We start from the raw sequence: 41,650 nt of genomic DNA, 5'->3' as shown, positions 1-41,650 counted from the left end.
CGCCTCCTCCTACTCGATTGTTCGTACCTGAATTTAATAGCTAAGTGATTTAAACAAGAAGAAGTCGCGATTTACAATGGAAGCTCGTATGAATTGGAATATAAGTGTTTACCATTCACCATCGATCACTAGCAACGAATAGCCAGCATGTTTCGGGTGGGGGCAAATGGACTTGTTTAAGGTTAGACAAACATTGTCATTTCCATGGTACCTATTTATTCATTAAGTCCTCACAGTACTCCCGGATCAACGCTGAGGCTTTCGTTTGGCTGATAGAGAGGTCCTTCGCGACTTTCCTTGATGATTTATATGTTTGGTAAGATTTCCTGATCAATATCCGTTTTGTTTCATCAAGTGCTTTATCGAGAGAAGTGGGGAGATCAATCTGTGTGACCTTTTCAACGTTTTCGGTAATCATTTCTGGCAAGTCGGACATTAGGATAACGGAGTCACTTATTAAGACCAACCGTTCAATCAAGTTTTCGAGCTGGCGTACATTGCCTGGCCATGAATAATGAATTAATAGGTTCAAGCATTCTTCTGAAATGACTTTATTTTCATGATATCTTTCATTGAACTTATTTAAAAAATTGTACGTAAGGGGAATGATGTCCTCTTTACGTTCTCGCAATGGAGGCAATTGAATATCAATCACATTCAATCGGTAAAATAAATCTTCCCGGAATCTTTTATCATTGACCATTTCTATTAAGTTCTGGTTTGTTGCAGCGACGATGCGGATGTCGACTTTTTTCATTTCATTGCCGCCGACGGGAATGAATTGCTTGTCCTGGATTACTTGGAGAAGCTTTGCCTGCAGAGCGAGCGGTATTTCCCCAATTTCATCAAGAAAGACAGTGCCACCGTCTGCGGATTCAATCAATCCGCGTTTTCCGGTTTTGTTTGCACCGGTAAAAGCTCCTTTTGAATAGCCGAATAGTTCGGATTCGAGCAGTTCTTCCGGAATGGCTGCACAGTTGATCGTCAGGAAAGGTTTGCTTTTCCGCCTACTGATCCGGTGGATGAAATGGGCAAGCACTCCTTTTCCCGTTCCAGATTCCCCCTGGATCAAAATCGTGGAATCGGTCGGTGCCACCTTTTCACAAAAAGTGAGGATGCGGTTGATTTTACCGCTGTTAGTAATGAATCTCCCCGTTTCATCTTCGTCATGAGTTAATTTCGACTCACTACTTGCTTCATTCGCTTTTAACATTTTATACGTTTGGGTTTCTGTGGATGTAGTGACGACCAGTTCAATTTCCCCCGCATCATTTAAAATCGGAATCGCTGATGTCATCAATTCAGCCCCAATATATGTTTGTTGTTTCATGTAGCAAGGCTTTTTCCTTTTAAATACTTCAGGCACGATGGAGGGCGTCCAGTATCCTTTTTCAAATAAGTCCACATTATATTTGCCAATGACATCAGTAGGTTTCAGCCCATAATGGCGCTCACATGCCTTGTTGACGTAAAGAATCCGCTTTTCGCCGTCAAGGACGAAAATCTCATCTGAGGAATGATCAAGAATTTTTAATAGAGTTTGGAGCGTCATCTCGACACTTTCAGTAGAATCCGTACTTTTCATAGGGTAATCCTCTCTTTTCAAAAGGGAATGAGTGAATTCTGAATAAGATTTCATCAAATTTGAGTTAATTATAACTCGATGTGATAGCGTTTTCAAAACGAGTTCTAAATATTTTGTTTATTAAAGGCGTTTTCCGGGTTTGGCACGCATATTGCATTATATAAAATTATCAATTGCTGAAATTGACGAATGGTTAGGTTTGCATGTCAATAATTATTGCATGAATTGACATGTAAACATAGTGATTCCAGTTAATGGAATAAAATCAAGGTAGACATCTAGGGGGGAATGAGTTGGAAGAAAAGTATGAAGTCTCTGACATCACTATTATCGGGGGAGGACCGGTTGGTTTGTTCACCGCTTTTTATGCGGGGATGCGCCAAGCTTCAGTGAAAATTATCGAAAGTCTCCCTCAATTGGGAGGGCAGCTGTCTGCTTTGTATCCTGAAAAATACATTTATGATATTGCGGGTTTCCCGAAAATTCAGGCCCAAGAGCTCATCGATCGATTACTGGAACAAATGGGTCAATTCAAAACGGATATTTGTCTTAATCAATCTGTAGAGACCATTGTTCGTACTTCGGAGGGGATGTTTGCCATTACGACATCCGAAGAAACGCATTATACGAAAGCGATAATCATAACTGCTGGAAACGGGGCATTCCAGCCTCGGAAACTAAAAATTGAAGGTGAAAAAAGATTTGAAAGTGCCAACCTTCATTATTTCGTCCAGAATATGAGTCAATTCGCCGATAAGAAAGTGGTTGTGTTCGGTGGCGGTGATTCGGCGGTCGACTGGTCGCTAATGCTTGAACCGATAGCCGAAAAAGTGACACTCATTCACCGCAGGGATAAATTTCGTGCCCATGAACATAGTGTAGAGCGTTTGAAACAATCCAAGGTTGAGGTCTTGACTCCTTATCTCCCAGTCGAACTGATCGGGGATGAAAATATAGAAAAAGTGATTGTGACGGATACGAAGAGTGGAAAATTGTTTGAATTGGACGTCGATGACGTTCTTGTCAATTATGGATTCGTATCATCAATAGGGCCAATAAAGGGTTGGGGTTTTGAAATTGAAAACAATTCAATCGTTGTCAATTCTAAAATGGAAACGAATATCAAAGGCATATTTGCAGCAGGAGATATTTGCACGTACGAAGGTAAGGTGAAGCTGATTGCTAGCGGGTTCGGTGAAGCTCCAACAGCAGTGAGTAATGCAAAAGTTCATATCGACCCAAGTGCGAAAGTTCAGCCGCTGCACAGCACAAGCACAATGGGAGGAAAAGAGAAAAGTACAGCGTCCGTTTAATTATGTAAAAAGGGGGGGAAACCACATGGCTACATACACAATAGTTGATCAGGAGACATGTATCGCTTGCGGGGCATGTGGAGCGACTGCACCGGAGATTTTCGATTATAACGATGAAGGAATCGCTTTTTCAATCCTGGATGCCAACACAGGAATATCTGAAGTATCCGAAGATCTGGAGGAGGACTTGGAAGATGCTTTTGATGGTTGTCCGACAGATTCGATTAAGTTGGCGACGGAACCTTTCGCCAATATACCAGTGTCAGCCGGTTGAAGCGGAAGGTCGGATCAATTAAAAAATATCAAATTTTAATAGCTAGTATGGCAGGGATGCTAGTAATCATTTTTTAGGGGGAAATGAATGATGGCTTATAACAAGGTGGAAAATGTAACAAATCGTACATTTGAAAGAACATTGACATATGACAAATACACGGATCCGAAAGTTCTCGAAAAGGAAATCGATCTAGTATTCTCTAAATCTTGGCAGCTTGTGGGTCATGTCAGCCAATTGGAAAAAGTGGGATCATTCTTTACGACAGAAGTAGCCAACGAGCCGATCATAGTGAACCGCGGCCAGGATGAGGTGATTCGCGCTTTTTATAACGTTTGTCCGCATCGTGCCACTAAGCTTGAAAAAAGTGAATCAGGCAAGAAGAAAATTTTACAATGCAGTTATCATGGTTGGACATTCAAATTGGATGGGAAATTGAACAAAGCGCCGAATTTTAAAGGAGAAGATGAAGCCTGTGTACAAGATGCCTGTTTACGCTCCGTTCGCATGGAAATCTTGGAATCTTTAATTTTTGTAAACTTGGATGATAATGCAAAACCGCTAAGTGAATCCTACGGCGATTTCTTTGACCGTTTAAGTAAATATCCGTTTTTAAGTGAGCTAAAAAGAACAAGTCAAAAAACGAGGGTGATTAAGGCAAACTGGAAAGCGTTTATAGATAACTATTTAGAATGTGACCATTGCCATGTAGCACATCCAAGCTTTGTTGCAGCGCTCGATATGGATGATTACCAAATCATTACCTGCGATAACTATTCACTGCAGGGTTCGATCGTTAAACCGGATAAAAATTACGGAACGGTCGATTTAAATCAGGCGGAAATGCAGGGTGGATCCTTTTTCTGGCTGTGGCCTAACTTGATGTTGACCATTTATCCAGGTCCCGGAAATATGGCAACCATTCAAATGGTTCCGATTGATCACGAAACGACTTTGGCTGTCTACACATATTATTTCCGCGATGAGAATTTGACTCAGGAAGAGAAAGATCTTGTTACGTTTGCCGAACAAGTCCGACAAGAGGATGTGGAACTTGTAGAGCTGGAACAAATCGGTTTCCGCTCCCGTGCCTTTAACAAAGGTAGATATTCTTCTTCGGAAAAAGCAATTGTTCAATTTCATGAAATGGTATTGGAGGCCCTAAATGAGTAAATTAGTGAATCAATTTAAATCGATGAAACAATATCTGATGATCAATGGCGAAAAAGTCGAAACGGAAAGCTATGCCCCGCTATATTCCCCTTTTTCCGGGGAAGAAATCGCCCAAATTGCCATGGCGGATAAAGTGCTGACCGAAAAGGCGATTGCAGCCGCCTACAATGCTCGCGAAGTCATGGCAAAAATGCCAGCTTATCAAAGGGCGGATATATTGGAGAAGGCTGTCGCGTTATTAATAGAGAATGCGGAAGAAGCGGCAGAAATCATTTCCCGTGAATCAGCCAAACCGATCATGTTCGCAAAAGCGGAAGTTGGAAGGACCATCGAAACGTATAAGTTCTCGGCTGAAGAGGCTAAGAGGATTCACGGTGAAACAATTCCTTTTGATGCAGCCATAGGCGGTGTTGGTCGAATTGGTTACACGTTAAGAGAGCCGATCGGGGTCATTGGTGCCATCACCCCATTTAACTTCCCGATGAATTTAGTGGCTCATAAAGTCGGACCGGCAATAGCTGCAGGGAACACCATTGTTTTGAAACCTGCTTCGCAAACTCCGCTGTCCGCACTTTTCATCGCAGAAATTTTTGAAAAAGCGGGTCTGCCGGCTGGCGTATTAAATGTAGTGACAGGTCCGGGCGGCACTGTCGGAGAAGCGATTGTAGAAAACGATCGGGTGAGCATGATCACATTCACGGGCAGCCCAAGCGTTGGAATCGGAATCCGCAACAAAGCTGGTCTGAAAAAGACCACACTTGAACTTGGCTCGAACTCGGCTTTAATCATTGATAAAGATATAGATATCGATAAAATTATCGATCGTTGCATCATGGGTGCCTTCTCTAATCAGGGGCAAGTCTGTATTTCTTTGCAACGTGTATATGCACATGAAGAAGTGTATGAAGTGTTTGTCGAAAAATTCACTGCTGCGGCCAAAAAACTTAGAATTGGCGATCCATTGGATCCGGATACCTATATTTCCGCCCTAATCTCCAAAGGGGAAGCGGCACGTGTATTGGGCTGGATTGAGGAAACTAAAGGCAGTAGGGCAACGATTGCAGCAGGGGGGAAATTGCAAGGTGACATTCTTGAGCCGACAATTATTACAGATGCGGATCATACGCTAAAAGTTTCATGCCAGGAAGCATTTGCTCCGGTTGTCATTGTAAATAAAGTGGGTTCAGTGAAGGAAGCGATTGATCAAGTGAATGATTCCCGCTTTGGCTTGCAGGCCGGGATATACACAAACAATGTGAAAAACGCACTGTACGCATCACGGGAATTGCATGTAGGCGGTGTGATCATCAATGATGTGCCGACCTATCGTGTCGATCAAATGCCATACGGCGGAGTCAAAGAAAGCGGGACTGGTCGTGAAGGCATTAAATACGCTGTGGAAGAAATGACCGAAATGAAATTGATCGTTTGGAACCAAGACTGAAAATCGAGGAGATCATTTATGAAACAATTCAAAATTGCGGTCATCGCAGGAGATGGCATTGGCCCTGAAGTGATTAATGAAGGCATAAAAGTATTAAAAAAAGTGGCTGAACTGGATTCAGGTTTTCAATTGGATTTCACATACTTCCCATGGGGCTGCGAATTTTATGCCGAAAATGGTAGAATGATGGATGATGATGGGATCGAAAAGCTGAAAGCGTTTGACGCGATTTATTTGGGAGCGGTCGGGTTTCCGGGCGTTCCAGACCATATTTCACTATGGGAGCTATTATTGAAAATCCGTAAAAGTTTTGATCAGTATGTCAATATCCGGCCCGTGACATTATTAAAAGGGGCTCACTTGCCTCTTGTTGATGTGAAACGTGAAGATATTGATATGCTGTTTATCCGCGAAAACAGTGAAGGTGAGTATTCTGGTGCAGGAGATTGGCTGTTTAAAGGGCAGGAACATGAAGTTGTTCTGCAAAACGGTGTGTTTTCCCGTAAAGGGACGGAAAGGATCATCCGATATGCTTTTGAAATCGCGAAAAAAGAAGGTAGATCGCTCACGAGCATTTCTAAAGCCAACGCCCTGAATTATTCGATGGTTTTCTGGGATCAAGTATTCGAAGAGGTCAGCAGGGAATATCCCGAAGTCGAAACGGCTTCATATCTTGTCGACGCAGCGGCAATGCTGATGATCAAAGACCCGAAGCGCTTTCAGGTCGTTGTCACTTCGAACCTGTTCGGTGATATTTTAACAGACTTAGGAGCAGCGCTTGCTGGAGGAATCGGCCTTGCTGCCGGTGCCAACATTAATCCTGAAAGGGAATTTCCATCGATGTTCGAACCAATTCACGGCTCAGCTCCTGACATTGCAGGCAGGGGTATCGGAAATCCGCTTGCCTCCATTTGGTCAGCAAGCCAAATGCTCGACTTTTTTGGCTATGAATCACATGGTAAGGTTGTTCTTGATGCGATTGAGCAACTGTTGCTGGAAGCCCGGGTGTTCACACCCGATATGAATGGCACGGCATCCACTTCCGAAGTGGGGGACCGGGTAACGGATATCATCGAGTCAATCATTTTATCCAAGGTCTGACGTGAATTGATAAAGGATCATTCAATATACTTGAATGGTCATCGGAATATAATGATGCATCCAAGTGTTAAGCCAATCGTTTAAAAAAGGAAGAGGCCAAGGCTTGGAAAGAAAAGCACTTGGTCTCTTTGTTTTTACGAAAGGAACACGGAATGGGGATCATTAATACAAAGTCAAAAGTAACTTAAAAACAATGGTATAGCTAAGAGGAGCGGTCATGATGAAAAAAGTTGAAATAGTTGTCGAAAAAAATGTGCCATGCACGATGAGGGACGGCACCGTACTTTATGCGGATGTATACAGACCTAATTTGCCTGGTCATTTTCCGGTGTTATTGACCAGGCTTCCGTACAGTAAGGACTTACCGCTCTATTCACATCGTTATTTGGACACCCATCGTCTTGTTGAAAATGGGTTCGTTGTCATCATACAGGATGTGAGAGGACGATTTCAGTCAGAAGGAGAATTCCGGCCATTCAGCCAGGAAGCAGATGATGGATACGACACAGTGGAATGGGTTGCTTCACTCTCGTATTCCACGGGAAAAGTGGGCATGTTTGGCCTATCCTATTATGGATACACGCAGCTGCTTGCAGCAGAAAAAAAACCTCCACACTTAATCGCCATTTTTCCAGCAATGACGCTGTATGACCAAAGAAATGGAACGGTTTATCGTAATGGGGCTTTTGCTCTCGGCCTTTTTGAAACGTGGACATTGGAATCGATTGTGCCTGATTTGCTGAAGCGGAAGTATGAAAAAAATAAGGAAATGACTTCAGAATTTCGAATGCTTGCTGACTCCCTCAACAATATTGAGGAATTGTATGCATATGCACCTATTAATGATTGGCCGCCATTAAAGGTTCTGGACGAAGATAACTTTTTCTTTGAACATTTGAATCACCCAATCGAAGACGAAACTTATTGGCAGAATTCAAGTATTACTGGGAGATTTGATAGGATACAGCTTCCTGCTTTTCATTTGGGCGGTTGGTATGATTGTTTTATCGGCCCTACTCTGGAAAATTACGTGGAAATGAACAAGGTGAATGGCCAACTAAGCAATACTCAAAAACTAATTGTTGGTCCATGGAGCCATGGCCTTTTTTCCTCGGTCCAGGGTGAATGCTCTTTTGGAGTGCACGCGTCCGGGGATTGGATTAACCTTGAAGAAGATATTACCACCCTTCATATTCGCTGGTTTAATCACTGGCTAAAAGGCATCGAAAATGGTATTGAGAAGGAAGCGCCCGTTAAAATATTTGTGATGGGGATTAATGTATGGCGTGATGAAATGGAATGGCCACTTGAACGGACTGAATATACGAGTTATTATTTGCACAGTAATGGAAAAGCGAATACGAAAACAGGTGATGGGCGCTTAAGCAGAAATGAGCAGGAGGGTGTAAAGACGGATTCATATATATATGATCCCCAAAACCCTGTACCGACAAAGGGTGGAGCTACACTTTTTTCCGGCCCACTTACAATGGGGCCATATGATCAGAGTGAAATCGAAAAGCGGAACGACGTGCTTGTTTATACTTCTGAGCCATTGAAAGAAGCACTTGAAGTAACAGGTCCGGTTAAAGTGAAGTTGTTTGCATCAACTGATGCAGCGGACACTGATTTTACTGCAAAGCTTGTGGATGAATCACCGGATGGCACAGCGCTTATTTTAACCGAGGGAATTGTCAACGCAAAATACCGGAACGGCAATCGTGCTGAAAAAGAACTGGATGGGGGAATCGTTGAGTACGAAATTAACTTGTGGGCTACAAGCAATGTATTTCTTCCAGGTCATCGAATCTTGCTTGAAATTTCATCAAGCAGTTTCCCACAATATGCACCCAACCCGAATACAGGGAAATCAATGATTGTAAGCAGTGAAACAAAAACGGCCAGACAAACGATTTATCATAGCAGGGAATTTCCTTCTCACATTCTATTGCCAATCATTCCTACAAGTGAAAAATGATTATAAATGCAGGGAGGAGACTTCCTTATGTTTTGTTTTCAACATTGTCACCTGTTTAATGAGTTAAAAACAGTTCAGGTGAGGTGATTAAAACTCAGGAAACAGATGATCAATATTAAAAAAAATTTTTTAAGGCCATCGGGATTCTTAAATCACTAGTATTAATAAGGTTATAGGGTGAATGGTTATGAATAAAAGCGATTGGCATAACTCTTGCAAATAATAAAAGGAAGGGGGGATAAGTTCATCCAATATAATAGATTCCAGGCATAAGGAAATGACATAACAGATGAGGCATAATTTTGTCTCTTATGCTATATGTAAGCCAAGGAAAAGGTGATTACACTGGAATCCGACCTGCAACCTTAATTAGAGAGAAAATGATAATAGTAGTTTGAAAATTTGTAATATTGGTTTTTTTGAGGTTAGTAGTGAAGCTACTGCCATTGTGAAGGTGGTTAAGGAACAAGGTGCATAACCCATTTTTTTAAGCGCTTTCACAGTCGTTTCATTAACAGATTTATTAAGAGGGGGACTTCAATTTGAAGAAAATCATTGTGCTGCTCAGCGTCATACCCGCGATTGGCTCATTATCCGTGATTAACCGTGTGGAGCCATATATATTCGGTTTGCCTTTCATTATCTTTTGGTCCACAGCCTGGCTTATTTTGACATCCATCTGCCTTTATATTAGCAGTATGATCTGTGATAGACAGGAGGAGAATAAATGAACAGTTCCATATTAATCATCATCATGACTCTTGTTTTGGCTTTTTACTTAGGTATCCGCGCAAGAAAGGGGCGCGAAATGAAGCTTGACCAGTGGGCAGTCGGGGGGAGGAACTTCGGTTCTTTAATCATGTTCGTTCTGATGGCAGGAGAGATGTTTTCGACTTTTGTGTTTCTTGGCGCCAGCGGAGCGGCATACCGTATGGGCGGTCCCACTATCTATATATTTTGCGCTCTTACTTACATCGTTCCTTTCTGGATTTTACCCCCTATTTGGCGCTATGCGAAAAAACATAATGTGCTGACGCAATCTGACTTTTTTACAAAAAAGTATAATAGTAAGCCATTGGGACTTCTGGTTGCTGTTATTGGGGTCCTATCTATGATTCCCTATATCGTATTACAATTAAAAGGCTTTCAAATCATCGTTTCCGAAGCATCATATGGATTGATTCCCCCAACGGTTGCTGTTTGGATCGGAATGCTCTGCGTAACTGTTTTTGTATATGTGTCAGGTATTCACGGTTCGGCTTGGACGGCAGTATTGAAAGATATCCTCATTCTTGTCGTAATTGTGTTTCTGGGCATTTATTTGCCAATACATTACTTCGGTGGAATACAACCAATGTTCGAAACTCTAGAAGCAACAAAACCGGGATTCTTATTGCTTCCGGATGAAGGGTTTAGCATCTCTTGGTATATTTCCCTTTGCCTGACCATCGCATTGGGCCAATATATGTGGCCGCATTGCTTTGGAGCGAGTTTATCTTCCCAAAACGAATCAGCTCTCAGGAAAAACTCTGCCATTTTACCTCTGTATCAAATCATTCTGGTCTTCATTCTTTTTATCGGTTTTACGGCGGTTTTGCAGATACCGAATCTACAAGGCGGAGATACGGACCTTGCCTTATTTAAAATCGCGAAAGATGCTTTCCCGCCCTGGATTGTTGGCGTTGTCGGAGCAGCAGGCATGCTTGCAGCCCTTGTACCATGCTCGATGTTAATTTTGACGGCAGCCACGATTTTATCAAAGAATATTTATAAAGCTGTTAAGCCTGACACATCGAATGAACAGCTTGCCAAACTAACCCGTATATTTGTTCCAATCGTATCATTGGTATCCTTAATCTTTACATTCTATGGAGGTAATACGATGATTGCGTTACTGACCATGGCTTACAGTTTTGTCCTGCAACTTTTCCCTCCTTTAGTATTCAGCTTGTTTAAGAGAAACCCGGTAAGTAAAGCGGGGGCCTCTGCAGGAATGATTTTAGGGGTGGTGTTAGTCGCTTACTTTACTTTGGCAGAGGCAACAATGGCCACTTTATTACCGAAGGCACCCCATTTCATACAGGATCTTGATATAGGAATCGTCGCCATTACCTTTAACCTTATCGTCATGCTGGCTGTCAGTGCTTTCACAAGAAAAGACCAACAAATGATTCAGGAAGAAGAGCCGGTTAAACGAATAATCACTTCTTGATCAAAGGAAGCGTGGTATATTAGAAACCATCCTATTCGCATTATCTTCTATAACTATCTATAAAGAACTGAGTGCATCTTCTATAAAGAACCATACAAAAAAGGATAGCCTTTGAAGCTATCCTTTTTGTAGTTTTCCAAGCTTGCAGTATATATTTTCCGTTAATTTACATTAATAATACGTAATTAAAGGAAATGTGTTAAGTTGGACTAAAATGATTATGGAGGCAACGATGAAATACGAGATTATCTTATTTGATGTTGATGATACATTGCTAGACTTTGGGATATCGGAAAAAAAAGCACTGCATGAAGTATTCTTGGAGTTCGGTTTGCCCACAGGGGCGGAGGATTATGCGGGATGCTATCAAGAAATCAGTCAGGTATTATGGAGGGATTTGGAACAGGGGCTTATTGATTTAACAAATCTGGGAGTGGAAAGGTTCAAGCGATTGTTCCTGAAGCATGGGCTTGATATCGATGCAGATGCGTTCAGCGGTGCGTACCTTGGACATTTGGGAAAGGAAATACATCTTCTGCCCGGTGCTTTAGAGGTTTGCGAGAAGCTTGGAGGATGCCGGCTGGCTATTATAACAAATGGCTTCACGACAGTGCAGACAGCAAGAATCGGGGGATCACCCCTTTGCAATACCTTTGAGATTTTGATAATTTCTCAAGAGGCTGGGTTTCAGAAGCCTGATAGAGGGATTTTTGATTATGCATTTTCCAAGTTAAAGATCACGGATATATCGAAAGCGTTGATGGTGGGTGACTCCTTGACATCAGATATACAGGGCGGTTTGAATTATGGAATGGATACATGCTGGTACAATCCCCACCAAAAGGATAATAATCTGGGAATCAAGCCTACATATGAAATCCAGACGCTCTCTGATCTTTTGGAGATTGTAGGAAGCAAGGAAGTATAGTGAGGTATATGCATTCAAAATAACAGAGGCCGCTCGTCCGTGATAAGACGTGCAGCCTCTGTTATTACTTATGCCAGAGATTTTATAATCAGTTCAAATCCAGCTCATGTTGTTTGAGTGTTTGATCCTTTTCCATCCTTCTGCTGAAATGCGGTGATAATATACAAAGCGCCAGGGAAATTGCGAGACCTGCCATCATGAATCCGCCAAATACCAAAGGGGATGGGCCATATGATTCAGCCATGGCAGTCCAGATGAGCGGACCGAAACCTGCAATGGCTGCCGCGACCTGATAACCGACAGATAATCCAGTATAACGGACCTTGGCTGGAAAGAGCTCTGAGAATAATGTCCCTTGTGTAGAAAAAATGGCTCCCCAGATGACGCCGAGTACAACTGCCTGCATAATGTAGAACCAGCCGACCCCACGCCCAATCATTGTGAAATATGGGATGGCCAAGACGAAAAGGAGAATCAGGCCCCCAAAATAGATGACTTTTCGATTGATGAAATCTGAAATGTAACCAATGACAGGAATGGTAATTAGCATTGTAGCGCAGCCAATCGTTAAACCGGTAAGGGCTGAATCTTTGGAATAACCAAAATACAGTGTAGTAAAGACGAGAACATAGGACATGATGAATACATTGAAGAACCCGTCCCCAATTTTTAGTCCGATCACTTGCAGTACACTTCTCCAATCGTGTTTCAACGTTTCAATAATGGGAACCTTCGCAAGATCACCGCTATCTTTCTGCTGCTGGAACTCCGTCGTTTCTTCAATGCCACTCCTAACCCAGATTGCCAATGCGATCAGTACACCGCTTAAAAGGAATGGAATCCGCCAACCCCAAGCTAAAAATTGGGCATCGGTTGTTAATGAACTGATAAGGGTTAGGCTGAATGAACCAGCAACCAAACCGATGGGGACCCCTAGTTGGGGAATGGATCCATATAACCCACGGACACCCTTTGGAGCAGATTCCGTTGCCAATAGGATGGCTCCGCCCCATTCGCCCCCCAAGGAAATTCCTTGAATCAACCTCAGCACCACCAAGATGGCGGGAGCGGCCAACCCAACCTGGGCATATGTGGGCAGAACACCGATAAGCATTGAACTCCCTCCCATACCAATAAGGGTGAACATGAGTGCTGCCTTCCGTCCGATGCGATCACCCATATGGCCGAATAGGATACTTCCGATTGGACGGGCAGCGTAACCAGCCCCGAAAGTGACAAAGGCGAGAAGAAGTGAAATCGCAGGATCATGATTGGGAAAGAATAGAGTTGTAAAAACTAGGCCTGTTGCTGTCCCGTATAAATAGAAATCATACCACTCAATAACGGAACCAGCTAAACTAGCGAAAAGAACGCGACTTTTTTTCATGGAAATGCTCCTTTAATGCGTAGTATTTTATCAAAATTGTTCACAGCAAAAGATAAAGCAGAAATGAACAAAAATGATGGTTAAAGAATATAAGTAAAAAACTGGATTATTTAGATTATTTTAGAGTGCTTATCCATATCGGTCAATATATTTCTGATTTTTCTGAAAAAAATGAAGCGGATAACTTAGCTCTCATCACCTGTATTGGAATATAATTCATTCTAAAGTAATGGAAATAACGATTTGATCTTCCGGGATAAAATGAAAAAGTTTTAACTAAGGAGGAGAATTAAACTCAAAACATTTAGAATTTTTTATGTATAGATGAGTGGCAAAGTGGAAATCATGTGGATAAGGAAATGAAAAAGAGGAAAGGATAAGATTTCAAGAAATAATAATAATCTCTAAGTTATTTAGTATAATAGAAAAAAGGTTAAGGAGTTGGTTTCGTATGGAGAAGCAATTGCCAGGAACATCGCTTGAACCTGAAGAGATGGCTGAAATGGTTTTAAAAAAGGCCCTTAGTGATTACCGGAGAGCACAAATCGAAAAAGAAATCGATGACTCATTAAGAAATCGAGATAAGGAAGAGTTCCTTCGATTAACTGAAATATTGAAGGGCATTTCATGAAATTTCATACACTGTGAACAAGACAAGTAGTAATGATATTGAAAGTGAACCTAAAAGCCAGCACAGCTTGATAATTTAAATATGATGAAGATGAAGCTTTATATAACTGGAACATTCTAATTAAATCGCAATCTATAGTATTATAATATTTTACATTGTAAGCGCTTTCTTGTATAATCAAATAAAGAAAACGATGGAGAGTAGATGTAAGTGGACTAATGGCTGGATACACAGTTATTAGTGGCTGAAATGTTCATGCACCGGGATAATGACTAAAAGGGGGAAAAAGATATGAAAAAGGATGGAGTGTCGTTAATTGAATTTGTTCAGGACGATCGATTTGAACTGAGCTCCTACATTACTTCTTTATTTAACAAACTGAATGACTATGTTCCCAAAAGTCTTAAAGATAAAAGGTGAATGACAATAAAAAATGGGTCAGGAAGATCTGCATGACTTTCTGATTCATTTTTATTTTGTTTTTGGGATATAGAGTTCCGAGGCCCCAAGTCAAAGACACAATAATTGACAATGAGAATCGTTATCGACTAAAATGATTCATTATATAGCATATCGATTGGAGTTGTTCTTATTGTTCGTTCAGATGAGAAAAATGGTTGTAAAAGAAGGAAATGCAGAACAAGTAGTAAAACGGTTCAGTGGGGAAGGGATCATTGAAAAGCAGGAGGGGTTCATCGATTTAAGTGCGATGGTGAAAAAAGTGCGACGCGGCGATGAAGAGGTCATCATTATGATCAATTGGGAGTCGGAGGCGCATTGGAAGCAGTGGGAAAAGAGTGAAGCACATATCGCAGGCCATAAAGCAAACCTTGGGAAACCAAAGCCTGAATATATCGTCAGTTCGGAAGGATCATTATATGAAGTGAAGGCTATTAAAAAGGCAGTGAAATAACGGACTAGCCTTTTTTTAGATTCCGTACATTAAAGTTAACATACTGGGTGGAATATCCCATTTCTCAACTTTCGCGTCGCATAGGGATACGGAATGGTGGCCGTTCACATACAATAGCTTACCTTCACTAAAATTCAGGCTCCCATTGGGTGCCTTTTTTTGTTGATTGAATCATCTCAACATAGGTTTATGTTATTCCTATTCTATTGATATAGTAAAATATTTTTTTAGAATGGTGTCTTTGATGGGAAAGTGAAGAGTGGGAGAGCAGGAAGGTCGTTTAGTATGTTAATATTTATGAACTAATAAGGGGGTTAGTTCTGAGGAAGGCTAGGATTCCTAAGATAAAATCAATTAAGTTTAGAAATATTAATATTTAAAAATACCATTAAGATGTGTTTAAAGTAGTGGTTAGTTTATCTGAAACCAAGACCGGTCCCAGCTGGGATTTCGATTACGACGAAGAAGCAAATTCAATGGAAATGCTTTTAACTAAATATTCAAGCCCATTTCCATATCCATCAATGTGTTGAAGTGCGGAGAAGAGAGAATATTATAAAAAATCCAAAAAAAGTGTTTACAGGGAAAAAATTTCATTGTAGTATTTCCTTATAAAGTAAATGAAATCGATTTCATCCAGGGTCGCGATTATGGACAAGCTTTAATCAGAACTGGAATAGGCATGAACTATTTCAAGTTTAAGGATGATTAGATAGTATTGCGCCGGGATAGGTGTTCACATTTTTCTTCAGGGTGAACTCTTTAAAGGAATGAAATCGATTTCATTACCAGATTAACAGGCTTTGATATTTGGATTGAGCTAGAAATCCAATTGATTGATCCTAGAAAGAAACATGGATGGATTTTTTTTATAGTCAAATGAAATCGATTTCATTTGACGACGCTTGATGATCAACAAAACACTTTATTTTTTAGGAGGAAAAAACATGTCTTCAGTAACACATGAGGTGAAAAAATTAAAAAACTATATAAATGGTAAGTGGATTGAGTCCACTTCACAGGAAACGGAAATTGTGTTCAACCCTGCAACTGGTGAGGCGATTGCCGAGGTGCCACTTTCAACTAGGGAAGATGTGGATCGTGCGGTTCAAGTGGCGGATGAGGCTTTTAAAAAGTGGTCGCAGGTCGCTGTCCCGAAACGGGCTCGAATATTGTTCAAATATCAGCAGCTCCTTGTAGAAAATTGGGAAGAACTTGCTAAACTGGTCACTATCGAAAATGGTAAAAGCCTATCGGAATCTATTGGTGAAGTACAGCGGGGCATCGAGTGTGTCGAGTTTGCGGCGGGTGCACCTACGCTGATGATGGGCAAGCAGCTTCCGGATATCGCGACAAATATTGAATCGGGTATGTACCGTTACCCAATCGGTGTAATCGGCGGCATCACCCCATTTAACTTTCCGATGATGGTCCCTTGCTGGATGTTCCCGCTTGCGATCGCATGTGGCAATACATTCGTGTTAAAGCCATCTGAACGTACTCCATTGCTTGCAGCACGCATTGTTGAACTGTTTGAGGAAGCAGGTCTTCCTAAAGGAGTACTGAACATTGTTAATGGAGCACATGATGTGGTTAATGGGCTTCTGGAGCATAAAGATGTGAAAGCTATTTCTTTCGTCGGTTCACAGCCAGTTGCAGAATATGTGTATAAAACAGGCACGGCTAACTTGAAGCGCGTCCAGGCTCTTGCGGGAGCGAAGAATCACTCGATTGTCTTGAAAGATGCAAATCTTGATATGACAGCCAAGGAAATAACAAGTGCGGCTTTTGGGTCTGCCGGTGAACGTTGCATGGCCGCTGCGGTTGTTGTCGTAGAAGAAAGTGTAGCGGACGAGCTAGTTGGAAAATTGAAACAGGCAGCAGATGCCATTACGATCGGTAATGGTCTGGATGACGGTGTTTTTCTTGGTCCGGTGATCCGGGAAGGAGCTAAAAAGAGGACCATCGATTACATCGAATCAGGTATAGCTCAAGGTGCGACACTTGTACGTGATGGCCGTAAAGATGAGGCAGCAAGCGGCAATGGATATTACCTAGGGGCTACGATTTTTGATCATGTGACACAGGAAATGAAAATCTGGCAAGATGAAATTTTTGCACCAGTGCTCTCCGTTGTCCGTGCCAAAGATTTAACGGAAGCCGTTGAGATTGCAAATGCTTCAGCACTGGCTAACGGGGCTTGCCTTTATACGGACAGTGCTGCTGATGTACGCCAATTCCGTGAAACGATACATGCCGGGATGTTGGGCATTAACGTGGGTGTTCCAGCACCTATGGCATTCTTCCCATTCTCTGGATATAAAGATTCATTCTATGGTGATCTTCATGCAAATGGAACCGACGGTGTGGAGTTCTATACACGTAAAAAAATGGTGACTGCACGCTACGTCAAATAAGTGAAACGAAAAAGACTTTGCAAGATGGCCCGTTTGGATACGGGCCGGATTTTTTGAAAACCAAGGAGGTACATATGAGTAAACTGCTTCAAAAACCGGTAAAAAAAGAGGTAGCTGAAGGTGTTACAGTCGTTCAAGCAGTAACGAAAGGAAATTCTCCTTTAGAATTTGTTGAATTCAAAATAGTGGAGTTGGCTCCTTGTGCTGAATATTCTGAATTGCTGAATAAAACGGAATGCTGCATTGTCGCTCTTACGGGAAAAATCAATGTGGCTGTAGGCGAAAATGTATACCATGATTTAGGCACACGCGATAGTGTATTTGATAAAGTGCCGACTGATAGCATTTACGTGTCAAATGATAGAGGCTTTAAATTGGAAGCGATAACCAAGGCCAGAGTGGCGCTTTGTTATTCGCCTTCTGATAAGCAACTTCCGACTAAATGGATTAAAGCGGGGGATGTTGACGTGGAACATAGGGGCATTTTGAGCAATAAGCGGATGGTGCATAATATATTACCGGATTCAGCTCCGTATGCGAATAGCCTTCTGGTGGTTGAAGTATATACAGAAAGCGGAAACTGGTCGAGCTATCCTCCGCATAAACATGATCAGGATAACTTACCAAATGAGTCGTTATTGGAAGAGTCCTATTATCATGAAATGAACCCGCCTCAAGGATTCGTTTTTCAGCGAGTATATACAGATGACCGTTCGATTGATGAGACCATGTCGGTTGAAAACGGCGATGTCGTACTTGTACCGGCCGGTTATCATCCGGTAGGCGTGCCTGACGGTTATGAATCCTATTATTTGAATGTTATGGCCGGTCCGACAAGGACATGGAAATTTTTCAATGATCCCGATCACGAGTGGATCCTGAATCGTTAAAGGAAAAGGAGCTGTTAACCGGATGAACTATACATTTAATATCGATAAGGAATTTGACTTGATTGCCATTGGCCGTGCCTGCATCGACTTGAATGCCAATGAATATAACCGTCCGATGGAAGAGACCATGACATTCACAAAATACGTGGGCGGTTCACCTGCCAATGTTGCCATCGGAAGTGCAAAATTAGGCTTGAAAGTCGGATTCATCGGTAAGCTTGCAGATGATCAGCACGGCCGTTTCATCGAGAGTTATATGCGTGAGGCAGGTGTTGATACATCGAATATGGCAATCGATCAAGAAGGGCATAAAACGGGACTGGCCTTCACGGAAATTAAAAGTCCTGAAGAATGCAGTATCCTGATGTATCGGGATGATGTAGCTGACCTTCATTTAGCACCTTCGGAAGTGCATGAAGAATATATCAAAAAATCAAAGATTCTATTGGTTTCAGGAACGGCTTTAGCAAAAAGTCCATCACGTGAGGCGGTTTTAAAAGCCGTCAGCCTTGCGAAAAGAAATGATGTAAAAGTCATATTTGAATTGGATTACCGTCCCTACACATGGAATTCCATTGAAGAAACCTCCGTTTACTATTCGTTAGTCGCAGAGCAATCAGACATTTTGATTGGCACTCGTGATGAATATGATGTAATGGAAAATACCGAAAAAGGTACGAATGAAAGGACCGTCCGTTACTTGTTTGAACATTCCGCAGACCTGGTCGTCATCAAACACGGCGTCGAGGGTTCATATGCCTATGCCAAATCAGGAGAAGTATATAAAGCGAAGTCCTATAAAACGAAAGTATTGAAAACATTCGGCGCAGGGGATTCATATGCTTCCGCTTTCTTATATGCGTTAGTGCGCGGCAAAGGGATTGAAAGCGCTTTGAAGTTTGGCAGTGCTTCCGCTTCCATAGTTGTAAGCAAGCACAGTTCATCTGAGGCGATGCCTGCTGCAGAAGAAATCGAGGATTTAATTGCTGAACGCGTGTAAGGAATTTATCTACATAGAGGGGTGAACAGAAGATGGGAACAGTGAGGTTGACTACAGCCCAGGCTTTGATCAAGTTTTTAAATCAGCAGTACATTCATGTTGATGGTGAAGAGTCTCCGTTTGTAGAAGGGATATTTAATGTATTCGGCCATGGGAATGTCGTTGGAATTGGTCAGGCACTCGAACAGGACGCTGGCCACTTGAAAGTGATTCAAGGAAAGAATGAGCAAGGGATGGCACACGCAGCAATCGCCTACAGCCGGGAAATGCTACGAAGGAAAATTTATGCCGTCACTACATCTGCCGGGCCAGGCTCGGCAAACTTGATAGCTGCGGCGGGGACGGCACTTGCCAACAATATCCCTGTCCTCTTACTTCCTGCTGATACATTTGCGACACGTCAGCCGGATCCGGTTCTTCAGCAACTTGAGCATGAGCATAGTACGGCCATCACAACTAATGACGCTTTTCTGGCAGTATCAAGATATTGGGATCGCGTCACTCGCCCTGAGCAGCTCATGTCCAGTCTGATCCGGGCCTTCGAGGTGATGACCAATCCCGGGAAAGCCGGGCCAGCGACGATATGCATCTCACAGGACGTAGAAGGGGAAGCATTCGATTTCGATGAACATTTTTTTGAAAAACGCGTCCATTATTTAGATCGGAAAATTCCGGTAGAACGGGAACTGCAAGGAGCTGCCGAGAGAATTAGAGCAAGTAAGAAGCCGATCATCATCGTCGGTGGCGGAGCAAGATATTCCGGAGCTCGGGATATTTTGATGAAGCTGGCAGAAAAGCATAACATTCCACTTGTGGAAACACAGGCAGGTAAATCGACGGTGGAATCATCTTTTCCTAAGAATTTGGGCGGAGTCGGCATTCTCGGTACGATGGCTGCCAATAAGGCTGCCCGCCAGGCAGATCTCGTAATTGGTGTCGGGACCCGCTATACGGACTTTACGACGTCTTCCAAAACTGCATTTGATTTTGAAAGGACAAGGTTTTTGAACATTAACGTCAGCCGCCTTCAAACCTATAAATTAGATGGATTTCAGGTCGTCGCTGATGCAAAAGTGGCGCTTGAGAACCTTGAAGCGTTACTAGTAGGCTATGAAACCGAATATGGGGAGATGATTGGAGATTGGAAGGAGGAGTGGCTTTCCGAACGGACCCGTTTAAGTCAAGTCACTTTCAGCCGTGAAAATTTCATGCCTGAAATCAAAAGCCAGTTTTCACAGCAAGTCTTGAATGAATACTCGGATGCATTAAAAACTGAATTGGCCCAATCCACTGCGATGATCGCAATAAACGATACGGTCGATCAGGAAAGTGTGGTGGTCGGTTCAGCTGGATCACTTCCGGGTGACTTGCAGCGCCTCTGGCATTCAAGCGTGCCAAACACGTACCATCTTGAATATGGATTCTCCTGCATGGGGTATGAAATTGCAGGAACTTTAGGAGCTAAGCTTGCCCATCCAGACCGGGAAGTCTATGCAATGGTAGGGGACGGCAGTTTTCTGATGCTGCATTCGGAATTGATCACAGCCATCCAATATAATCATAAAATCAATATTTTATTGTTTGATAATTCTGGCTTTGGCTGCATCAACAATCTGCAAATGGAGAATGGCAGCGGAACATATTGCTGTGAGTTCAGAACACATGATAACCAAATCATGAATATTGATTACGCAAAAGTGGCGGAAGGGTACGGAGCCAAAACTTATCGGGCCAATACGGTCGATGAGCTGAAAGCTGCATTGGAGGATGCAAAGAAACAGTCGGCATCTACATTAATAGAAATGAAGGTTCTGCCGAAAACGATGACGGATGGTTATGACTCCTGGTGGAATGTTGGCGTGGCAGAGGTCTCTGAACGAGAAAGTATACAAAGGGCATATGAAGCGAGACAAGAGAAATTAAAAATGGCCAAACAATATTAAAAGGGGGAAGTCGGAAAATGCAGGAGATTTCGTGGGGGATTGCCCCAATTGGCTGGCGTAATGATGACATACCGGAAATCGGAGCTGAAAACACCTTATCCCACCTTTTAAGCGATATTGTCGTGGCAGGATTTCAGGGGACCGAAGTGGGAGGTTTCTTTCCGGAACCGGCGGTCCTGAATAAAGAGCTGCAGCTTCGGAACTTAAAAATAGCCGGTCAGTGGTTCAGCAGTTTCATCATCCGTGATGGCATCGAAATAGCAGAACGGGATTTCCATGAACATTGCAAATATTTACAGGCTGTCGATGGAGATGTAGCGGTAGTTTCCGAACAGACCTACAGTATCCAGGGCGGAAGGTACGATGTATTTAAGGAAAAGCCCCACTTTACTGAAGAAGAATGGGGAATGTTGTGTACGGGCCTGAATCGGCTCGGGGCTATTGCTGGACTTTACAACTTAAAACTGGTGTATCACCACCACATGGGGACAGGGGTCCAGACACTGAGTGAAATTGACCGCCTTATGGAAAATACCGAAAAGAAAGTGCATCTGTTATATGATACTGGACATATTTTTGTATCGGATGGCGATTGCATGTCCCTTCTGCAAAAGCATATCGACCGCATTGGGCACGTTCATTTCAAGGATGTGAGGAATAACGTGCTGGAGCAGTGCCGGAAAGAGGGGAAATCATTTCAAGAATCTTTTTTAGCCGGCATGTTCACGGTGCCTGGTGACGGCTGCATTGACTTTGTGGAGGCTTACCAAACATTACTGGAAAATCATTATAAAGGCTGGATTGTAGTAGAGGCGGAACAAGATCCTTGCGTTGCCCATCCGTTGGAATACGCATTAATCGCTCGCAAGTATATAAATGACAGGCTGCTCCTAGTTCAAGATTAAAAACTAGAAAGAAGTGATTAATTTGAGTAATGATGGAAATCAAATGGCATTCTTACGCAAGATTATTATTATCTCGACGTTAGGCGGTCTTTTGTTCGGATATGATACAGGTGTCATTAACGGTGCCTTGCCGTTCATGTCCGAAGCGGATCAACTTAACCTCAATTCACTTACGCAAGGACTTGTTGCCAGTTCACTTCTTTTAGGCGCGGCACTTGGAGCGTTTCTGGGAGGCAGGCTTTCGGATTATGCGGGCCGCCGAAAAAACATTCTTTTTCTTTCGGTACTTTTTTTCCTTTCCACCATTGGATGCACGTTTGCACCGAATGTTACGGTCATGATTGTCTGCCGTTTTCTACTCGGACTTGCGGTAGGCGGGGCGTCAGTAACCGTTCCTACTTATTTGGCGGAAATGTCTCCTGCTGAACGACGCGGCCGGATCGTCACCCAAAATGAATTGATGATTGTTAGCGGACAGCTGCTTGCATTCATCTTCAATGCCATTCTAGGGACAACGATGGGTGACAGTTCACATGTTTGGCGTTACATGCTGGCAATAGCATCACTTCCAGCCATACTTCTTTTCTTTGGCATGATCAGGTTGCCTGAAAGTCCAAGGTGGCTTGTGTCCAAGAACAAAAGTGAAGAGGCTCTGAAGGTTTTGAAAAGAATACGTAAAATGGATGAGGCAGAATCTGAATTTCAGGGAATCAAAGCGACATTCGATGAGGAGAACCATGTTAAAAAAGCTACATATAAAGATTTGACCGTCCCATGGATACGGAGAATTGTCTTTCTTGGAATCGGAATTGCCATCGTTCAGCAAATAACGGGCGTAAATTCTATCATGTACTATGGTACCCAAATTTTAAAAGATGCAGGGTTTGAGACAAAAGCTGCTTTGATTGGGAATATTGCAAACGGTATCATTTCTGTTTTGGCAACGTTTTTAGGCATTTGGCTGCTTGGTAAAATCGGGCGCCGTCCAATGCTCTTAACCGGTTTGATCGGGACTACGACCACATTGCTATTGATTGGCGTCTTATCTTCCCTTCTTGAAGGGGCGGCTGCCCTTCCCTATCTCATTTTGTCCTTGACCGTCACTTTCCTTGCCTTTCAGCAGGGAGCCATTTCACCGGTTACCTGGTTGATGCTTTCAGAGATCTTCCCGCTTCAAGTACGTGGGCTCGGTATGGGTGTCACCGTATTTTTCCTTTGGGGCGTGAACTTTCTAATCGGCTTAACATTCCCGGTTTTATTAGATAAAGTCGGATTGTCTACCACATTCTATATCTTTTTCGCTTTAGGCATCATCGCTATCATCTTTGTGAAAAAGTTTTTACCGGAAACGAGAGGACTTACACTTGAACAGCTTGAACAAAACTTCCGCAATCATGGAAAAGAACCTGCAAAGGAAATAACACAAATAATTTAAGAGTTATAGAGTAATAAACCAGATATTCATAAAAGGAGGAATATGATCATGACATTAAATTTTGGTGTAATAGGAACGGGTGCCATCGGCCGAGAGCATATTAAAAGAATTACGGACAAATTATCCGGAGGGAAAATTGTGGCTGTAACCGATGTGAATGAAGAGGCGGCAAAGCAGGTCGTGGAACAATATGGACTTGAGGCACTTGTATATCCGGATGACCAATCACTCGTAAACTCGGAAAATGTCGATGCTGTGCTTGTTACGAGTTGGGGCCCTGCACATGAGCAAAACGTATTGAATGCGATTGAAGCTGGCAAATATGTATTCTGTGAAAAGCCACTGGCAACAACGGCGGAAGGCTGCAGGAGAATTGCCGAAGCGGAAATGAAACACGGAAAGCGTTTGGTGCAAGTTGGCTTTATGCGACGTTATGATAGCGGTTACGTACAACTGAAAGAAGCCATTGATAGAAATGAAATTGGCGAGCCGCTCATGGTCCGCTGTGTACATCGCAACCCAGAAGTGGATGAAAAATATACGACGGAAATGGCGGTCGTTGATACATTGATTCATGAGATTGATGTATTGCATTGGTTAATCAGCGATGATTACAAATCAGTTCAAGTCATTTACCCGAAAAAAGCAAGCCGCGGGCATGCTAACTTAAAAGATCCCCAACTCATCATAATGGAAACAAAGAGCGGGATTGTCATTCAAGCTGAAGTATTCGTGAATTGTAAATATGGCTATGATATCCAATGTGAAGTCATTGGTGAGGAAGGTGTTGCGTATCTTCCTGAACCAGCGAGCATCGTGACAAGGAAAGGCGCAAAACGGAGCACGAATATCTTGGTAGATTGGAAAGATCGTTTTATGGATGCATATGACATAGAATTACAGGATTTCATAGACTCCATTATAAAGACAGGGCAGCCGAATGGTCCGACTTCATGGGACGGATACATTGCTGCCGTAACAGCTGATGCTTGTGTAAAAGCACAAGCATCCGGACAGAAAGAATCCGTTGACCTTGAAGAGAAGCCGGCTTTTTATACGGGAAAAATCACTGTACAGTGAACGTAACCATGCATGGAAACGAAAAAAATTTATAGGGGGAAAGACCAATGAAACTAGCTTTGGATCCTACGATGTATGCCAATTTATCATTAAAAGAAATGGTCGATAAAACAGCGGAACTAGGCTATGAATATATCGAACTGTCACCGAGGGAAGATTTTTGTCCATTCTATAAATATCCTAAAGTGGATAAGGAACAGATTAAGAATTTGAAACGCTGGTGTAGCGACGCAGGTGTGAAGATATCATCCTTGCTTCCGCTTTACTACTGGGCCGGTCCTGATGAGGAACGGCGCCAGGCCGCAGTCCGAAATTGGAAACGTGCCATTGAAGTTGCAGTGGAATTGGATGTTGACTTGATGAATAGTGAATTTAACGGGTCTAAATTCAATGAAGTTATCTGTGAAGAGAAATTCATTAAATCGATGGATGAGCTCCTCCCGGTATTTGAAAGGGAAGGCGTTAAACTGAATTTGCAGGCACACCCATTCGATTTCATTGAAACGCATGAGGGAGCGATGGATATGATCCGTGCCCTTGACCGTCCGTGGATCAACCTTGTGTATTCAACCGCCCATACATTTTTCTATGATGATGGCAAAGGCGATATCGCCCCTATGTTCGATTCTGCCGGGGATCGCCTGCAACATGTCTTGTTTGCAGATACATTCAATCATAAAGCATCCAACGGACTCCGTTATATCGTCAATCCTCCAGGTGTCGAGGCAACCGTCCACCAGCATTTGAACATCGGCGAAGCGGAAGTTGACTTTGATACGATCTTCAAAAAACTGAAAGAAATGAATTTTGACGGCATCGCGACAAATGCAGTATTTGCTTGGATCGACAAAGCGGACTGGTCAAGTAAGCTTATGCTTGAAAAAATGAGAGACGGATTGGGTTTAGCAGAAAGAATTGGAGGCTGACAGAATGAAACTTTGTTTCAACCAAGCGACAACACTTGAAAATTCCAACTTGGTCAAAGATCTCAAACACTGTGAAAAACATGGTTACGATTATATCGAAATCCGTACCATGGATAAATTGCCTGAGTATTTGGAAGAGCACTCTATTGAAGACCTAGCCGAATTTTTTAACGAAAATCATATTAAACCGCTTGCCTTCAACGCGCTCGTATTCTTTAATAACCGAGATGAAGACGGCCATAAGGCGATAATAGGCGAATTTAAAAACATGATGATCATGGCGGAGAAATTGGGTGTGAAATATGTGGTGGCGGTTCCGCTTGTAACGGAAGCGAAAATATTGAAAGAAGATATTAAAAACAGCTGTGTGGAAGTATTGACTGAGCTTTCCGAGATCGCTGAACCGTTTGGCGTCAAAATTGCTGTGGAGTTTGTCGGGCATCCGCAATGTACTGTGAATACATTCGGTCAGGCATACGATATCGTTGAAACGGTCAACCGTGATAATGTTGGGTTGGTGCTGGACTGTTTTCACTTCCATGCCATGGGTTCCAGTTTGGAAGACTTGAAGAAAGCGGATGGGGCGAAAATCTTCATTTTACACATTGATGATACAGAGGATTTTCCGATCGGCTTTTTGACGGATGAAGACCGGGTATGGCCTGGGCACGGTGCCATAGATTTAGACAGCATATTATCCATTTTGAAGGGAATTGGTTATTCTGACGTTGCCTCTGTGGAATTGTTCCGTCCGGAATATTATGATCTCGATGCTGAAGAAGCCATTAAGACAGCAAAAGAAACGACAATTCAAGTTATTTCGAAACATTTTGCACTGCAGAACTCATAAAGTGATCATGTAATCTCGGGAATAAGGGGGTGAAGGAATAATGCCTTTAGTATCAATGAGAGAGATGCTTTTAAAAGCAAAAGCAGAAAGGTATGCTGTGGGTCAATATAATATTAATGGTTTGGCATTCGCCCAGTCGTTTTTACAAGCTGCCAATGAGGAACGAGCGCCGATCATACTTGCGGCATCGGACAGGCTTGTTGATTATCTTGGCGGATTTAAAACGATTGCGGCCATGGTAAAAAGTCTTATGGAAGAAATGGACATTACGGTTCCGGTTGCCCTTCATCTTGATCATGGAATGGATGTAGAACGATGCAGGAAAGCGATCGATGCGGGTTTTACATCGGTCATGATCGATGGATCCCGTCATCCAATAGATGTAAATATTGAAATCACCAAAATGGTTGTCGACTATGCCCAAAAGAGCGGCGTTTCCGTTGAGGCGGAAGTGGGGACAGTCGGTGGGACGGAAGATGGCCTCGTTGGCGGTATTCAATATGCAGATCCTAATGAATGCACGAGGATTGTAAAAGAAACGGAAATTGATGCACTAGCGGCTGCTTTGGGTTCCGTTCATGGCCCGTATCAAGGAGAACCTAAACTCGGTTTTGAGGAAATGGAATCAATTTCGAACATGACGAATGTACCTCTCGTCTTACATGGAGGCTCAGGTATTCCGCTGCACCAAATTAAAAAAGCAATTGAACTTGGACACGCCAAAATAAATGTTAATACCGAAAGCATACAAGTGTGGGCAAAAACGATTCGGGAAGTATTGGCCGTTGAAGGAAAAGTATATGAGCCTCGCGCCATCATCAGACCAGCGAAAGAAGCTATCATCACCGTCGTGAAGAGAAAAATGGCAGAGTTCAATACAAGTGGAAAGGCTTAAGAATGAAAAGGTGTTCCCGATTACGCTGCGGGCACCTTTTTGTACATTCACTTTGTGCATGAGGTGCCATTGCTGAAAGATAGTTCGCTGGTTAGGGGAAGTGTTGCAATGACTTTGTTACATAACGCACGAAATAGATTTTTATTTTTAGTGCTCTCATTTATTTTTTGGTTTTCAAATTTCATTTATATTCCCATTTTGTCTCCTTACCTTGAGACGATTGGAGGGGATTATACATTTATCGGCATGGTATTAGGCAGTTATGGGCTGATGCAATTTCTCTTCAGGCTTCCGTTCGGAATTTTTTCCGACCTCATAAAAGTAAGGAAACCTTTTATTATATTTGGAATGGTCGTGAGTACATTGAGTTGCGTGACATTTGCATGGGCCAATAGTTTAGGCTGGATCCTTTTGGCACGCTCGTTAGCTGGAATTGCCGCTGCAACTTGGGTAGCCTTCACCATTTTATTTTCCAGCTATTTTTCAGAACGTGATCTTCACCGAGCGATGGGCAGTATCTCATTAGCTGTGGTTCTGGCACAGCTGCTTGGAATGGTGGTCAGCGGGTACATTGTCGATCAATGGGGATGGCAAGCACCTTTTTGGATGGGAGGAATTATCGGTCTCGTTGGTATCGTCCTTTCACTATTTATTTACGAATCAAACGAAGATTTTCCGAAAGAGCCTATTCAATTGAAAGAACTCGTATCAGTCATGCTTGAACCGGCGCTTTTAAAAGTATCATTTCTATCCATTCTCGCACATGGCATCATCTTCACGACAATGTTCGGGTTCACCCCGACATTTGCTTTAAAGCTTGGTCTCCAAACTGATGAGATCAGCATGGTCATCTTTTCATTCATGATTCCTCATGCCATTGCCACCATGCTTATCGGAAAAATATTCGTACCATTATTCGGACAATGGAGGTTACTGAAACTAGCATTCGGACTAACGGCCATTTTTACAATATGTACGCCATTAATAGATACAAAAGGGATGCTTTTTATGATCCAAGGATTGAATGGATTCTCATTAGGCACTCTTTTTCCCTTGTTTTTAGGAATGGCGGTGGAGTCGATTCCCCTTGAAAAAAGGGCAACGGCCATGGGGGCATATCAAGCAATCTACGCGATTGGTATGTTTGCAGGACCTTTCATTGCAGGAGTATTGATTTCACATTTAGGTATTTCAGCAGGATTTTATTTCGCTGGATCATTAGGTGCAACCGCTGTGTTCTTTATGATTGTATGGAGTCGCCTTGAAAGGAAAGCAACAAAACATAATTTGAAATTGAGCTAAGCGATGTGAAAGGGATGCTAAAATAGAGGAGGAGAACTTATGAAGGTTGGTTTAGTTACGGACATTTTAGGTTACATGCCATTTGAAGAGATGCTGGATACGTGTGTGGATCAGGGAATAGAGACACTGGAGCTTGGATGTGGCAATTGGTCGGATGCTCCACATCTCGATCTCGATGGACTTCTTGGCAGCACCGCAAAACGAAAGCAATTTTCAAATGAATTAAATGTAAGGGGGATTAGCATTGCAGCGTTGAATTGTTCTGGCAATCAGCTTAATCCATCAGATGAAGGAACCATGCATAAAGCCGTTGTTAATAAGACCTTTCAGCTAGCTGGGCTTTTAGGAGTCGAAACGGTTGTCATGATGTCGGGGTGTCCTGGCGGCGGACCAAGTGACAGGACGCCCAATTGGCTGACACATCCCATTTTGCCCTCACATTTTGAGATGCTTGATTGGCAGTGGAATGAGGTGGCGTTCCCTTATTGGGAAAAAGCTGTGAAAACGGCAAAAAAAAATGGAGTTAGAAAGGTTGCCATCGAAAATCTAGGCTGCAATTTAGTTTACAATCCTGAGACACTCTTTAAATTGAGGGATGAAGTCGGTGATACGGTCGGTATGAATTTTGATCCGAGTCATTTATTTTGGATGGGCGGTGACCCCATCGCAGCTTAAAGGAATTTAGGAGTCGCAGTTTATCATATTCATGCAAAAGATGTCCGCTTAGAAAGAGGGATATATGATGCCCAGGGATTGATTGATGTGAAGCCGATGAACCAATATTCAGATAGATCATGGAATTATGTTGCACTCGGTTATGGACTCGACAGTGGCTGGTGGAAGGAGTTTTTTACTATCGTTAAAATGATAGGTTATGAAGGGCCCATCGTTCTTGAAATGGAAGATTTGACAATGGAACCAATAACGGGCGTGAAAAAATCCTTGAATGTTTTGAAAGAAACGTTGCCTAGAGAATTCGATGTTTTAACATGAAGTCTAAATTACTTTATAATGGACTTAATGAAAATGAAAAAAAGAAATTGGCAGGTGGAGATAATAGTATGAAAATGAGCGATGTGGCGAAATTGGCAAACGTATCTCCTGCAACCGTTTCAAGAGTGCTCAGACAGCCGGATTTAGTCAGCGAGGATACTAAACAAAAGGTGCTGCAGGTGATTGAAGAGATGAATTACAAGCCTCACATGATTGCCAGTCAGTTCAGGACGAAAGAGACAAAGATCATTCTCGTCGTCGTTCCGGATATAACAAGGCCCTTTTTTTCCGAAGTGCTTCGGGGCATTGAGCATACAGCTGTAGAAAATGGCTATCAGGTTATATTGGGAGATACGGAGAATGACATTGAACGGGAAAAGGAATATATCGAATTGCTATACAAAAAGCAGGCAGATGGAGCGTTACTCCTTACCGCTAGAATGAACAGGGAAAGCCTGGAAAAACTATCAAATCAATTTCCAATTGTACTGGCATGTGAATACGTGGACGGACTGGACATACCAACTGTTTCGATCGACAATGTAAGCAGTGCCAGAAAAGTTACGGAACATTTAATCAAGCTTGGGCATAGACGGATTGCCCATATAACAGGGCCTATGAACATCATTCTTAGCCGGGATCGCCTAGGGGGGTTCCAGCAGGCAATGAATAGCCATCACTTGGAGGTCAATCCGGAATACATCCAGGAAGGGGATTATGGCATTGACTCGGGTTATGACCAGATGGTGAAATTATTATCGCTGGAAAACAAGCCTGAAGCAGTTTTTGTTTTTAATGATGAAATGGCGCTGGGAGCTGTAAAGGCGATCCAGGATCATGGCTTGAGCGTTCCCGAGGATATTGCTGTCGTAGGTTTTGATAATTTGAAAATTGCATCGATTTTTAATCCTCATATAACGACCATTGACCAGCCTAAGTACGAAATAGGGAAAAAGGCAACGAACCTATTGCTGACCTTAATGAAAGGCGGAACGATTGAAAAGAAAAAATTCGTTCTGGAAGATGAGTTGATCATCCGCGAATCTTGCGGTTCCAAATTGGAAAAAAGCTTGAATGCATAAAATGTTTGACAAGATTGCTATGTTAGTAATTGAAGGCTTCCTTTTATGGGAGCCTTTTTGCATGTCGACTAAGATGTAAAAACCACATTTGTGGGGAAAACATACCAGGAGGATTTTTCACAGTATGAATTATTGAGTCTATAAAGCAGGGGAACAACCGGAGCAACAGGATCGATAGGAATAACAGGTGAAACCGGTCCAACAGGAATAGTGGGGGCAACCGGTTTCCGCTTACAAGTAACCAAAATTCAGGGTCATTTAAGTGAATGGAGCCAACACTGTGTTTACCGTTCCTGTGAATGGTCGCTAACAGGTGTTGCAGAAGCTTCACTGACATCATTGGTTTAATTAATGTAAGCTTTAACCTTAATAATATGGAAACGTAAATGATATTTATCCCATTCATCTTGAATGTGGATTTTTTTTTCGATGGATGAATTCAGGGCTTTTAGTGGATTCTAGTCCAGATGAATTTACAAATACTTTTTGTATTTCTTTAATTTATAGATGACTGTTGGCTGGCTGATGCCCAAATGTTCTGCCATCTCGTATGTGGTTTTACATTTTTTCCATGCTTTTGCAATCAGTTGCCTTTCAACCTTTTCCAGTGTCTTTTTTAAATCGAAATTCTCTTCACAATCCTGTTCGATTGCAAGGAAGGTGGAGTCTTCAGGCTGTTCCCCTGTGATGGATTGCGGAAGGTGTTCGGGAAATATAATTGATTCTTCGATGGTCAGGATTAACCGTTCAATTAAGTTTTCTAATTCCCGTATATTTCCGGGCCAATGATAATGAGACAAAACTTCATACGTCGATGGATGGATTTTTTTGAATTTCTGGTATTTATCACTGGTTTTCTGTAAGTAATGCTGAATTAAGAGAGGGATATCTTCTTTACGCTCATGTAATGCCGGAATTTGGATGGGAATCACATTCAAACGATAAAATAAGTCCAATCTAAACTTACCTTGACTTACCATCTCCTTCAAGTCTTGATTAGTTGCTGCAACCAGGCGGAAGTTAATATGATTTTCTTTTTTTCCTCCGATGCGCTTTATCTTTTTTTCCTGTAATACTTTCAGTAATTTAGCTTGCATGGCAAGTGGGAGTTCCCCGATTTCATCCAAGAAAAGAGTTCCGCTGTCAGCCTGCTCAATCAGGCCTTGCCTCCCTTGTTTATTTGCCCCTGTAAATGATCCCGGCTCATAGCCGAATATTTCCGATTCAAACAAGCTATCAGGTATCGTACTGCAATTCACTTCGATAAAAGGTTCTTTCTTTCGGTTGCTTTGGTCATGAACAGCACGGGCAAAAGTGCTTTTCCCTACCCCGGAAGGTCCTAATAAGAGAATCGTGGCATCGGTTTTTGCAACATTATGGATCGTTTTTAAAATATGCTTCGTTTCATTACTTCTAGCAATCAAATAATGGTAATCCAGTTCCTTTTCTCTTAAATCCTCGACTTCCGTTTGATAGCCTTTTATTTTTCGTTGTAATTGTTCAAATTGATCCTGCAATTGAAGGATCTCGGTTTGATCCTGACCATAGCTGATAACCCTAACGAGAAGTCCTTCCTTATTAAAAATGGGATAGCCAGTCGACATGACAACATGACCCGTTTTCGTTTCCTGCATTATGCGCTTCGCTTTCTTTTCTTTTAAAACAATCGCATTGATGGAAGGTGTGAGTAGGCCCTCGCTTTCTAATCGATAGACGGAGGTACCGATATAAGAGTCACTTTCCATACCATAAATCTCCCAAAGCTTCGGGTTGGAATATAAAATGATTCCATCTTGATCGGTAATGAGAATGTTATTATTCGATGTTTCAATAATCTTATTTAGTTCTTCCTCCAGCATATCATCGTACATACATTCCGCTCCTTTCGGTTTTGGGATGCTGTTTAATTAAAATATAAATCAAATAGTCTAAATAATCAAAAATTAAATCAAAAAACAAGAAAATGATTAAGTTTTTAATCATTTGATGAAACAAAATAATGAAAAGCCTTATATACCGCAGCGAAATAGTTGGCCTGAATCTTGCTTATGTAAAAGGTAAGAAGAGAATTTTCAAACAAGGTGTTATATATATCCATTCTATTTGAAAAGATGGAAGTTTGTATGACATCTGCCATTGCAGTGGAGTGAAAAATAATAGCAGAATTAGAATTTAGGAGGATGTTACATGATGAAGTATCAACCGAAAGACTCATTCAAATCGCCCCGTTTTTGTGGAGTGCGTACGTTTATGCGGCTCCCATTTGTTGAACGGGTAGATGAACATATGGATTTTGTCATTACGGGAATTCCTTTTGATTCCGGGCAATCATTTAGAACGGGTGCGAGATTCGGACCAGAAGCCATTCGCGATTTTTCAATCCTTTTACGTCCTTATAATCCAGAACAAGATATTAATATTTTTGACTATATATCAGGAATTGATTATGGAGATATTCCGATCATTCCGGGGTATATTTCTGAAACATATAAAAAGATCGAAGAAGAGCTTACCCCCGTCATTGAAAAAGGGATCATTCCCATTTCATTGGGGGGCGATCATTCCATTACGCTAGGGGAGTTACGTGCGATCGTAAAAAAACATGGTCCAGTTGCCCTGCTTCAATTCGATGCCCACTCTGATACTTGGGATAGTTATTTTGATCAAAAGTATAATCACGGAACCGTTTTTCGCCGCGCAATAGAAGAGGGTCTCATCGATGTATCACGATCTCTTCAAATTGGTATGAGGGGAGGTCTATATGGACCGGAGGATCTTCAGGATGCCCGGGATTTAGGTTTGGGCGTTTATACGACAAACGATTATAAACGTATCGGGGTCGATAAGATGCTAAGGGTCATTCATGAGCGTGTTGCGGATGGTCCGGTGTTTTTATCCTTTGACATTGATTTCTTAGATCCGGTCTATGCTCCAGGAACGGGTACCCCTGAAGTTTCCGGAGCCAGCATTGATGATGCTTTAGCCTTAGTGAGAGGATTGACGAATATAGATTTTGTTGGATTCGATCTTGTTGAGGTTTTACCATCATACGATCACGGACAAATCACGGCTGCCGCAGCCGCTAATATTGTCTATGAATTCATCACACTCATCGCTCTCGCAAAAAAAGTGAAACTAGAGAAAAAAGAGAGAGCCGGAGATTTGGAAACCCAGCTTAACAAGTAATTCCTCATTTTTACTGGAAAGAAGGAAGGTATCGGTGTAATCCCTTCCTTCCCTCTTTACTAAGCGATAGAACATAACAAGCCCAAAAGGAGATGTGTAAATGCATATTTTGGATATATCGATCATGATTCTATATTTTTCTGTTTTAATCATTGTGGGAGTAATCGGATCCAAACGGGCAAAAACGGCAGATGATTTCATTGTGGCAGGACGTAATCTTGGTCATTTTATGTATTTATCCTGTTTAGCTGCTGTGATATTAGGGGGTGCTTCTACTCTAGGAACAGCAAAGTTAGGTTATCAGTTTGGGATATCCGGTATTTGGCTAGTGGTGATGATTGGGCTCGGCATTATCGCTATCGGGTTGTTTTTAACAAATAAGATATTTAATTTAAAAGTATTGACGATCAGTGAAATGCTTGAGAAGCGCTACAACTCTCAGACAAGATTGATCAGTGCCCTTGTCTCTGTTATCTATACATTCATGCTGACTGTAACGCAAGTGATTGGGATGGGGACGATTTTACATGTTTTGGCTGGCTGGAATTTAACGTTTTCCATGATAGTCGGGGGTGGGATCGTTTTATTTTATACGATATTAGGAGGTATGTGGTCAGTCACCATGACTGATGTCGTACAATTCGTCATCATGACGATCGGTATTTTCTTTATCATGCTTCCGATGAGCATCTCTAAGGCAGGAGGGTGGGACTCGCTTAAGGAAAATCTCCCTGCATCACATTTCGAGCTAGGAAACATTGGCGGAGAGACAATTTTTCAATATTTCCTACTATTCACTCTAGGGGTAGTTGTTGGCCAAGATATTTGGCAGCGTCTTTTTACCGCACGAACCAAAGCTGTTTCTCGTGGCGGAACGGTTGGAGCGGGACTATATAGTGTTTTTTATGCGATAGCAATCAGTATCATTGGAATGTGCGCTTTTATTATCCTTCCCGATTTAGGTGATCCACAAAATGCATTTACAAGCATAGCGTTGGTAACTTTACCTGCTGGTCTATTGGGAGTTGTCATTGCAAGTGTGGTATCTGCCCTAATGTCCACAGCTTCAGGAACTTTGCTTGCTTCGTCCACTTTAGTTGTTAATGACATCATTAAAAAATATATTGGTCCAAAAATGAGTGAACGACAATTTTTAAAAACATCCCGAATTACAACTTTAGCGATTGGTGTATTGGCCATAATTGTTTCGATATGGATTCAAGATATTTTAGTTGCATTGGATGTGGCTTACGCAATTTTATCCGGTGCTGTGTTCTTTCCAATCATCCTTGGTTTCTTTTGGAAAAGGGTCACGGCCACAGCAGCATTTTACTCGATTCTGGCCAGCATGATCGTTATTATTGTGGGATTGGTGGTTAATGGACCTTCCTCCACTCAACCAATTCTGTACGGGCTCGCTACTAGTTTTGTCGTCATCACTACGATTACCTTCCTAAGTTCCAATAATGATCACAAGAACGAAAGTGAAGTAAAGCAAGATGTAAAGGGTAAAGCTGACATGGACACCATGGTTAATTGATGGTCCGGCAAAAAAACGGAAAAATCGAGGAGGAAAGTAAAAATGACAAAGACTATTTCCCTGCAACCCGCAACATTCAAAACAATGGAAGAGGAACGCACTCACCGGAAGGAACGTTTGGCAGCTTCATTCCGCCTTTTTTCAAAGTTCGGTTTCGATGAAGGGGTAGCTGGCCATATTACCGTCCGTGATCCTAAATATACAGACCATTTCTGGGTCAATCCGTTTGGGATGCATTTTAGTCAAATTTCCGTTTCGGATCTTATATTGGTTAATCATAAAGGTGATATTGTAGAGGGTGAACATTCTGTGAATGGTGCTGCCTTTGCCATTCATTCTGAAATCCATAAAGCGCGACCGGAAGCGATTGCTGCGGCACATGCTCATTCGGTCTATGGAAAGACATGGTCTTCCTTAGGAAGACTGCTAGATCCGATTACGCAAGATGCCTGCCAATTTTACAATGACCATGCCTTATTTGATGATTTTACTGGCGTGGTTTATGCATCCGAAGAAGGAAAGCGCATTGCTAAGGCTTTAGGTCAATACAAAGCTGTCATCCTCCGCAATCATGGATTGTTAACGGTCGGCCAATCTGTAGATTCAGCTGCTTGGTGGTTCATAACGATGGAACGTTCATGTCAAGCACAGATAATGGCTGAATCTGTAGGTAAGCCGATTTTTATAGAAGAAGAGTATGCAAAGTTAACGGCAGAACAAACGGGAACGGAATATGAGGGATGGCTGAGTTTTCAGCCTCTTTGGGACAGAATCAGAAAAGAGCAACCAGATTTCTTGAAGTGATCATAAAGCAAGGCATGGTATAATCGCAACGGATTGCCTTCCCATAAAAGTGGAAAAGGGAATCGGAGGTTCTTGAGGAGGTTTTTATAATGTCTGGTTCTAAGAAAATAGCACCTTCACTTTATATCAGGGTCGATATACCGGAAAAATACATCAATGAGTTTAAGGCGATTTGTTCAGAAGTTGTTGTCGAGCCATGGGAATTCGGCGAACCTGAACCACAGCCAACAGTTGATTTATCAAAGTTTGATGTCCTTTATACGCTTGGGCTTCATGATAATCTTAACATTATAAAAAAAGCTCCAAGGATTAAATGGGTCCATTCAGACAGTGCTGGGGTGGAGGCCATGCTGAATGAAGATATACAGAACAGCGATGTCATCATCACCAATGTCAAAGGCTGCACATCTGTCCCGATAGCCGAGCATACAATCGCGATGCTATCTTCGTTAGCAAGAGGCGTACCGACAATGATCAGAAATCAAATAAACAAAACATGGGTTGAAATTCCTGTGAAAGATCTTGAAAATGCGACAGTGGGGATAATTGGGTATGGTGATATTGGTTATGAGATAGCCAAGAGATGTAAAGCACTGGGTATGACCGTTATTGGGTGCCGCCGGAATCCCTCCAAGAGGAACAAAGAATATGAACCTACTGATTTGATAATGGGTATGGATCAAGTGGATGAGGTCCTTTCCAGGTCCGATTTTGTCGTCTTGGCACTCCCGTTTACAAAAGATACCTCATACTTTTTTAATAAAGAACGCTTAAATAAAATGAAAAAAGGCAGCTATGTAATTAATGTCGGCCGTGGTAATACGATTGTGGATGAAGATTTAATCGATTCCTTGAGCAATGGGCACATAGCAGGAGCGGCTCTAGATGTGTTTGAAGTAGAACCTTTACCTAAGGATCACCCTTTCTGGCAGCTGGAAAATGTCATGGTTTCCCCACATAATGCTTACAACTCTTCCAATTACCTAGATCGTGTGATGGAATTATTCTTGAAAAATTTAAAGCTTTTTTCTGACAGTAAACCCCTAATGAACGTTGTGGAAAAAAAACTTGGTTATTAACAGTAATCGGTCTTTTGAAAAGAAGGTTTCAACGATCAATCATAAGAATGAAGTACGAGTGCAGACCCTAATGGGTTTGCTTTTTTTGTTTAAAAGCCACTGCTTCATCTTTTTCTTGTATAGGACAATCTCTGATCAGGAAAAGCTGGATATAAGGAGGCGATGTATGAATGGGTACTTTCGAAGTTATTTCCCTAATGCTAAGCTTTGGTATGTTTGTAATTGCTATTCTTGATTTCAAAAATCAAGACAAGAATCCTTGAAGATAATGATGGCCGGCCGATTATTTTGATTATTAATGTAAGCGTTTTAGTGGATTGTAGGTATTGATTCCTCGATTTTTTAAACTTGCAAAGAACACCATTATGAGGTGTTCTTCAGACTGTAGACAAACTCGATGAAAACTCAGTTTGCCTGCAGTTTTTTATTTAAAAAGTTCAGTTGATCTCAGAAATCAGCTCCCTTTCCGCCGACTGTCTGCCTAGCCCCCTCGGCGGAAGCGCCTGTGGTGTCTCGTCTAGCCAGTTATTCGGCAGGAGTGTCGCAAATTTCTTCAATCCAATGAGGATTACAGTTAAAAAACCACAAAGATCTGAGTACTTTATTCGACCGTTCACGAATTTTTTCGAACTTCACCTTACTATTCTGAATCCGAAACCCCATTTTGCCGCTAATCTGAGAACGCCATTATGAGGTGTTCTTTTTGTTTTCAATGAGTTCAATAGCATATTCCATTCATAGGCTTTGTCATTTTTGACAAAACATTGATATCCAAGTATAGTATATCTAATAGACCGGTTGATATAATTTAAAGGAGTGATCCAGCTATGGCAGAAAAACGAAACTCGAAAGACATTCTTATTGAGGCTGCTTCCCGACTTTTTCGGATACGTGGATATTACGGTGTAGGGCTCAAGGACATTATTGAGGAAAGTGGCATCCCAAAGGGTTCGCTGTATCATTATTTTCCGAAAGGCAAAGAAGAATTGGCGATCGAGGCGATTATTCATACAAAAGAATTCGTGATAGATGAAATTAAACGGGGATTTGATGAAATTGAAGACCCTATCAAAGCCATTCAGTCTCATATTTTTCATTTATCCGAGGTATTTGGTGATAGTGAAAATCTATTAGGACTGCCAATCGGGACGATTGCAGCGGAAACATATACGACGAGTGAGCAGATAAGAACGGCTTGTCAAGAAGCGATAGAAGATTGGCAATCCATATATGTGAAGAAATTACTCGAGGCGGAATTCAGTGAGAGACGGGCAAAAGAATTGAGTATCGTAATTAATGCTTTAATTGAAGGCGGAATCCTTTTATCCTTAACGGCGAAAAACGGGGAACCTCTCCAAGCCATTGCGGAACAGATACCATTATTGCTGATAAATAAATAAGTCATGTGGAAAAATTATCTTAAGCTTAGGTCGAACAGTTAGTAATTGGAGGAATTATTTTATGTCTGCAGATGCAACACAGCAACAAAACCCAGTCATTAGAACGACCCCTATATTAATTGCATTTTTAATTGCAGGGTTCATTGGGTTATTCAGCGAGACGGCATTAAACATGGCGCTGGGGGATCTAATTCAAGAATTCAATGTCAGTCCTTCCACTGTGCAATGGCTGACAACGGGTTACTTATTAACATTGGGGATATTGGTTCCCGTTTCGGGACTCTTGATTCAGTGGTTCAATACTCGTCAATTATTCATTGCCTCAATGGTGTTCTCCGTCATTGGGACGCTCATTGCAGCAATTGCACCTGGGTTCGGCATCTTGATGCTAGCTCGTGTCATCCAGGCAATCGGAACAGGTCTTTTATTACCTCTCATGTTCAATACCATTTTATTGATTTTTCCTATTCATAAAAGGGGAGCGACAATGGGATTGATGGGACTGGTGATCATGTTTGCCCCAGCCATCGGACCGACAGTTTCAGGTTTGATTATCGAAAACCTAAAGTGGAATTACATTTTCTGGGTGTCTTTGCCGTTCTTTGTGATCGCTTTACTATTCGGTCTCAAATATATGCAAAACGTTTCAACAATCACCAAACCTAAAATCGATGTACCATCCATTATTTTATCGACCATTGGTTTTGGGGGTATTGTTTATGGCTTTAGTATTGTCGGAGAGCAAGGATGGAGCAATGCGATAGTTCTATCTTCGATCATTGTTGGACTTATAGCGCTATTCCTGTTTGCTGTGAGGCAATTCAACATGGATAAACCGATGATTGATTTGCGCGTTTTTAAATACCCAATGTTCACGTTAGGGTTAATAACCGTCTTCATCACCTTCATGATCATCATGTCATCCATGATTCTCTTACCGTTATACCTGCAAACCGGTCTTGCATTAGCTGCGTTTTCTGCTGGGCTTGTTCTATTACCGGGTGGAGTGCTTAATGGCATCATGTCTCCGGTTACTGGGCGCATTTTTGATAAGTTTGGGCCAAGAGGGTTAGTGATCCAAGGCTTCATTATCATGATTGTCATGTTATGGACTTTGACGAACGTAACGACTGAAACGACGATCATTAAGGTAATCGTCATGCATACCCTCCTTATGATTGGTGTTTCGATGGTCATGATGCCGGCCCAGACAAATGGTCTGAATCAACTGCCGAAAAATCTTTATCCGGATGGAACGGCTCTAATGAATACATTGCAACAAGTATCGGGGGCCATCGGTACAACCGTTGCCATTACAATCATGTCAGCATCCCAAAAAAATTATATGGCAAATGCAGAAGATCCGTTCGATCCATCTGCCATCAGCGGTTCATTGACTGCAGGCGTTCAAGATGCCTTTATTTTCGGTCTTGTCCTTGCAATCATTGGTTTGATTGTGTCGTTTTTTATCAGGACAGCACGAGACTAATAAGATATTAATGAAAAAAGGTAAATTAGCCAGCTGGGAAAAGATTTTCTCTGTCTGGCTTTTTGTTTGGAGAAAACAATAACACCGAGAATAAATCGGTTTTTATCGGTGTTTATTACCATATTTTACCTGGAGTTATAAAATCAGAGTGAATTATTTGAAAATTAACCACTTATCGGATAATCTTACACAGTAATAGTTACTAAAACTTAGCCCAGGTAAAGCGGTTAACAGGAGGAATTCAAATGAATACAATAAAAACCAAAATGTTTGAACCTGTAACAATAGGTGCATGGAACTTAAAAACAAGAACGGCAATGGCTCCTATGACACGGTCGTTTGCCGATAACGAAACTGGTGTTGTGAATGACCTGACCGTAGAATATTACCGAAAACGTGCTCAAGATGGAATCGGACTTATCATCACGGAAGGTGTAGTGATTTCACCAAGAGCAAAGGGCAATCCTGGAGTTCCCGGAATATATACTCAAGAGCAAATCAACGGTTGGAAAAAAGTAACGGAAGCAGTGCACGCAGAAGGCGGAACGATTATTGCGCAAATCTGGCATGTGGGCCGTGCAAGCCACCATGAAATTGCAGGAGGACTTCCTCCGCAGGCTCCGTCACCTATCGCTGCAGAAGGTAAGGTTTCCCGATTCGGTAAACCTTTTGACATTCCTGAAGAAATGACAGAGACGGATATTGCAGAAGTTGTGAACCAATATAAACAAGCTGCAAAGAATGCAATGGAGGCTGGCTTTGACGGCGTTGAAATTCATGGTGCACACGGATACTTAATAGACCAGTTCAATTCTGACACCTCCAATAAAAGGAGCGATCGGTACGGTGGTGATTTAAAAGAGCGTCTGACTTTTATGAAGGAAGTGCTAAAAGCAGTTATTGATGCGGTTGGAGTGGAACGTACCCTTATTCGTTTCTCGGCTTTGAAAATTGACCAGCCGTCTTACATGTGGGAAGATCCTGAAAAAGCGCTCCAAACATTTATTGAAGCGTTCAATGAAACAGGTGTCAAAATGATTCATCCATCCACGATGGAATTTACCAAACCGATTGCAAGAGGATTGACAATGCATGAATTGGTACGCAGCCACTGGGACGGAATCATAATTGGTGTAGGGGGGCTTGATCCTGAAACCGCAGAAGCCGCACTGGAAAAAGGCATTATTGACGTTGCGGCGATTGGACGTCCGCTTATAGCCAACCCGGATTATTTGGCACGAATTAAGCAAGATGAAAAACTTGTTGATTACGAGGCAAAGAAACATTTAGGGCAACTGATTTAATAGGGATATAATATAAGTCAGGCTTGTTCATTGACAGGACACCGCAGTAACCAGACTTCCTTTTCTATAACTGATGCGATTCTTCATTCAAGAAGGGTCGCCTTTTCTATGGAACTAAAAGGGAAGTGCAGAGGAAGAAGGATGTTAAAAAGGTTATATATATTTGGTAGACTTACTGGTTATTTCAATTA

The 41,650-nt window shown here is 42.1% G+C and carries 35 protein-coding genes and 2 pseudogenes; 33 read left to right on the top strand and 4 right to left on the bottom strand.

Annotation, left to right across the window (positions count from 1 at the left end):
* Positions 1-211: 211 nt before the first annotated feature.
* Positions 212-1,585 (bottom strand): sigma-54 interaction domain-containing protein, encoded by a 1,374-nt coding sequence (locus tag J7J00_RS06355; RefSeq protein WP_214788902.1) that lies wholly within the window; start codon positions 1,583-1,585, stop codon positions 212-214.
* A gap of 293 nt (positions 1,586-1,878) precedes the next feature.
* Here J7J00_RS06355 and J7J00_RS06350 point away from each other — a divergent pair, with 293 nt between their 5' ends.
* The 9 genes from J7J00_RS06350 (at position 1,879) to J7J00_RS06310 (ending at position 12,008) form a co-directional block, all read left to right on the top strand.
* Positions 1,879-2,898, top strand: a complete 1,020-nt coding sequence (locus J7J00_RS06350) for an NAD(P)/FAD-dependent oxidoreductase (protein ID WP_214788899.1) — start codon at positions 1,879-1,881, stop codon at positions 2,896-2,898.
* Between the two features lie 25 nt (positions 2,899-2,923).
* Positions 2,924-3,172 carry a ferredoxin gene (locus tag J7J00_RS06345; RefSeq protein WP_214788895.1) on the top strand — a complete coding sequence of 83 codons (249 nt, stop codon included), beginning with the start codon at positions 2,924-2,926 and terminating at the stop codon, positions 3,170-3,172.
* Positions 3,173-3,262: 90 nt separating this feature from the next.
* A complete protein-coding gene (locus tag J7J00_RS06340) occupies positions 3,263-4,345 on the top strand; it encodes an aromatic ring-hydroxylating oxygenase subunit alpha (protein WP_063235396.1) in 1,083 nt (360 codons plus the stop codon).
* Positions 4,338-5,789: an aldehyde dehydrogenase family protein gene (locus J7J00_RS06335; RefSeq protein ID WP_214788893.1), complete on the top strand. Its 1,452-nt coding sequence runs from the start codon at positions 4,338-4,340 to the stop codon at positions 5,787-5,789. Before J7J00_RS06340 ends, J7J00_RS06335 begins: the two co-directional genes overlap by 8 nt.
* 18 nt (positions 5,790-5,807) lie before the next feature.
* Positions 5,808-6,890: a tartrate dehydrogenase gene (locus J7J00_RS06330; protein ID WP_214788890.1), complete on the top strand. Its 1,083-nt coding sequence runs from the start codon at positions 5,808-5,810 to the stop codon at positions 6,888-6,890.
* 220 nt (positions 6,891-7,110) lie between these two features.
* A complete protein-coding gene (locus J7J00_RS06325; RefSeq protein ID WP_286201209.1) occupies positions 7,111-8,868 on the top strand; it encodes a CocE/NonD family hydrolase in 1,758 nt (585 codons plus the stop codon).
* A 542-nt stretch (positions 8,869-9,410) separates the two neighbouring features.
* On the top strand, positions 9,411-9,599 hold the full coding sequence (locus J7J00_RS06320; protein ID WP_214788881.1) for a DUF3311 domain-containing protein: 189 nt from the start codon (positions 9,411-9,413) through the stop codon (positions 9,597-9,599).
* Positions 9,596-11,080 (top strand): sodium:solute symporter family protein, encoded by a 1,485-nt coding sequence (locus tag J7J00_RS06315; protein ID WP_089363538.1) that lies wholly within the window; start codon positions 9,596-9,598, stop codon positions 11,078-11,080. The genes J7J00_RS06320 and J7J00_RS06315 overlap by 4 nt, the downstream gene beginning before the upstream one ends.
* 232 nt (positions 11,081-11,312) lie before the next feature.
* A complete protein-coding gene (locus tag J7J00_RS06310; RefSeq protein ID WP_214788878.1) occupies positions 11,313-12,008 on the top strand; it encodes a YjjG family noncanonical pyrimidine nucleotidase in 696 nt (231 codons plus the stop codon).
* Positions 12,009-12,096: 88 nt separating this feature from the next.
* Here the strand turns inward: J7J00_RS06310 and J7J00_RS06305 are convergent, their stop codons facing one another.
* Positions 12,097-13,395: an MFS transporter gene (locus J7J00_RS06305; RefSeq protein ID WP_214788875.1), complete on the bottom strand. Its 1,299-nt coding sequence runs from the start codon at positions 13,393-13,395 to the stop codon at positions 12,097-12,099.
* Positions 13,396-13,846: 451 nt separating this feature from the next.
* Here J7J00_RS06305 and J7J00_RS06300 point away from each other — a divergent pair, with 451 nt between their 5' ends.
* The 16 genes and pseudogenes from J7J00_RS06300 (at position 13,847) to J7J00_RS06230 (ending at position 30,657) form a co-directional block, all read left to right on the top strand.
* Positions 13,847-14,026 carry an IDEAL domain-containing protein gene (locus J7J00_RS06300; protein ID WP_098370899.1) on the top strand — a complete coding sequence of 60 codons (180 nt, stop codon included), beginning with the start codon at positions 13,847-13,849 and terminating at the stop codon, positions 14,024-14,026.
* A gap of 291 nt (positions 14,027-14,317) precedes the next feature.
* Complete coding sequence (locus J7J00_RS27920; RefSeq protein WP_260398103.1) at positions 14,318-14,446, top strand: hypothetical protein; 129 nt, start codon at positions 14,318-14,320, stop codon at positions 14,444-14,446.
* A 172-nt stretch (positions 14,447-14,618) separates the two neighbouring features.
* Complete coding sequence (locus tag J7J00_RS06295; RefSeq protein ID WP_214788872.1) at positions 14,619-14,939, top strand: antibiotic biosynthesis monooxygenase family protein; 321 nt, start codon at positions 14,619-14,621, stop codon at positions 14,937-14,939.
* A 947-nt stretch (positions 14,940-15,886) separates the two neighbouring features.
* Entirely contained in the window at positions 15,887-17,356 is a 1,470-nt protein-coding gene (locus tag J7J00_RS06290) for a CoA-acylating methylmalonate-semialdehyde dehydrogenase (protein ID WP_214788869.1), read from the top strand.
* Between the two features lie 74 nt (positions 17,357-17,430).
* Positions 17,431-18,246 carry a 5-deoxy-glucuronate isomerase gene (gene iolB, locus J7J00_RS06285; protein ID WP_214788867.1) on the top strand — a complete coding sequence of 272 codons (816 nt, stop codon included), beginning with the start codon at positions 17,431-17,433 and terminating at the stop codon, positions 18,244-18,246.
* A gap of 22 nt (positions 18,247-18,268) precedes the next feature.
* A complete protein-coding gene (gene iolC, locus J7J00_RS06280) occupies positions 18,269-19,246 on the top strand; it encodes a 5-dehydro-2-deoxygluconokinase (protein WP_214788864.1) in 978 nt (325 codons plus the stop codon).
* A 32-nt stretch (positions 19,247-19,278) separates the two neighbouring features.
* Complete coding sequence (gene iolD, locus J7J00_RS06275) at positions 19,279-21,189, top strand: 3D-(3,5/4)-trihydroxycyclohexane-1,2-dione acylhydrolase (decyclizing) (RefSeq protein ID WP_214788861.1); 1,911 nt, start codon at positions 19,279-19,281, stop codon at positions 21,187-21,189.
* 17 nt (positions 21,190-21,206) lie between these two features.
* A complete protein-coding gene (gene iolE, locus J7J00_RS06270; protein WP_214788858.1) occupies positions 21,207-22,094 on the top strand; it encodes a myo-inosose-2 dehydratase in 888 nt (295 codons plus the stop codon).
* A 22-nt stretch (positions 22,095-22,116) separates the two neighbouring features.
* The gene (locus J7J00_RS06265) at positions 22,117-23,529 is read left to right on the top strand and encodes a sugar porter family MFS transporter (RefSeq protein ID WP_214788855.1); all 1,413 of its coding nucleotides are present in this window, start codon (positions 22,117-22,119) and stop codon (positions 23,527-23,529) included.
* 48 nt (positions 23,530-23,577) lie between these two features.
* Positions 23,578-24,609, top strand: coding sequence for a bifunctional inositol 2-dehydrogenase/D-chiro-inositol 1-dehydrogenase (iolG, locus tag J7J00_RS06260; RefSeq protein ID WP_214788852.1), 1,032 nt, complete (start codon positions 23,578-23,580; stop codon positions 24,607-24,609).
* Between the two features lie 47 nt (positions 24,610-24,656).
* Positions 24,657-25,535 (top strand): sugar phosphate isomerase/epimerase family protein, encoded by an 879-nt coding sequence (locus J7J00_RS06255; protein ID WP_214788849.1) that lies wholly within the window; start codon positions 24,657-24,659, stop codon positions 25,533-25,535.
* Positions 25,536-25,539: 4 nt separating this feature from the next.
* A complete protein-coding gene (gene iolI / locus J7J00_RS06250; protein WP_214788846.1) occupies positions 25,540-26,385 on the top strand; it encodes a 2-keto-myo-inositol isomerase in 846 nt (281 codons plus the stop codon).
* A 40-nt stretch (positions 26,386-26,425) separates the two neighbouring features.
* Complete coding sequence (gene fba, locus J7J00_RS06245; protein WP_214788843.1) at positions 26,426-27,280, top strand: class II fructose-1,6-bisphosphate aldolase; 855 nt, start codon at positions 26,426-26,428, stop codon at positions 27,278-27,280.
* A 108-nt stretch (positions 27,281-27,388) separates the two neighbouring features.
* Positions 27,389-28,582: an MFS transporter gene (locus J7J00_RS06240; RefSeq protein WP_214788841.1), complete on the top strand. Its 1,194-nt coding sequence runs from the start codon at positions 27,389-27,391 to the stop codon at positions 28,580-28,582.
* A 39-nt stretch (positions 28,583-28,621) separates the two neighbouring features.
* Positions 28,622-29,575: pseudogene (locus J7J00_RS06235) on the top strand (sugar phosphate isomerase/epimerase family protein).
* 68 nt (positions 29,576-29,643) lie between these two features.
* Positions 29,644-30,657: a LacI family DNA-binding transcriptional regulator gene (locus J7J00_RS06230; RefSeq protein ID WP_214788936.1), complete on the top strand. Its 1,014-nt coding sequence runs from the start codon at positions 29,644-29,646 to the stop codon at positions 30,655-30,657.
* Positions 30,658-31,130: 473 nt separating this feature from the next.
* Here the strand turns inward: J7J00_RS06230 and J7J00_RS06225 are convergent, their stop codons facing one another.
* Complete coding sequence (locus J7J00_RS06225) at positions 31,131-32,528, bottom strand: sigma-54 interaction domain-containing protein (protein WP_286201208.1); 1,398 nt, start codon at positions 32,526-32,528, stop codon at positions 31,131-31,133.
* Between the two features lie 316 nt (positions 32,529-32,844).
* Here J7J00_RS06225 and speB point away from each other — a divergent pair, with 316 nt between their 5' ends.
* The 5 genes and pseudogenes from speB (at position 32,845) to J7J00_RS28835 (ending at position 37,529) form a co-directional block, all read left to right on the top strand.
* A complete protein-coding gene (gene speB / locus J7J00_RS06220; RefSeq protein ID WP_214788837.1) occupies positions 32,845-33,843 on the top strand; it encodes an agmatinase in 999 nt (332 codons plus the stop codon).
* 100 nt (positions 33,844-33,943) lie between these two features.
* Positions 33,944-35,383, top strand: a complete 1,440-nt coding sequence (locus tag J7J00_RS06215) for a sodium:solute symporter family protein (RefSeq protein ID WP_214788834.1) — start codon at positions 33,944-33,946, stop codon at positions 35,381-35,383.
* Between the two features lie 30 nt (positions 35,384-35,413).
* A pseudogene (locus tag J7J00_RS06210) lies at positions 35,414-36,187 on the top strand (class II aldolase/adducin family protein); the annotation flags it as partial.
* 89 nt (positions 36,188-36,276) lie between these two features.
* Positions 36,277-37,266 (top strand): D-2-hydroxyacid dehydrogenase, encoded by a 990-nt coding sequence (locus J7J00_RS06205; protein ID WP_214788827.1) that lies wholly within the window; start codon positions 36,277-36,279, stop codon positions 37,264-37,266.
* A gap of 170 nt (positions 37,267-37,436) precedes the next feature.
* The gene (locus J7J00_RS28835) at positions 37,437-37,529 is read left to right on the top strand and encodes a putative holin-like toxin (RefSeq protein WP_230157323.1); all 93 of its coding nucleotides are present in this window, start codon (positions 37,437-37,439) and stop codon (positions 37,527-37,529) included.
* A gap of 174 nt (positions 37,530-37,703) precedes the next feature.
* On the opposite strand, the gene J7J00_RS06200 is transcribed toward J7J00_RS28835, so the two are convergent.
* Positions 37,704-37,883 (bottom strand): hypothetical protein, encoded by a 180-nt coding sequence (locus J7J00_RS06200; protein ID WP_214788824.1) that lies wholly within the window; start codon positions 37,881-37,883, stop codon positions 37,704-37,706.
* A 210-nt stretch (positions 37,884-38,093) separates the two neighbouring features.
* Between J7J00_RS06200 and J7J00_RS06195 the strand changes: the two genes are divergently transcribed.
* From J7J00_RS06195 to J7J00_RS06185, 3 genes are all read left to right on the top strand, one after another.
* Positions 38,094-38,666 carry a TetR/AcrR family transcriptional regulator gene (locus J7J00_RS06195; protein WP_214788821.1) on the top strand — a complete coding sequence of 191 codons (573 nt, stop codon included), beginning with the start codon at positions 38,094-38,096 and terminating at the stop codon, positions 38,664-38,666.
* Positions 38,667-38,727: 61 nt separating this feature from the next.
* The gene (locus J7J00_RS06190; RefSeq protein WP_214788818.1) at positions 38,728-40,155 is read left to right on the top strand and encodes an MDR family MFS transporter; all 1,428 of its coding nucleotides are present in this window, start codon (positions 38,728-38,730) and stop codon (positions 40,153-40,155) included.
* Between the two features lie 245 nt (positions 40,156-40,400).
* Positions 40,401-41,459, top strand: coding sequence for an alkene reductase (locus J7J00_RS06185; RefSeq protein WP_214788815.1), 1,059 nt, complete (start codon positions 40,401-40,403; stop codon positions 41,457-41,459).
* Positions 41,460-41,650: the final 191 nt, after the last annotated feature.

The sequence above is a fragment of the Bacillus sp. ISL-4 genome, assembly GCF_018613275.1.
Lineage (GTDB): Bacteria > Bacillota > Bacilli > Bacillales > DSM-1321 > Peribacillus > Peribacillus simplex_E.
This window is presented reverse-complemented; position numbering and strand designations above follow the sequence as displayed.

What these genes read in the sequence shown, in the direction of transcription:
- J7J00_RS06355 (WP_214788902.1), bottom strand. Translation starts at nt 1,585, where the DNA reads ATGAAAAGTACGGATTCTACTGAAAGTGTCGAGATGACGCTCCAAACT.
- J7J00_RS06345 (WP_214788895.1), top strand. Translation starts at nt 2,924, where the DNA reads ATGGCTACATACACAATAGTTGATCAGGAGACATGTATCGCTTGCGGG.
- J7J00_RS06340 (WP_063235396.1), top strand. Translation starts at nt 3,263, where the DNA reads ATGGCTTATAACAAGGTGGAAAATGTAACAAATCGTACATTTGAAAGA.
- J7J00_RS06335 (WP_214788893.1), top strand. Translation starts at nt 4,338, where the DNA reads ATGAGTAAATTAGTGAATCAATTTAAATCGATGAAACAATATCTGATG.
- J7J00_RS06330 (WP_214788890.1), top strand. Translation starts at nt 5,808, where the DNA reads ATGAAACAATTCAAAATTGCGGTCATCGCAGGAGATGGCATTGGCCCT.
- J7J00_RS06325 (WP_286201209.1), top strand. Translation starts at nt 7,111, where the DNA reads ATGAAAAAAGTTGAAATAGTTGTCGAAAAAAATGTGCCATGCACGATG.
- J7J00_RS06315 (WP_089363538.1), top strand. Translation starts at nt 9,596, where the DNA reads ATGAACAGTTCCATATTAATCATCATCATGACTCTTGTTTTGGCTTTT.
- J7J00_RS06310 (WP_214788878.1), top strand. Translation starts at nt 11,313, where the DNA reads ATGAAATACGAGATTATCTTATTTGATGTTGATGATACATTGCTAGAC.
- J7J00_RS06305 (WP_214788875.1), bottom strand. Translation starts at nt 13,395, where the DNA reads ATGAAAAAAAGTCGCGTTCTTTTCGCTAGTTTAGCTGGTTCCGTTATT.
- J7J00_RS06300 (WP_098370899.1), top strand. Translation starts at nt 13,847, where the DNA reads ATGGAGAAGCAATTGCCAGGAACATCGCTTGAACCTGAAGAGATGGCT.
- J7J00_RS27920 (WP_260398103.1), top strand. Translation starts at nt 14,318, where the DNA reads ATGAAAAAGGATGGAGTGTCGTTAATTGAATTTGTTCAGGACGATCGA.
- J7J00_RS06290 (WP_214788869.1), top strand. Translation starts at nt 15,887, where the DNA reads ATGTCTTCAGTAACACATGAGGTGAAAAAATTAAAAAACTATATAAAT.
- iolB (WP_214788867.1), top strand. Translation starts at nt 17,431, where the DNA reads ATGAGTAAACTGCTTCAAAAACCGGTAAAAAAAGAGGTAGCTGAAGGT.
- iolC (WP_214788864.1), top strand. Translation starts at nt 18,269, where the DNA reads ATGAACTATACATTTAATATCGATAAGGAATTTGACTTGATTGCCATT.
- iolD (WP_214788861.1), top strand. Translation starts at nt 19,279, where the DNA reads ATGGGAACAGTGAGGTTGACTACAGCCCAGGCTTTGATCAAGTTTTTA.
- iolE (WP_214788858.1), top strand. Translation starts at nt 21,207, where the DNA reads ATGCAGGAGATTTCGTGGGGGATTGCCCCAATTGGCTGGCGTAATGAT.
- iolG (WP_214788852.1), top strand. Translation starts at nt 23,578, where the DNA reads ATGACATTAAATTTTGGTGTAATAGGAACGGGTGCCATCGGCCGAGAG.
- J7J00_RS06255 (WP_214788849.1), top strand. Translation starts at nt 24,657, where the DNA reads ATGAAACTAGCTTTGGATCCTACGATGTATGCCAATTTATCATTAAAA.
- iolI (WP_214788846.1), top strand. Translation starts at nt 25,540, where the DNA reads ATGAAACTTTGTTTCAACCAAGCGACAACACTTGAAAATTCCAACTTG.
- fba (WP_214788843.1), top strand. Translation starts at nt 26,426, where the DNA reads ATGCCTTTAGTATCAATGAGAGAGATGCTTTTAAAAGCAAAAGCAGAA.
- J7J00_RS06240 (WP_214788841.1), top strand. Translation starts at nt 27,389, where the DNA reads ATGACTTTGTTACATAACGCACGAAATAGATTTTTATTTTTAGTGCTC.
- J7J00_RS06230 (WP_214788936.1), top strand. Translation starts at nt 29,644, where the DNA reads ATGAAAATGAGCGATGTGGCGAAATTGGCAAACGTATCTCCTGCAACC.
- J7J00_RS06225 (WP_286201208.1), bottom strand. Translation starts at nt 32,528, where the DNA reads ATGTACGATGATATGCTGGAGGAAGAACTAAATAAGATTATTGAAACA.
- speB (WP_214788837.1), top strand. Translation starts at nt 32,845, where the DNA reads ATGATGAAGTATCAACCGAAAGACTCATTCAAATCGCCCCGTTTTTGT.
- J7J00_RS06215 (WP_214788834.1), top strand. Translation starts at nt 33,944, where the DNA reads ATGCATATTTTGGATATATCGATCATGATTCTATATTTTTCTGTTTTA.
- J7J00_RS06205 (WP_214788827.1), top strand. Translation starts at nt 36,277, where the DNA reads ATGTCTGGTTCTAAGAAAATAGCACCTTCACTTTATATCAGGGTCGAT.
- J7J00_RS28835 (WP_230157323.1), top strand. Translation starts at nt 37,437, where the DNA reads ATGGGTACTTTCGAAGTTATTTCCCTAATGCTAAGCTTTGGTATGTTT.
- J7J00_RS06195 (WP_214788821.1), top strand. Translation starts at nt 38,094, where the DNA reads ATGGCAGAAAAACGAAACTCGAAAGACATTCTTATTGAGGCTGCTTCC.
- J7J00_RS06190 (WP_214788818.1), top strand. Translation starts at nt 38,728, where the DNA reads ATGTCTGCAGATGCAACACAGCAACAAAACCCAGTCATTAGAACGACC.
- J7J00_RS06185 (WP_214788815.1), top strand. Translation starts at nt 40,401, where the DNA reads ATGAATACAATAAAAACCAAAATGTTTGAACCTGTAACAATAGGTGCA.